This window comes from Sellimonas catena (assembly GCF_027924685.1).
Lineage (GTDB): Bacteria > Bacillota > Clostridia > Lachnospirales > Lachnospiraceae > Sellimonas > Sellimonas catena.
In genome coordinates, this window is the sequence record NZ_BSBO01000018.1 from 1 (window position 1) to 57671 (window position 57671).

General features: G+C 45.9%; 52 protein-coding genes and 1 tRNA gene. 11 read left to right on the forward strand and 42 right to left on the reverse strand.

Going from position 1 to position 57671, the window contains the following annotated elements; genetic code table 11:
- Positions 1–86: 86 nt before the first annotated feature.
- Together erm(B) and Selli1_RS09385 are read left to right on the forward strand one after the other, a co-directional pair.
- Complete coding sequence (gene erm(B) / locus Selli1_RS09380) at positions 87–815, forward strand: 23S rRNA (adenine(2058)-N(6))-methyltransferase Erm(B) (RefSeq protein WP_405595515.1); 729 nt, start codon at positions 87–89, stop codon at positions 813–815.
- Between the two features lie 145 nt (positions 816–960).
- On the forward strand, positions 961–1224 hold the full coding sequence (locus Selli1_RS09385; RefSeq protein ID WP_118219135.1) for a topoisomerase DNA-binding C4 zinc finger domain-containing protein: 264 nt from the start codon (positions 961–963) through the stop codon (positions 1222–1224).
- Between the two features lie 301 nt (positions 1225–1525).
- On the opposite strand, the gene Selli1_RS09390 is transcribed toward Selli1_RS09385, so the two are convergent.
- The 33 genes from Selli1_RS09390 to Selli1_RS09560 form a co-directional block, all read right to left on the reverse strand.
- A complete protein-coding gene (locus tag Selli1_RS09390; RefSeq protein WP_002578945.1) occupies positions 1526–2938 on the reverse strand; it encodes a relaxase/mobilization nuclease domain-containing protein in 1413 nt (470 codons plus the stop codon).
- A gap of 62 nt (positions 2939–3000) precedes the next feature.
- Complete coding sequence (locus Selli1_RS09395) at positions 3001–3285, reverse strand: hypothetical protein (protein WP_002578946.1); 285 nt, start codon at positions 3283–3285, stop codon at positions 3001–3003.
- A gap of 116 nt (positions 3286–3401) precedes the next feature.
- A complete protein-coding gene (locus tag Selli1_RS09400) occupies positions 3402–3734 on the reverse strand; it encodes a plasmid mobilization protein (RefSeq protein WP_002578947.1) in 333 nt (110 codons plus the stop codon).
- Positions 3734–12064: a helicase-like domain-containing protein gene (locus Selli1_RS09405; RefSeq protein WP_002304391.1), complete on the reverse strand. Its 8331-nt coding sequence runs from the start codon at positions 12062–12064 to the stop codon at positions 3734–3736. The genes Selli1_RS09400 and Selli1_RS09405 overlap by 1 nt, the downstream gene beginning before the upstream one ends.
- An 18-nt stretch (positions 12065–12082) precedes the next feature.
- Positions 12083–12289, reverse strand: a complete 207-nt coding sequence (locus Selli1_RS09420; protein ID WP_002578948.1) for a transposon-transfer assisting family protein — start codon at positions 12287–12289, stop codon at positions 12083–12085.
- On the reverse strand, positions 12286–12882 hold the full coding sequence (locus Selli1_RS09425; RefSeq protein ID WP_002304389.1) for a YodL domain-containing protein: 597 nt from the start codon (positions 12880–12882) through the stop codon (positions 12286–12288). Before Selli1_RS09425 ends, Selli1_RS09420 begins: the two co-directional genes overlap by 4 nt.
- Before the next feature lie 13 nt (positions 12883–12895).
- A complete protein-coding gene (locus Selli1_RS09430; protein ID WP_002304387.1) occupies positions 12896–13741 on the reverse strand; it encodes an LPD16 domain-containing protein in 846 nt (281 codons plus the stop codon).
- Positions 13738–15813 (reverse strand): DNA topoisomerase 3, encoded by a 2076-nt coding sequence (locus Selli1_RS09435; RefSeq protein WP_002578949.1) that lies wholly within the window; start codon positions 15811–15813, stop codon positions 13738–13740. Before Selli1_RS09435 ends, Selli1_RS09430 begins: the two co-directional genes overlap by 4 nt.
- A 177-nt stretch (positions 15814–15990) precedes the next feature.
- Positions 15991–17223, reverse strand: coding sequence for an ATP-binding protein (locus tag Selli1_RS09440; protein WP_002304383.1), 1233 nt, complete (start codon positions 17221–17223; stop codon positions 15991–15993).
- 151 nt (positions 17224–17374) lie between these two features.
- Positions 17375–18058, reverse strand: a complete 684-nt coding sequence (locus Selli1_RS09445) for a DUF4366 domain-containing protein (RefSeq protein ID WP_002578950.1) — start codon at positions 18056–18058, stop codon at positions 17375–17377.
- A complete protein-coding gene (locus Selli1_RS09450) occupies positions 18048–18305 on the reverse strand; it encodes a DUF4315 family protein (RefSeq protein WP_002304378.1) in 258 nt (85 codons plus the stop codon). The genes Selli1_RS09445 and Selli1_RS09450 overlap by 11 nt, the downstream gene beginning before the upstream one ends.
- 14 nt (positions 18306–18319) lie before the next feature.
- On the reverse strand, positions 18320–20056 hold the full coding sequence (locus Selli1_RS09455; RefSeq protein ID WP_002304377.1) for a C40 family peptidase: 1737 nt from the start codon (positions 20054–20056) through the stop codon (positions 18320–18322).
- A gap of 3 nt (positions 20057–20059) precedes the next feature.
- Positions 20060–22447, reverse strand: coding sequence for a VirB4-like conjugal transfer ATPase, CD1110 family (locus Selli1_RS09460; protein WP_002588967.1), 2388 nt, complete (start codon positions 22445–22447; stop codon positions 20060–20062).
- Entirely contained in the window at positions 22407–22841 is a 435-nt protein-coding gene (locus Selli1_RS09465) for a PrgI family protein (RefSeq protein ID WP_002304375.1), read from the reverse strand. The genes Selli1_RS09460 and Selli1_RS09465 overlap by 41 nt, the downstream gene beginning before the upstream one ends.
- Positions 22842–22858: 17 nt before the next feature.
- Complete coding sequence (locus Selli1_RS09470) at positions 22859–23725, reverse strand: VirB6/TrbL-like conjugal transfer protein, CD1112 family (RefSeq protein ID WP_002304374.1); 867 nt, start codon at positions 23723–23725, stop codon at positions 22859–22861.
- A 25-nt stretch (positions 23726–23750) separates the two neighbouring features.
- Entirely contained in the window at positions 23751–23966 is a 216-nt protein-coding gene (locus tag Selli1_RS09475) for a Maff2 family mobile element protein (protein ID WP_002576404.1), read from the reverse strand.
- Between the two features lie 83 nt (positions 23967–24049).
- A complete protein-coding gene (locus tag Selli1_RS09480; protein ID WP_002304334.1) occupies positions 24050–24442 on the reverse strand; it encodes a helix-turn-helix domain-containing protein in 393 nt (130 codons plus the stop codon).
- A gap of 5 nt (positions 24443–24447) precedes the next feature.
- On the reverse strand, positions 24448–24768 hold the full coding sequence (locus tag Selli1_RS09485) for a hypothetical protein (RefSeq protein WP_002304332.1): 321 nt from the start codon (positions 24766–24768) through the stop codon (positions 24448–24450).
- 12 nt (positions 24769–24780) lie between these two features.
- Complete coding sequence (locus tag Selli1_RS09490; RefSeq protein WP_002588968.1) at positions 24781–26532, reverse strand: VirD4-like conjugal transfer protein, CD1115 family; 1752 nt, start codon at positions 26530–26532, stop codon at positions 24781–24783.
- Positions 26532–27014 (reverse strand): PcfB family protein, encoded by a 483-nt coding sequence (locus tag Selli1_RS09495; protein ID WP_002304320.1) that lies wholly within the window; start codon positions 27012–27014, stop codon positions 26532–26534. Before Selli1_RS09495 ends, Selli1_RS09490 begins: the two co-directional genes overlap by 1 nt.
- A gap of 36 nt (positions 27015–27050) precedes the next feature.
- Positions 27051–27362: a DUF5720 family protein gene (locus tag Selli1_RS09500; protein ID WP_002304317.1), complete on the reverse strand. Its 312-nt coding sequence runs from the start codon at positions 27360–27362 to the stop codon at positions 27051–27053.
- 10 nt (positions 27363–27372) lie between these two features.
- Entirely contained in the window at positions 27373–28014 is a 642-nt protein-coding gene (locus tag Selli1_RS09505) for a DUF3846 domain-containing protein (RefSeq protein ID WP_002588969.1), read from the reverse strand.
- A gap of 54 nt (positions 28015–28068) precedes the next feature.
- Complete coding sequence (locus Selli1_RS09510; protein WP_002304315.1) at positions 28069–28596, reverse strand: hypothetical protein; 528 nt, start codon at positions 28594–28596, stop codon at positions 28069–28071.
- An 8-nt stretch (positions 28597–28604) separates the two neighbouring features.
- Positions 28605–29531, reverse strand: coding sequence for a ParB/RepB/Spo0J family partition protein (locus tag Selli1_RS09515; protein WP_002304314.1), 927 nt, complete (start codon positions 29529–29531; stop codon positions 28605–28607).
- Complete coding sequence (locus Selli1_RS09520) at positions 29488–30315, reverse strand: ParA family protein (protein ID WP_002304313.1); 828 nt, start codon at positions 30313–30315, stop codon at positions 29488–29490. Before Selli1_RS09520 ends, Selli1_RS09515 begins: the two co-directional genes overlap by 44 nt.
- Before the next feature lie 6 nt (positions 30316–30321).
- On the reverse strand, positions 30322–31251 hold the full coding sequence (locus Selli1_RS09525; RefSeq protein ID WP_002304312.1) for a DUF6017 domain-containing protein: 930 nt from the start codon (positions 31249–31251) through the stop codon (positions 30322–30324).
- On the reverse strand, positions 31248–31451 hold the full coding sequence (locus tag Selli1_RS09530) for a hypothetical protein (protein WP_223385014.1): 204 nt from the start codon (positions 31449–31451) through the stop codon (positions 31248–31250). Before Selli1_RS09530 ends, Selli1_RS09525 begins: the two co-directional genes overlap by 4 nt.
- Positions 31452–32020: 569 nt before the next feature.
- Positions 32021–32097: transfer RNA gene (locus Selli1_RS09535), tRNA-Arg, on the reverse strand.
- Between the two features lie 179 nt (positions 32098–32276).
- Entirely contained in the window at positions 32277–33155 is an 879-nt protein-coding gene (locus Selli1_RS09540) for a DUF3881 family protein (protein ID WP_087166523.1), read from the reverse strand.
- Positions 33155–34435 carry a serine--tRNA ligase gene (gene serS / locus Selli1_RS09545; RefSeq protein ID WP_281845494.1) on the reverse strand — a complete coding sequence of 427 codons (1281 nt, stop codon included), beginning with the start codon at positions 34433–34435 and terminating at the stop codon, positions 33155–33157. The genes Selli1_RS09540 and serS overlap by 1 nt, the downstream gene beginning before the upstream one ends.
- 17 nt (positions 34436–34452) lie before the next feature.
- Positions 34453–34980, reverse strand: coding sequence for a DUF4446 family protein (locus Selli1_RS09550; protein WP_087166521.1), 528 nt, complete (start codon positions 34978–34980; stop codon positions 34453–34455).
- 1 nt (position 34981) lies between these two features.
- Positions 34982–35902 (reverse strand): ParB/RepB/Spo0J family partition protein, encoded by a 921-nt coding sequence (locus tag Selli1_RS09555; RefSeq protein ID WP_087255195.1) that lies wholly within the window; start codon positions 35900–35902, stop codon positions 34982–34984.
- Positions 35899–36669, reverse strand: coding sequence for a ParA family protein (locus Selli1_RS09560; protein WP_087166519.1), 771 nt, complete (start codon positions 36667–36669; stop codon positions 35899–35901). Before Selli1_RS09560 ends, Selli1_RS09555 begins: the two co-directional genes overlap by 4 nt.
- 499 nt (positions 36670–37168) lie before the next feature.
- On the opposite strand from Selli1_RS09560, the gene Selli1_RS09565 reads away from it, so the two are divergent.
- Entirely contained in the window at positions 37169–38119 is a 951-nt protein-coding gene (locus tag Selli1_RS09565; protein WP_281872904.1) for an alpha/beta fold hydrolase, read from the forward strand.
- Between the two features lie 53 nt (positions 38120–38172).
- On the opposite strand, the gene rsmG is transcribed toward Selli1_RS09565, so the two are convergent.
- The 8 genes from rsmG to rpmH all read right to left on the reverse strand — a co-directional run bounded on the left by rsmG (position 38173) and on the right by rpmH (position 45293).
- Positions 38173–38886: a 16S rRNA (guanine(527)-N(7))-methyltransferase RsmG gene (gene rsmG, locus Selli1_RS09570; RefSeq protein ID WP_281872905.1), complete on the reverse strand. Its 714-nt coding sequence runs from the start codon at positions 38884–38886 to the stop codon at positions 38173–38175.
- A gap of 18 nt (positions 38887–38904) precedes the next feature.
- Positions 38905–40806 carry a tRNA uridine-5-carboxymethylaminomethyl(34) synthesis enzyme MnmG gene (gene mnmG, locus Selli1_RS09575; RefSeq protein ID WP_191426977.1) on the reverse strand — a complete coding sequence of 634 codons (1902 nt, stop codon included), beginning with the start codon at positions 40804–40806 and terminating at the stop codon, positions 38905–38907.
- Complete coding sequence (mnmE, locus tag Selli1_RS09580; protein WP_281872908.1) at positions 40772–42142, reverse strand: tRNA uridine-5-carboxymethylaminomethyl(34) synthesis GTPase MnmE; 1371 nt, start codon at positions 42140–42142, stop codon at positions 40772–40774. The genes mnmG and mnmE overlap by 35 nt, the downstream gene beginning before the upstream one ends.
- 114 nt (positions 42143–42256) lie before the next feature.
- Complete coding sequence (gene jag / locus Selli1_RS09585) at positions 42257–43123, reverse strand: RNA-binding cell elongation regulator Jag/EloR (RefSeq protein ID WP_087166907.1); 867 nt, start codon at positions 43121–43123, stop codon at positions 42257–42259.
- Between the two features lie 24 nt (positions 43124–43147).
- On the reverse strand, positions 43148–44437 hold the full coding sequence (locus tag Selli1_RS09590) for a YidC/Oxa1 family membrane protein insertase (protein WP_087166515.1): 1290 nt from the start codon (positions 44435–44437) through the stop codon (positions 43148–43150).
- Positions 44438–44468: 31 nt separating this feature from the next.
- Positions 44469–44684, reverse strand: coding sequence for a membrane protein insertion efficiency factor YidD (gene yidD, locus Selli1_RS09595; protein ID WP_087166514.1), 216 nt, complete (start codon positions 44682–44684; stop codon positions 44469–44471).
- On the reverse strand, positions 44681–45070 hold the full coding sequence (rnpA, locus tag Selli1_RS09600; protein WP_087166513.1) for a ribonuclease P protein component: 390 nt from the start codon (positions 45068–45070) through the stop codon (positions 44681–44683). Before rnpA ends, yidD begins: the two co-directional genes overlap by 4 nt.
- Before the next feature lie 88 nt (positions 45071–45158).
- Positions 45159–45293 carry a 50S ribosomal protein L34 gene (rpmH, locus tag Selli1_RS09605; RefSeq protein ID WP_024733939.1) on the reverse strand — a complete coding sequence of 45 codons (135 nt, stop codon included), beginning with the start codon at positions 45291–45293 and terminating at the stop codon, positions 45159–45161.
- 545 nt (positions 45294–45838) lie between these two features.
- Here rpmH and dnaA point away from each other — a divergent pair.
- The 6 genes from dnaA (at position 45839) to gyrA (ending at position 54304) form a co-directional block, all read left to right on the forward strand.
- Positions 45839–47248 (forward strand): chromosomal replication initiator protein DnaA, encoded by a 1410-nt coding sequence (gene dnaA, locus Selli1_RS09610; protein ID WP_087166511.1) that lies wholly within the window; start codon positions 45839–45841, stop codon positions 47246–47248.
- 179 nt (positions 47249–47427) lie between these two features.
- Entirely contained in the window at positions 47428–48534 is a 1107-nt protein-coding gene (gene dnaN, locus Selli1_RS09615; protein WP_087166510.1) for a DNA polymerase III subunit beta, read from the forward strand.
- Positions 48535–48551: 17 nt separating this feature from the next.
- Positions 48552–48761 carry an RNA-binding S4 domain-containing protein gene (locus tag Selli1_RS09620; protein WP_087166509.1) on the forward strand — a complete coding sequence of 70 codons (210 nt, stop codon included), beginning with the start codon at positions 48552–48554 and terminating at the stop codon, positions 48759–48761.
- A 14-nt stretch (positions 48762–48775) separates the two neighbouring features.
- Positions 48776–49861 (forward strand): DNA replication/repair protein RecF, encoded by a 1086-nt coding sequence (gene recF, locus Selli1_RS09625; protein WP_087166508.1) that lies wholly within the window; start codon positions 48776–48778, stop codon positions 49859–49861.
- Positions 49862–49874: 13 nt separating this feature from the next.
- Positions 49875–51788 (forward strand): DNA topoisomerase (ATP-hydrolyzing) subunit B, encoded by a 1914-nt coding sequence (gene gyrB / locus Selli1_RS09630; RefSeq protein ID WP_087166507.1) that lies wholly within the window; start codon positions 49875–49877, stop codon positions 51786–51788.
- 17 nt (positions 51789–51805) lie between these two features.
- Positions 51806–54304: a DNA gyrase subunit A gene (gene gyrA, locus Selli1_RS09635; RefSeq protein ID WP_138373372.1), complete on the forward strand. Its 2499-nt coding sequence runs from the start codon at positions 51806–51808 to the stop codon at positions 54302–54304.
- Between the two features lie 83 nt (positions 54305–54387).
- On the opposite strand, the gene Selli1_RS09640 is transcribed toward gyrA, so the two are convergent.
- Positions 54388–55707: an MATE family efflux transporter gene (locus Selli1_RS09640; protein WP_281845491.1), complete on the reverse strand. Its 1320-nt coding sequence runs from the start codon at positions 55705–55707 to the stop codon at positions 54388–54390.
- A gap of 258 nt (positions 55708–55965) precedes the next feature.
- Here Selli1_RS09640 and Selli1_RS09645 point away from each other — a divergent pair, with 258 nt between their 5' ends.
- Together Selli1_RS09645 and Selli1_RS09650 are read left to right on the forward strand one after the other, a co-directional pair.
- Complete coding sequence (locus Selli1_RS09645) at positions 55966–56643, forward strand: response regulator transcription factor (protein ID WP_087255225.1); 678 nt, start codon at positions 55966–55968, stop codon at positions 56641–56643.
- 2 nt (positions 56644–56645) lie between these two features.
- Entirely contained in the window at positions 56646–57650 is a 1005-nt protein-coding gene (locus tag Selli1_RS09650) for a sensor histidine kinase (protein ID WP_281845490.1), read from the forward strand.
- Positions 57651–57671 lie beyond the last annotated feature (21 nt).

The window sequence follows — 57671 nt, forward strand, 5'->3', positions numbered from 1 at the left end:
ATCTGCTCTGCCAATGGCGGCCTTCCTCCCATGGTAAAACGCAGGCAGTACTATGAGGCTTTGGAGGTGGCTGCATAGTCAGTGATATCCTTGAGAAAAATGTGTCAACTAATCTTGACAATATCATACTCAACCAAATAATAAAACAATTGAATTTAAAAGAAACCGATACCGTTTACGAAATTGGAACAGGTAAAGGGCATTTAACGACGAAACTGGCTAAAATAAGTAAACAGGTAACGTCTATTGAATTAGACAGTCATCTATTCAACTTATCGTCAGAAAAATTAAAACTGAATACTCGTGTCACTTTAATTCACCAAGATATTCTACAGTTTCAATTCCCTAACAAACAGAGGTATAAAATTGTTGGGAGTATTCCTTACCATTTAAGCACACAAATTATTAAAAAAGTGGTTTTTGAAAGCCATGCGTCTGACATCTATCTGATTGTTGAAGAAGGATTCTACAAGCGTACCTTGGATATTCACCGAACACTAGGGTTGCTCTTGCACACTCAAGTCTCGATTCAGCAATTGCTTAAGCTGCCAGCGGAATGCTTTCATCCTAAACCAAAAGTAAACAGTGTCTTAATAAAACTTACCCGCCATACCACAGATGTTCCAGATAAATATTGGAAGCTATATACGTACTTTGTTTCAAAATGGGTCAATCGAGAATATCGTCAACTGTTTACTAAAAATCAGTTTCATCAAGCAATGAAACACGCCAAAGTAAACAATTTAAGTACCGTTACTTATGAGCAAGTATTGTCTATTTTTAATAGTTATCTATCATTTAACGGGAGGAAATAATTCTATGAGTCGCTTTTGTAAATTTGGAAAGTTACACGTTACTAAAGGGAATGTAGATAAATTATTAGGTATACTACTGACAGCTTCCAAGGAGCTAAAGAGGTCCCTAGCGCCTACGGGGAATTTGTATCGATAAGGGGTACAAATTCCCACTAAGCGCTCGGGACCCCTTGTAGGAAAATGTCCTAAGTGTGGCAACAATATTGTATTAAAAAAATCGTTTTATGGTTGTTCAAATTATCCTGAATGTACCTTCACTTTAGCTGAACATTTTAGAAAGAAAAAACTCACCAAAACAAATGTAAAAGAATTACTAGAGGGAAAAGAAACCCTGGTAAAAGGAATCAAAACGAAAGATACTCAACTCATCCATGCAACGATGATAGGGTTGCAGCATTGCAAAATTTAGGTGTACCCTATTCTCGATACTAAATTCATAATCTCACAAATTGGCAAGCAGTGTAAACCTGTACAGGTTCACTCATTTTCTCGATTTTCCCTTCGGTGCAATCTTCGCAAATTTGCTTGTTGGGGAAGCATCCCCAATCCCCTTTGAACATCATCTGCCGATGATGGCTACACGATTTTCAATCGTTTCTCAAAGAACAGTAGAATAAAAATTTGCCCATGGTTGAAAGCACCGAAATCGAAAAGCAAAAAAGCAGCCACGATCCGCACCCTTTGGGGAGTGCAGACCGTGGCTTTTTGCTTTAACGGAAGTTCTTCTTTTCCTCTTTCTCTTTCTCTTTTTCCTGCTCTTTCTGCCTGTCGATATTCAAAATCGTTTCAACCGTCCGTTTGGCAATCAGCAGTTCTTCTTTCTCTTTTCTGATCTGACGGTACTCAGCGTAGTCCTGCTTTTTCTGGACTGCCAGCTGATGAAACTCCTCATACAATGATTGCATGGACGGGAGCTTTGTAATCTGCAATTCATCAAAGGCTTGCTTCGCCGCTTTATGAATTGTGATTTCCTGACGGTGTTCTTCAAAGAATTTTTTGCTATATCCAGACTTGCGGTACTCGATATAAATTTGCCTTGTGTTGCGATAATTTTTGATGTGCTGCTGCAACGCCTGAACCTCAACCATACGTTTCTCTGCGACCTTGATAGAATCAGAAAGCGCATCGAACCGGGCAGACAGATTTTCAATATGAGCAGTCAGATCGTCGTAGTTGCCCAAGCCTTTTTCTTTCAGTAGGATTACCGTTCGGGCAGCTTCTTTTCGGTTGAACTTCTTCGCCCACTTTTCATAACCGACCGTCTTGCCCTCGGCCATCTTTGCCTGAATATCAATCAGCATCTGGAACTGCTTCGGGGCAGGAGCCTTGGCAGAGCCGCCTTTTGATTTGTGCAGGTTCTTGCCGGAGATAACCGCTTGAATTTCCTCTTTGCTATATCCTTCGCCCAGGGAACGCAGCCGAATGAAACGCTTCTGATTCTCGCCCTTGAACGCAGGCTGCTTTCCATCCTTGAACTCAAATCCCATGTCAGCCAGAGCCTGAACAAAGCCATCAAAGCTCTTTGGTTTCTGCTTCAGCACCGCATCAATCGCATCACATAATTCGTCACGCTGGGTACGCTTCTTGGGATAAACAGTTCTTTTCTGGCGCTCCCGATACGGCTTCGGTGTAATAATGGACAGCCCGTGTTCCAGGCAAACCATATCACTGAGTCTTTGCACCGCCAGACCGGAAAGAAAGAAGTTTTTGAATTTCCGTGTGGCATCCAGCGAGGTCGAATTATAAATGATATGATTGTGAATGTGGGATTTGTCGATGTGGGTCGCAACGATGAAAGCGTGTTTTCCCTTTGTCCATCGCATCGCTGTTTCATAGCCGACTTGGTTCGCTTCTTCCGGGGTGATTTCTCCCGGCTTAAAGGACTGGCGTATCTGGTATGCGATGATATTGTTCTTCTGCTGTCTGCCGGTAATATGCTGATACTGCCGTTTGGAAAGCAGAAATTCCTCATCTGCTGTCTTTGGATCACACTCATAGGAACTGATAAATTCGCCATCATTGGTTTTTGCGGCATTTTGTGAGTAGTCGGTTCTGTCTGCCAAACATTGAGCGACCGTCTTTCCCTTATTCACATGGAGTGCAATCAATCTTGTCGCTGCCATTCCCATCACTTCCTTCCCAAAAAGAAAAAGCCACCGGTCGGTGACTTTTCTCTGATATTATCTTATGACCTGATAAATGCTCCCAGACTTTCTCCAATATTCTCGACTTTCATAACAGCCCAGACGAGCAAGAACACCGCTGCTATTGTCGCAATTCCAAGAACCACAAGAATAAGCAGGGACTGCCACAAAGCCTTTACAATGCAGTAAATCGCAGATCCGCCAATGACCAAGAGCAATAAACCAATTACATAGGACACAACATTTGTAAGCAGATTTCCAAGAATGCAAATCACTTTTACAACGAACAGCACCGGCAGTGCCAATATCTTCAATACCAGCTTCATAGGCTCAACCCCTTTCTTTTAATTATATTGTACAAGGGTATCTGCCATAACGCAATGATGTCAACCCTTATGTAAAAGCCGCAGCCGAAACTGCGACTTCCCAACAAGTTGTCGGATTACTGGATTGAGGACAGGCGAACAAGAACTTCTCTCATGTCCGTCCAGATCTCCTCCAGCCGTTTTTGCAAATCCTCAATGTCAGCACGATAGATGCTGCCTGTTTCGTTCGCTCGCTTTGCGTACTGGTTCAGGTTGTTGGAGCAGATTCGCAGGAGCGAAACCAGGGCTTTCACATCCTGCAAATCCAGTCTGATACAGTAACCATCCAGAGCCATTTTCCGCAGATAGGCTCCCATGCTGCGGATGCCAAGCTCGTCCATCTTCTCATGGATTCGCTCGACCTCCTCCTTGGATGCAAGGAAATGAACATCCTGATCTCGCTTTGCCATTACAACACCTCCTCACGGGTTTCAGAGTATTTTGCAGGCGGGATATGCTCCGCTTTGGATTTCAGATCAGCCAACACAGAAGGACGCTCTGACTCGCTTCTTTCGTCACGATTTTCCACAGAGTCCTCCATATTCAGGGCTGCATCCAGTTCTGCCAGTCGCTGACTTTTGGCTGTCAGCTCTGCTTCCTGCGGGAACGGTTTTCCAACCTCCGCCTTGGCTGCTTCCTGCTGATTGTAGAGATTATTCAACTGCTCATTGGCTCGTTCTAAGCGCTCAAGGATGCCTGCAAGGGCATTGTCCAGTCGGGTGATATTTCCTCGTGCGTCCGTTCCAAGGGCTACTCTGTGGCTCACAGCGCCCTTCAGGGTCACATCGAACTCGTTCCGGAAACTGTCAAACGAAAGCTCCATCTGAAAGCCACGGTAACTGCCAAGAGGAACCGGATCGGCACTTTTCGTGTCCTTACAAGCCGCAAGGAGGATTTCACCGGCATCTGCCTTTTCGGTGTAGGCTTTGCCCATGATTTCCATGCCGCAAAAGCCATCGGCAATCTGCGGGTGTGCTTCCACGGTTTTAATATCAGCTTCAAAGCCATGAATATAGCCTGTCTGCTTTTCAATCTCAGCCGGGAAGTATTTCAGAAGCTTATCTTCCATACGGTACTGCTGGCTCTGGTGGTCAGCTTTCAGCACCTTCAGCCTTGCCACATCAATGTCCAAGTCCATCTTTTCCTTGATAAGCGGATTGCCGGCACACAGCGCCTTGATCTCCGCATAGGACAGCGCCTGCTCATCCACATCGTCACAGGAGCGAACCGGTGATTTGGAGGTCATAATCTGAGAAATAAACTTCTGCTTGTTTTCCAAGGTCTGATACAGGTAGGCATCGAAGGTTCCCTCGGTCACATACTGATACACCTGAACCTCTTTGTTCCGGTTGCCCTGACGGATGATACGACCGTTTCTCTGGGTCATATCAGACGGACGCCAACCCACATCCAAGTGGTGAACTGCCACCAATTTGTCCTGGACGTTGGTTCCTGCACCCATCTTTTGCGTACTGCCAAGAAGCACTCGCACCTGCCCGGTACGAACCTTGGCAAAGAGGTCTTTTTTCTTTGCCTCGGTATCTGCATCATGGATAAAGGCAACTTCTTCCGCAGGCACACCGTTTGCAATCAGCTTGGTTTTGACATCATCATAGACATTGAAGGTTCCATCATTTTTCGGTGTGCTAAGGTCGCAGAACACCAACTGGGTCAATTTGTCAGCCTGACCGTCCTGCCAGATACGCAGGATATTTCCCACGCAGGCATTGAGCTTGCTGTCAGGGTCATCGGGTAACAGGGTGTTCATTAGCCGCTGATCCAGTCCCAATTTTCGTCCGTCGCTGGTAATCTTGAGCATATTATCGACGGACGGGTCTACAATACCGGCATGAACATCTGCTGCTCTCTCTGAAAGGGAAGCCACCATATCCTTCTGGTACTCAGAGGGCTGAACCACAACCGTTTCAAACTTTGCTTCGGGAACAGGGAGATGCAACTGGTCAGAGGTCTTGATGTCGGCAACCTCCTTGAACATATTCATCAGTTCAGGCAGGTTGAAGAACTTCGCAAATCGGGTTCTGGCACGATAGCCGGTTCCCTCCGGTGCAAGCTCAATCGCAGTTGTTGTTTCTCCGAAGGTCGATGCCCAGGAATCAAAATGGGTCAGGTTCTTTTGCTGGAGCGTACTGTACTGGAGATAGCGCATGACCGTATAAAGCTCGGTCATCGAGTTACTTACTGGAGTACCGGTTGCAAAGATCACACCACGCCCGCCGGTCAGCTCATCCATATAGCGGCACTTCATAAACATATCCGAAGATTTCTGGGCTTCGGAGGTGGACAGACCTGCCACATTTCGCATTTTTGTGTAGAGGAACAAATTCTTGAACGCATGGCTTTCGTCCACAAACAGCCGGTCTACACCCAACTGCTCAAAGGTAATGACATCATCTTTCTTGTCAGCGGCAAGGAGCTTGTCCAGTCTGGCTTCCAATGATTTTCGTGTTTTCTCCATCTGCTTGATCGTGAAGTTTTCGCCACGCTGCCATTTCAGCTCCGCAATCGCACCCTCGATCTCATCAATCTGCTCCCGCAGCTGCCGTTCCTGTCGTTCGGCAGAAAGCGGGATTTTTTCAAACTGGCTGTGACCGATGATGACTGCATCATAGTCACCCGTTGCGATACGAGCGCAGAACTTCTTACGGTTTGCTGTTTCAAAATCCTTCTTGGTGGCAACAAGGAGCTTGGCACTCGGATAGAGGTGCAGGAACTCGTTTGCCCACTGTAAGGTCAAGTGATTCGGCACAACGAACAGGGATTTCTGGCTCAATCCAAGCCGTTTACTCTCCATAGCCGATGCAGCCATCTCGAAGGTCTTGCCCGCACCAACTTCGTGTGCAAGCAGCGTATTTCCACCATATAGCACATGAGCGATAGCATTTCTCTGGTGTTCACGGAGGGTAATATCCGGGTTCATGCCGCCGAAACGGATATGAGAGCCATCATACTCACGAGGTCTGGTGGAGTTAAAAAGTTCGTTGTACTTGGTGGAAAGGGTTTCTCGTCTGTGCGGATCTCTCCAAATCCAATCTCGGAACGCATCCTTGATTGCCTGCTGTTTCTGCTGTGCCAGGGTAGTTTCTTTTTTATTGAGGACACGCTTCTGCTTACCATCTGCATCTTCAATCGTATCATAGATACGAATATCCTTCAGATTCAGCGTTTCCTCCAGAATCCGATATGCGTTGGCTCGCTCTGTACCGTAGGTGACATACGCCGCCACATCGTTGTAGTTGGGAGAACTCTTACCGTTGATGCGCCACTCTGCGGTCAGCTCGGAGAACTTGACCTCAATGGAACGGCGCAAGTAATACGGCGTTTCAAAGGTTTCCTCCATGAACTGCTGAATATAATCGGCATCAATCCATGTTGCACCCAAACGCACATCAATCTCGGACGCATCCAAGTCCTTCGGCTGTGCTTTCTGCAAGGCTTCCACATTGATGTGGAAGGAAGAATCCCTGTCTGCCGCCATCTGTGCGACACGCAGCTTGCTTCTTACATCACCGGAAAGGTAATCATCGGCAGTCTGCCATCCAACTTCCACAGCATCGGGAGCCATCGGGTCTTTGAAGATCACCCCTCGAAGCTCTGCCTGAATCGCATCGTATTCTCCAGGTGTTCCAAGCAGCTGTGCCATAAACGGCAAATCCACCTTGCCACGCTCACCGATAGAGATTGCCAGAGCTTCGGACGGCGTATCCACGCTCGTCACTCTGCGTTCCGGCTTGATGGTTCGCTTGGTGAACATATCCGCCTTGCTTTTCAGATTGCCGTCCTCATCCACATTTTCCAGAGAACACAGGAGATAGTAGGAGGAATCGTCAGCAAATGCCTGACCATTGGCTCGATTATTGATAAGCCCGTTCTTTGCGGCAAACGCATCGTAGGCATCATTCAGTTCTGCCTGTTTCTGAGTAATCATTTCATCCGGGTAATCCTCAAGCTGATATTCGATCAGCTCGTTGACGATACCACGAAGTTCCACCATGCCCATCACACGGTCTTTTGCTTTCTCATTCAGGTCTACACGGCGCATCAGGGAGTTTTCACGGAAGTACACATTGCCATCCACCACGGTATAAGAGAAATTCTTTACATCCGGGGTTGCAGGAATGGTTTCGATTTCCTTACCCTTGTCAGCTTCGGGAAGCTCCACAGCCTGATAGGTTCCTTGGATGTGGGAAACTGCTTCTTTCAGAAGTTCGGACAGTTCCATGCCCTCAATGGGACGCACTGTAATGTCCATGCCGTAGGCGGTACTTTCTTCCACCGTATCGCCCAGAACCATTTCAGGATGAGCGACAAAGTAGCTGTTCATGGTGTGTCCTTCTTCGGTGCGGTCAAGGTTTACCCATTCCGGTACAATGTCAATCGGATGGTCACGCTTTTGCAGGAACAGGATGTCGGACACGACTTCCGTGCCTGCGTTTTTCTTAAAGGCATCGTTTGGCAGACGGATTGCACCAAGCAGTTCCGCCCTCTGCGCCATATATCGCCTTGCGTCAGAGTTCTTGGAATCCATGGTGTAACGGCTTGTCACAAAAGCGACCACACCACCGGGACGAACCTGATCCAAAGCCTTGGCAAAGAAATAGTTGTGAATGGAGAATCCCAGCTTGTCATACGGCTTGTCGGACACTTTGTAGTTGCCGAAAGGGACATTACCCACAGCCAGATCGTAAAAGTCTCGGCGGTCTGTCGTTTCAAAACCGGCTACTTTGATTTCTGCGTTGGGATAGAGCTTCTGAGCAATTCTGCCGGTGATGGAATCCAGTTCCACACCATACAAACGGCTGCTCTGCATTTCAGGAGGGAGCATACCAAAGAAGTTGCCGATACCCATAGCAGGCTCCAGAATATTTCCTGTTTCAAAGCCCATCTGTCCGACCGCATCGTAGATGGAGCGAATGACCGTAGGGCTGGTGTAATGTGCGTTCAGGGTGGAAGCTCTTGCCGCAGCATATTCATCTTCGGAAAGCAGGTTTTTCAGTGTCTGATACTCCTTCGCCCAATTTCCCTTGTCCGGGTCAAAGGCATCTGCCAGACCGCCCCAACCGACATAATTCGACAAAATCTCCTGTTCTTCGGTAGTGGCGTTCCTGTTCTCGCTTTCCAGTTTGAACAGAGTTTCAATGGCTGCGATGTTTCTTGCGAATTTCTGCTTCGGTCCACCTTCACCGATGTTGTCATCCGTGATGTGGAAGTTCACCGCAGGAACAGGTGGGATTTCTCTGGTGGTGATGGACTGCTCAAGCTGAGCGATAATGTCCATGACTTCGGCATTCTGCCATCCGTCCACCTGGGCATAATCCTGAATGATGGTGTCCTTTCCATCTACGCACTGTACGAAGTCCAGACTACCCGGCAGATCTCTGGTATTCATTGCACCCAGGGCTTTTCTCTGCGTGTCAGGAAGTGCATAGTAGGCTCGCAGGGCATCATCAAAGGAACTGTATTCCTTGATGTCCAGCGCACCCCGCTTCTGAATGTCCTCGGCAACATAAAAATGATCGATGAAGTGTTCCGGTTCCTGCTGTTCGGGTTCCGCACTGGCTCTGACCTGTGCGTGTGCCTTTTCGTCAGGGTAGTCCCCATAGATACGGATGCACTTATGCTCCTGCTGATCGTAAACGGCAGCACCATCGTACTTGAATCCGTCATCCTCCATGGTTCCGTCCACATAGCCCTGGGCAGCTTTTTCCGCTTCTTCCAGAGTGTAGTAGTCCAGTTTATCATCGAAGCCGTTTTCAAAGTGATGGTAGGCGGCAACCAGATAGCGGGGAGCCATGCGCTCCTCGTAGCTGTTAATCATCTCAGGTGTCAGCCATTCTGGTTTGTCGGGAATCATTTCATACAGCTCACGCATCTTGGCAATCTGTGCATGGCGGTTGCCTGCCCACAGATGCTTTTCGCTGTGCTGTCCTGCACCAAGGAAGTATTCGCAGTCCATACGCAGACGGTCTAACAGCTGATACTCAGGGGTGTAGTCCCTCGGTTCGGTTTTGCCCAGAAAATCCTCTGTAACGGGCTTTTCTTCGGTTTGGGCATCAACCCTTACCGCATGGTTTCTTTCGTCCTGAGAGAGCATACGCTCGAAATTCTCACGATTCTCGGCACGGAAGATGGGATAAGCAAGCGTAGGGTCACGCAGCTGAACTTCTCTGTCCGTGATCTGCTCCACACGGAAAGCTGTATCGTCCAGATATACCGTGTCACCGACCTGATAATTCCATTTCGGTTCCTCGGAAGCAGATGCTTCCACAACTTCGGCAGGCTCTGCCACAGGCGCTTCTGGCTGAACCGACTCCATCGCAGCTACGGACTGACGAACTTCCTCCAAATAGTCATTGGCAAGCCATTCGTCCGTGAAGTATTCCGTAACGCCTTCCGGGTCTACATAGTAGTCATCGGTCTGATTATCCCAGATCGCATACTCGCCATCCTCGGTATCAATCACTGCGAAACGGTCATAAACATCTTCCAACGGATCAGTTTTAGCTTCTTCGATAGCCTGTCGTTCCGCTTCTTCCTCCGGGCTGAGGTAGCGTCCCTTTCGTATCAGACCGTCGATTCTCTGCACCACCTGCGCCCAGGACATCTGCAATTTATCGCAACCGCTCTTGGTGTAAGCAACACCCTTGGCATCGTGATCCTGACCGCTGTGCGTTGCACCAGAGCAGGCATGGGAATGACCACCGGTTCCGTATTCATGCTTCAGGAAGTCCATCTTTTCCTTGGCAGAATGATTCTCCTGCCAGTAGTTATAAATACGGGCTTTACCACCGGAAAAGCCGCTTCCACGGGTCAAGTCTGCATTGACTTCATCATCCGTAATGAACTGGCGGACAAGGGGCATCTGCATCATATCGGTCTGATACTCACGCAAAGGCATATTCAACTCATACAGCTGTTTCTGAATGAGATTCAGCTTGTGATAGTGAAAACGAAGCAGATCGGGATTTTCCGCAAGGGTTTTTCTAAATTCCGAATACTGCTGTACCAAGGTTGCGTGGAAACGAGGGTCATCCAACTTTTCAGCCAAGTCTGCGGTTTCGTCAGGGAAACCACGAAACGGTTCCTGATGAAGAATTGCCAGATAGTTGCTGGAACGGGCTTCTTCACTCAAATCGTGATAAAGATGCCACAGGGATTCTGCCAACTTCTGACGCTCATATCCGGATGCTTCTACCAGTTCCACATTAGTTGCGAACCGACCATTTTCAAGCAGTTCTCCAATGCGCTCGGCAACCGTTTCCCAAGAAACGATCTGCGCTCTGGGGCTGTCAATGGCAGAGGAACCTTTGGCAAGGTGGATACCGTCCTCGGCATACCACGCACAGATATTCCCGCTATCTTCTTTCAGACCATAGCCGCCGTGATAGACCTGCTTTAAGGTCTGAACGATTTCTTCCAACGGCTTCTGCTTCATATATTCCAGCGCTACGACTTTTCGGGCTTCATCGGTATTGCTACCAAGCAGAAGGAAGTGGTCGATTTCTTCCTGGGCAAAAGAAAAAGCAGAGGGCGTAAAGCTCTCTGCTCGGTCGATAAAACTGATTTGTTCATTTTCGGAGAGGAAAAGGTTCAGACTCAGCTGTTGATAAGCTCCGTCATCACGACTTCCTCCGCCTGTGCTTTCAGGCTGTTCATGTGCTGCACCCACGCCATCTGCTGCGTTTCCTTGTCCGGTGCGGGGCTGTCCTTCAGGTACTGCTCCATCAGAAACTCCACTCTGGCTTTCGCTGTTTCCTCGATCTCCCACAGGTGCGGGAACAGGCTCTCCGTCAGAATCATGTCGTTCAGGAGCATCGGATTGTTCTGTTCCAAAAATGCTCGACGCATCCTGCCGTACTTGCCCAGAGGTTTCTCTCCCTCGTTCTCCAACTGAAGGTTCGGAATCTGATAATCTCCGGCCTGTCTGTAAGTCATCTCGCTCATAATCTGTACTCCTTTCGGTAGCTTTAATCTGCTCATGTTCTCCAATCGCTTTTTCGATTTCCTGAAACATCCTTGTGCTGATGGCATTCACCGCAGTACCAAGGGCATTTACCGTCTGTCTGGTGTTAAAATCAAACACCTTCTGGAAATCCTCATGCTCGAAGTAGTTGTCGGGACTTTCCACGAACCGGCAATACATCGTATAGGATACGCTGTTTGCCACCGCATTTTTGAAAGCTACTTCGATGTTGAGTTCATCATACTCCTCAAGGAAGCTGTTGGCAACGATGTCGAGGAACTGCTTTTTGTAATCGTCCCAATACTCAGCCGCCAGTGCGGATGCAATATCTTCAAGCTGTGCTTCCAGTACCCCGTCAGCGGCAACACCGAAGGTACGCTCCATCGCTTCCATGACATAGGAGCGGTTTTCAGGCGTCACCTCCCACGGTTTCAGTTCCGGGGAAGAACGGCGAACGCCGGTATCCGCCACATCAAACACATAGCGCAGATACGGTTTATCCCTGTTCATCACAAACAGAGCAATGCCGGTAGAGCCACGCTTTACATATCTGCGGTAATTTTCAGCGTTCCAGTCCTCATAGGGCTTGCAAAAGGTCGCATTGGGGCGCTGAGCATAAATCATCACCTGTTCCGGATAGGTGAACTCATAGTTGCGGGACATCGTTCTCAAAAACGAAGTCCAGTTATCTGTGTTCGAGGTGATTTTCCCAATCGTTTCTTTTGCTAATCCGGAATAAAATCGCTCTTTTGCGTTCATTGTATCCCTCCAATCCTATCAATCCGGATAAAGGTTCAGCTTCTCAAAGGCGGCATCGTCCATGGCTGAAACTTTACGGAGAACCGAGTCTGCCAAAGCAAAAAGCTCTGACTCGTCCTCCGAAAGCTGTTCCTTCATCAGTGTCAGTGCTTCACACAGCCCTGACCTTGTGCCAGGGCTGTAAAGCATCATCATGTTCCGCTCATCCTGTGTGAAATCCATCATTCAATCTCCCTTTCCGGGTGGCTCTTGGGCGGCTTATGGGAAACATCCGGCACGGGCTTTTCCTTTAACTGCTCCAACACCGAAGGACGTTCCTCTAATCCGGACGCTTTTCCGTTATTGATGATACCGTCAATCATCCCATAATCATCTTCCATTGCCATCTCTGCGTTTTTCAGGTAGTTTTCGGACTTCATAAAGTTTTCCAGCTTCTGAAACCCAACAGAATCTACATAGTGAAAGGATACCTCACCGACTACCTTTAAGGCTACGATGTCGCTGACCGACATACTGTGACCACGGAAATCATCCGGGTGGTCAATATTGAACTTTACATACAAATCTTCCAGCTGCCGATTCACATCCTCGGACATAGAAATGGAGCCATGATAGACCACCTCGTAACGGTCAATCTCAGGCTCCATTTCTTTCTTCTGAAGGTAGCTGTAATTTGCAAACATGAGCGGGATATTATCGTCTACATCTTCCCGCAGCTGAAGAATCGCATAGGAATCCGTGGGGCTTTCCAGAAAAGCAACCATTCTGTCATCCGGGGTGGTATTTCCGTGAACATCATCCCATTTTTCGTTTTTCATATCCGTGTCCTCCTTATCGTTCAGGCTCTTTGCGTTTGGGAGAGGGACTGGCAGGCGCAGCTTTTTCTGCGGCCTGTGCCAGTTTTTCCATGACCGACTCACGCTTCGGAGAGTCGAGCTTATCCAGCTGACTTTTCAGCACTTTGGCAACCTCAACCGCAGTTTCCTCACGGGCTTCTTCAATGGCTGTATTCAGGAACTCACGATACGGAGCCGTATTACCAGCGGCAAGATCTGCCTTGATTTCTTGGATATGCGCCTGCACATCATCGACCTGATCCATATATTCATAGGGGTCGAAGTTCTCTGCAAAACGGTCGAGCTTAAAAGCAAGCTCAGCGATAGGGTCATTGACCACCACCGCCTGTCTGCCGACTTCAAAAGCCTGCTCCATGACATCCTCATAGAACATTGCCCGCAGTTCCCGGCGCTCCAGCCCGAAGGATTCCAGAATATCCCGGCGGACTTCGAGCATGGACAGTTCAGGGTTATCAACCTGACCGCCATCAATCTCGTTGTAGTTTTCATCCAACAGGGTGTAGTCGTAACCATCTTCGCAGGTCTGCACCGCAAGGATTCTATCCTTTCCGACCTTCCATGCGGCTTCATCGCCCATAATCTCAGGCTCCGGCATATAGCTTGCGCCGTTGCGCTCCATAATTTCTGCAAACTGGCAGATATGAAACACATTGTATCCGATCTGCGTATGATACTCGTCAATGAAGGTGCAGGGCTTCACAACCATTTCATCCGGGTAGTGAATCTGCACACAGCTGCCATCGGGGATATGAAACAAATCCTTATAATGGCTGTCGATAAATCGGATTTCCTTACCATCCGGGTTGTACTCATTTGTCATTTGCGCTTTCCTCCATTTTCAAATTCCATACTGAACTTCGTTTTGCCATCATCTGATACCTCCATAAAGACGGTGGCATCAAAGGTGTTGCCCGTTCTTTCGGACTTGCAATTCTTGAGCTTTACCTTGCCGGAACCAAGCAATTTCTGCGCCGTGGCAGAAGTCATGCTCTTGCCGATGCTCGCAAAGTAGCGATTGTTTTTCCAGAGGGCAAATTTGCAAGCTCTGTTGGAACAGAAAAATGCCTTGGCTTTGTCCTCTACAGCACTGCCGCAGAGCGGGCATTTGCCGATAGAATTGGCTTCTTTCGACATCATAACCTCGGAATCACGGATTACTTCATAGTTCTGAATCAGACCGGCAATCACATCTTTGATCTCGTCCATAAAGTCCTCGCTGGCATATTCGCCTTTCTCAATGAGCAACAATTTTTCTTCCCAATCCGCCGTCATGGATGGGGACTGAATCTGTTCCGGCATGACTGTTACCAGAGCCGTACCCTTGTGGGTCGGAATCAGGTGTTTGGTTTTCTTATCACCCTTACGCTCCAGAAAACCGATGCGAACCAGCTTCTCAATGATACCGGCACGGGTCGCAGGCGTTCCCAAACCTTTGCGCTCCACCTCATCAGGCATTTCGTCCGCACCGGCAGTTTCCATAGCAGAAAGCAGAGTATCCTCGGTAAAGTGTTTAGGGGGAGATGTTTTCCCTTCCTTGATTTCCGTGCCGCTGACGGTCATTTCGTCACCAACGGAAACAGAAGGGAGTGTCTGCACGTTTTCGTCGGATTTTGTCGAATCATTTTTCTGAACCAGAGCTTTCCATCCATCCTGCACAACAGTTTTGCCTTTGGTGGAAAACACGGTACCGCCACAGTCCAGCTCAATAACTGTCTCTGCGTATCGGTGCGGATCGCCAACAGCTACGCACAACCGATTCGAGATCAGTTGCAAAATTGCAAGTTCACCCTTGGGAAGTTCGCTCAGATTGCATTTCTGCAATTCTCTGGTCGGAATGATGGCATGGTGATCTGTGACCTTTTTGTTATTCACAACCTGCTCTGCATGAACTGGTATGTTATCCACATCCTCCACGGGGAATGTGTGGAAAGCCAGCTTTACGAGGTCGGTCAGGCTATGTGCCATATCTTCCGTCAGAAACCTGCTGTCGGTACGGGGATAAGTGACCAGTTTCTTTTCATAGAGGTTCTGCGTGTAGTCCAAGGTCTGCTGTGCCGTGTAGCCAAGCACACGGTTGGCTTCTCTCTGTAAACTGGTCAGGTCATAGAGCGCAGGCGGCTTTTCTGTTTTCTCCTTACATTCAGCTTTCTGAACGATTGCCACCGAACAGCTTTGTTTGACAGCTTCGGCTGCTGCCTTGGTTTTGAAGCGTTCGCTTGCAGCCGTAAAACCATCCAATCCAATCTGAACTGTGTAGAACAGTTCAGGCTTGAATGCGGAAATGGCAGCTTCTCGCATAACAGCCATAGCAAGGGTAGGGGTCATAACACGACCAACATTCAGGGTCTGCCCGTAAAGGGTCGAAAAAAGTCGAGTAGCGTTAATACCAACAATCCAGTCGGCTCGTTCTCGACACAGTGCTGCTTCATACAAAGCATCATATTCCGTTCCAGACCTGAGATTTTCAAAGCCCTCCTTGATTGCTACATCTTCCATCGAGGAAATCCAAAGCCGCTCAAACGGCTTTCTGCACCCGGCTTTGTGGTACACCAACCGAAAGATCAGCTCGCCCTCACGACCGGCATCTGTTGCACACACAAGACTCGCAACATCTTCTCTGGCCATGAGCTTTTTCAGAATCCCAAACTGTTTTTTCGTACCGGCAGAAACCTCATACTGCCAGTCCATCGGGAAGATAGGAAGGTCTGCATAAGCCCATTTGCTGTACTTCGCATCATAGACTTCCGGCTGTGCCAGCTCCACCAAATGCCCTACACACCAGCTGACCACATATCCGTTTCCCTCTAAGTAGCCATCCTCACGCTTGGCAGCACCTAACACTTTGGCAATACTCTGTGCAACCGAAGGCTTTTCAGCCAAAACTAATTTCATTTGCATCTGCTCCTTTCACAAAAAAATAAGCAGCCACACACCGTAGTGCATGACTGCTATGTAAAAAGTTCGGAAAGGATTTTTGCAACCTGATACAATTTTCTGTTCTACAATCTCCGTCATAATAAAAATATCTCCATCATTTCAAAAGAGAATGACGGAGATATTTCACCTTGCTTATTCTTGTAGCAACCAATCGGCTATATCGTGAATTTCGATTCCTTCATAGCTATATTGGGGATGTTTGGTTCTGGCAATAATCATTTTCGGATAAGCGTCTCGAATCTGAAGCAGAGGAGAGCATTCTCTCTCAAATGTTTCCTGCCCGGAAATGTTGTCGCTGACCTGAATATAAATCTTTTCGCTACCTCTCTGAGCAACAAAGTCGATTTCCTTTTGATAGAGCTTGCCGACATAGACATCATATCCACGGCGAAGAAGCTCGATACAAACAACGTTTTCATATACTCTGCCATAGTCTATATTTCTGCTTCCCAGTATTGCATATCGAATACCGCTGTCACACAAATAGAACTTTTCAGAGCTTTCAAGGTATTTCTTACCTCGGATGTCATATCTCTTAATATCATAAAATACAAAAGCATTGCACAAATACTTAATGTACTTGCCGACGGTTACATGATTGGTTGGAGTCTCATTTGCTGTCAGTAGCTGACTGACCTTATTCGGAGAAGTCAGGTTGCTGATATTATCCATAAGGAACTCGCTCAGACGTTGTAAAACCAAAGTGTCCGGGAGAGTATATTTCTGTACCAAATCCCTTGTAACAATCGTTTCGTAGACCTCTTTGATATAGTTTGTTCTGTCTTTTTCGGTTCTATAAGCATAGGAACCTGCTAAACCGCCCTTGATAGCGTACTCATCAAAGAGCTTATCTTTGTCACTAATATCATCATAATACTGGCAATATTCCTGGAAGCTGAAAGGAAACACATGAATTTCAATATAGCGTCCGGTAAACAGAGTTGCCAGATCTGCACTCAACAGGAAAGCATTAGAGCCTGTTACATAGATGTCGTATTTTCCCTTAGAGTACAGGCTATTGATTGCCAACTCAAACTTGGGACACATCTGAACCTCGTCTACAAACAGGTAGTTCGTTTTTCCTTCCTGATAATGTTCTTCCACATAGGCGTGTAAGGCATGGTATTCCTTGATTTCTTCATACGCCAAATCCATGAAGTCGATGAAGATAATATTGATGTTTTCAAAATTGCTTTTCAGATACGCAATATACGCCTGCATCAATTTGGACTTACCAGATCGACGAATGCCCGTGATGATCTTGATGTCAGGAGTACCATTCAGTTCAATGATTCTATCGAGATATTTTGCTCTCGTGATTGTTTTCATATAGTCACCCGCTTTCAAAAATTGAAGTTTTTTCATTTCTCGAAACCGCTTCGCTGTACTTATTATACTGTCTGCTAATAGTATATGCAAGATGTCACTTTCAAAAACGCAAATTTTTTTATTTTTTGAAAGCGGAAACTATGTAAAGGCAACCCGAAGGCTGCCCCAGGCATCAAGCCTATCCTGTTTACACAGGTTCATTATCATCTTCATCGACGGAGCTATCTTCATCGTCGTCCTCAAACTCCGGATCGTACCCATAGTCCTCGTCATCGTCCACATAATCAGCATCTGGGTCAGGCTTTGCCGCTTCCTGTGCCTTCTTCTTTTCCTGGACTTTCTTAAATACGAAGAATCCACCACCACAGGCAAGCACAATCAGAGTAAGAATCGCCGGGAGCATATTTGTGGATTTCGGCTTTTCCTCCGGTGTCGGTTCTGTAATTTCAGGAACTGTTTCAACTACTTCCGGCTTTGTTTCCTCAACCGGCTTGGTGAACTCTGCAACTTCTTCCTCGTCCATCAGCTTGAGCAGGTCGGCTTCATCCACCTGATTCAGAAAATGCACGGTTTCCTCGCCCTTATCATCACGGTCAATGATGATATAGAAGTAGTTTCCGTTTTTGGTTACAGCGGTAATGAACTGCTTTCCGCTTTTCGTAGGCGAGCCAGCGTCATCAACCAAAGTCAGATTGCCGTCGGGAGTAAGCGGTAGCATCGGCTCCTCCGGCTCTGTTTCGGGAACTTTTTCTTCGACCGCAGGTTCTTCAGTCGCTACGCTTTCATCTACATAGGCAAATGCCGTTGTAGAAAACACGCCAAAACACATTGCACACGCCAGCAATGCGGCTCCAATTTTCTTAAATCTCATTCTGCGTTTCCTCCTCATTCATAGTATTGATCGTATCAGGCTTCGGAGCCATATCCGCAGCAAACATACGGAGCAGCTCGGAAAGCTGTTCGGGATTCAGGTTCGCAGCATGAACCATCTCATGGATTTCGGAATTTTCCTCCTCACGGTATCTGCGTTCCAGGTCTTTCACCTTAGCATCCCATTCTGCCCGTTTCTTACGGGCTTTTTCAAGGTCTGCACCTATTCTGTCTAACTTGGCACTCAATCGCCATCCCTCCTTTAGTTTCTGATTCTGCCGAAGCAGTAAAAATGCTGTTGCCAGTAATTCGATTCGATAGAAGCGTAGGAAATGGGGTTTCCGCAGTGGATCATCATACCATTGCCAACATAGATACCAACGTGTGATGCACCGGAGGTATCATAAGTGCCTTGGAAGAAAATCAAATCTCCCGGTTTGGCAGAGCTTTTCGGGATAATGTCGCATACGCCCATCAAACCGTTTGCGGTCAAACGACCAACACTCCAACCGTTTCCGCAGTGATTGATTACATAGGAAACAAATCCGGAGCAGTCAAAGGAGGTAGACGGGCTGCTGCCGCCCCACACATACGGGTATCCCAGATATTTTTCAGCTTCCCGAATCATATTGGCAAATCTTGTGTCTGTCAGCGCTTCGCCCGGAATATCATAATCGGTGTACTCGCCGCCAGGGGTGGCGTAAATGTCATTTCCGAAAATATCCGGTCTGTTGCCCCTTGTCTGAAGCAAAATTCTATATCGCTCCATATCATCTTCCGACAAGCCGGAATTTGAAATCACACTGTTCAAGCCCTTATTTCTGAGCTTCACATTCAGAATATAATATTCGTAATCTTCTTCCTCTGTTGTTGTCTCTCCCGTTTCGGGATCAGTAGAAGATGTTGTTCGTGTACGAATCTCTACTACTTCCGTCAGGGTCAGCTCATATTGTTGCTCAAATAGCCATTGCAGGGTAGCCTGCACCTCATCTCTGGTGTAATCCTCAAACTTCACCGTCAAATACGCCGCCAGCTCATAAGGATTGTGGTTGATTTCATCAAGGTCATACCGGTACTCGTCATATCCGCTATGAGTACGCTCGATATTATTGATTTTATTGCGGAGCGCAGCTTCCAAAGCCTTGTAATCATTGTCCGCACCAATAATATCTTCCTCTTTTGCAGTAAAAGAAGTTCCCAGAATGATCTGTGTGCCGCCTTGGAACATAGCCGAACAAGACGAGAACATCCCTGAGAGTATCATAAAAAGCAGTCCGGCAATCAAAACAAACAGAATCGTTTTAGAGTGTGTGGTGCAGAACTCCGTTACTCTTTCTGTGATGTTCTTGGCTCCCTGAGCTGCTTTGCCCGTTGCCTTGCCTGCACCCTTAGATGCAGAAGCCGTTGTCGAAGCGGTATTCTTACCGGCTTTGGCGGCAGCATATTCTTTCTTGATTGCCCTTTTCTGTTGCCAACGGGAAAAGGGATTGGAACCGGCATCGGGGTTGTCCTTTTTGAACTTCTCATACAGGGCATTTACATTTGCTTTATCTGACTTCTCAACCAGCTTTTCCGCCTTGTCGTAGGCTTTCAGCTTGTGACTGTAAACGGCATGATCGACGGTATAGACAGTGGATTCAACAGCCTTGGTCGTTTCCTGCACAGCCTGAACGCCGATATTATCATCCTCATATTCTGACACCGCCCGATGTGCTTTGGATGTGAGCGTGACTGCGGCACCACGGCTTGCCATGTGCTTTGCCACAGATGGGCGCTCGATTTCCGTAAACTCCGCTTTTTCAAAACGGAGCTTTGCTTTACGGGAACCGGCTGCATCTGTTTCCAGCTTTAGCTTCGGCTTTGCCTTTTTAGAAGCCAATTTGTCTGCCGCTTTTTCAGCCCTATCAACCGCCTTATCTGCACGGTCGGCAGCTTTCTTCACATGAGAATCTGCAAGGTCATCTTCGGTAAAACGGAGTCGTGTAGGTCTTTTCGCCATACATTACGCCTCCTTTTCCTGTGCCACCTCGTTTAACTTCGTGGTCATAATGCGATACAGTTCCAGATCTGTCGGGAATCGGTCAATGAACGGCAGAATCACATTGCCATAGAACAGAAGTCCTTCGCCCTCACCGGAGTTGGTTACATAGGACAGCTGATGCGGCGAAATGTTCAACCGCTGTGCCAGAATACTTCGGTCATCGCTTGCCTGATTCAGCATATAGATGAAATCAGAGTTTTCGAGGATGTTGGCAATCTCCGGGGAACGAAGCAGGTCTTTGACATTCTGAGTAATACCGGTCGGCAAGCCGCCCCATTTACGGAATCGCTTCCAGATTTCTACGGAATAGGTTGCCGTCTGTTCTTCCTTCAGAAGCAGATGGAACTCGTCAATATAATATCTGGTCGATTTACCGGCAGAACGGTTGGCAGTTACACGCCCCCAGACCTGATCCTGAACGATCAGCATACCGATTTTTTTCAGCTGATTGCCCAGCTCCTTAATGTCGAAGCACACCAGACGATTCTGAATATCCACATTGGTTCTGTTGTTAAACAGTTTCAGAGAACCCTTAACATAGATTTCCAAGGCGGTCGCTACATGGTGGGCTTCCTTTTCGTCCTGTTTCAGAAGGGCATCATACAAATCCTCAAGGATCGGCATATTCTCAGGGGCAGGATTGTCGAAATATCTCTGGTAAATCTGATGCACACAACGGTCGATAACCGTCTTTTCGATAGGCTGCAAGCCATCCTTACTGCCCATAATCAACTCACAGAGGGACAGGATAAAATCAGCTTTCAGTGCTACCGGGTTGTCATCCTCAGAGTAGTTCAGGTTGATGTCCATAGGGTTGATATAGTTGGTACTGGAGGAGCTGATTTTTACCACCTGACCATTGAACTTGTGAACCAGAGCCGCATATTCCGCTTCGGGGTCGCAGATGATAATATCGTCATCCGTAACCAGGAACGCATTGGTGATTTCACGCTTTGCGGAAAAGGATTTACCGGAACCGGGAGTACCCAGAATCAGTCCGTTGGGGTTCTTGAGCTTCTTTCTGTCCACCATGATAAGGTTGTTCGACAGAGCATTCAGCCCGTAATAGAGCGTTTCTCCACCATTCTGGAACAGCTCCTGCGTGGTGAAAGGCACAAAAATAGCCGTGGAACTGGTAGTCAGGCCACGACGAATCTCAATCAGGTTTTGTGCCAAAGGCAGGCTGCTCATCAGTCCGGATTCCTGCTGAAAATCCAAACGACGCAGATTGCAGTTATGCTTCTGGGCGATGCTCTGTGCCTGGAACACATTGTTCTCCAGTTCCTGCTCGGTGCGCCCGGTGTTCAGCACCAGAAATGTCACCATGAACATTCGCTCATTCTGGCTCTGCAATTCTTTCAGAAGTGACTTCGCATCTTTACCATAGGTAGCAAGGTCAGATGGGATAATGTCCATGTCATAGCCAGAACGCACAGCCTTTTTCTGTTCCTCGATTTTGGAACGGTCAAGCTCGGTGATGATTCTCTTGATGGTCTTAATCGCCGCAGTCTGGTCAACCGACTGGATGTGCATGGTCACGATCTGCGTGGATTCCATATCCAGAAAATCCGCCAGCATACGATCAGACAGGTCTGATGCCGTAATTGCCAGATAAGACATCGAACCGAAGATACTGCCCATCTGGAAGGTGCGGTTGGTCTTAAAGGCAAACGCCGTCGGAGCAATGAAGTCCTTTACGGACAGCCCGGATTCCACAAGATACTTCCAATCGAAGAAGAACTTATCATTATCACCCATGTGGAACATAGAGTGCATCAGATGCAGCCGCTCTTTGCCGTTCATGGTAGTGGCAATGACACCCAAACGCCGAAAGTTATTGAGCAGATCGTTTTCGATATGGTTGAGTCTCGGCTTTGCCTGCCGCATGGATTCGGCTTCAATGCCGAATGTCAGGTACTTGGTTTTGGTCAAGCCGTTGTTGCCCTGCGCCAACTGCTTTTTCAGCATCTGGCTATACTCGGCACGGACGGGATTGAAGCTGTCCTTCTTGAACGGGATACGGATACTCTTTTCAAAGCTTTCAGCATCGGTACTCAGGTTCATAAAGGAAAGCTCAAAGTGAATGGAGCTGTCAAAGAAATTCAGGAAACTGCACCACTCATCGAAGATGGCAGTCTTATCTTCCTGCTGTGCCAGCTGATAGTTGATGTCCTGAAACTGAATGGTCTTGGTGTAATAACTGTCAGTGACACGGCAGATGCCATCCGGGAACATTCTCTGAAAGGGAATGGACTGCTGTGCAGTCTGCGGAATACCGTTGTCCTTCTTTGCCCGTTCCACAACAGCTTTAATTTCTCGCTGCTGCTTCCGATTCAGATTTGCAGGCATTTTGATGTTTCTTGCCTGTGGCTTCTTTTTGAAAAACAATTCGTTCAACCTCCTTTTCCAGTTTGTACTGACGCATCAAAGCGTCATAATAGTTGTCCGTCTGATAAGGGCGAACCTTGGGACGAACGAATTTGGTCTGAATGAAGTGTTCTACAACCACTTCCAACGGCTGACTATCCTTTTCATACATTGCCAGAAAGAACAACGGTAACATGACGATCATCATGGACAGTGCTGCAAGGCTCACATTTCCGGTTGCTTTGACCAGAAAGAAAATCGGCACTCCGATGAGCGCCGCCGCACCAAAGCAAAGTAACTGCCGTTTCGTCAGATTGAAGAACACTTTTGTTTTTACCCTCGTCAGGTCACGAGGTACGGGAATATACGCTGCCAAACAATTTCCTCCTTCCCTTAGTGAGCGCTGAATACACCCTTCGCAAGCGAACCAGTCTTAAACAGGGTGAAGCACAAAAGGACGGTGTAGCCCATAACACCCCAGATAGAACCGATGATGTCATCACTGAATGCGATAGACTGAATCAGCACCGCATAAATGCCCACGCAGATCATAATCAGGAATCCCTGGAATCCGATTGCAAACAGCGAACGCAGATAATTCTGTCCGATATTGCTCTGTTCTCTGTTTCCAAAAGTGGAAAGCGGAATCGGGGCAAGGCTGACCATCAGATAAATTTCAATCATTCGACCGTAGACGATCACAAAGATGATGATTGCCAAAGCGGACATCGTGACCTGCACGATAAAGGATTGCAGGAACAAGCCGAGCAAAGGACCCAAATCCATTGCCATCAGCGTTTCTTCCATTGTTTCCAATGCCGAAGCATCTATGGCAGTATTTCCGGATATGATACCGGCGCTTGCGTTTATAACGTGCTGTGTCACATCAAACACAGCCATCGTGATATTGAATGTGTTTGTGATTAACATGACCGCAACAAAAGTCTTGAACACCCATTTGAAGAAGATCCAGGTTTCAAAATTTGCCAGATTGTTGTGGTCAATAATCATCTGAATTAGCTCATAACAGGCAATGAAGGTCAGAATCAAGCCTGCGATTGGGATAATCACTGACTCGGAGATGTTTCGTACCATGGCAAAGACACCCGGCGAAAAATTCGCCGGGGTCATGCCAACGGAGGTTGCTATCTCGCCAACCTGGTTGTTGACGGACTCAAACATCCCCGACAGATTTCCCATAATAGCTGAAACGAGCATTTCTTTCAGCCAGTCTGTGATCTGTTGGAGTATGCTGTCCAAAGGCGATTACCTCCTTGTTTTGTGATTAACCGAACAGTCCGGAGAGCAGAGGTACAAGGGTGGTGCCGATGAGGGCAACACCGCCGCCAGCCATGAGCTGCTTCATGCCCTGGGACTTTGCGCCGGGGTTATCGTTGCCGTAGCCCTCAAGCAGATTGATTGCACCCCAGATGCCAAGACCTGCGCCCAGAGCGATAACGAGAGTCTGAAGAACGGTTACTGCGCTATTGAAAAATGCCATAATATTTTCCTCCTAAAATTTGAAATTGTTTTGAGAATAGAAAAAGCCCTCCGTACTACCGGCATCAAAACCGGACGGAAGGCTTAGTTTACGAGAATCTTTTCAAGGAACTCCTCGACGGTTATCACGCCAAGTTTCTGTTCCATTCTGCTTCTTGCATATTCAGTTTCACAATCATATATATCACCACCACCTTTCATAAGAAACAGCCAATACATTGACTGCAACAAATCTTCACGAGAAGCACAGATTGTCGGTGAAAAAACGACAGGTGAAACCTTCAGAACCTCTGCGAGTTTCGCTGTGGTTTCTGCATTAGGGGTTCGAGCGTTTTTCTCATACTGAGCAATACGGACATCCGCTGTTTTCTCGGAATACCCCATCAGGAGTCCAAGCTCTTTCTGGGTAAGGCGGCGAAATCGTCTAACGAACTTCAATCGCTGCCCAATAGAGGTATCCGTGATCCACCAAGTCATTTTTTTTACACCTCGCTTTCTGCAAATTCTCGATATACAACCTCATTTTTTGCTCTGCGCTTGCCTACGGCTTCACTGGGAGCAAGGTCAGGGTAGGTTGCCTGCACTTTCTGTCTGCTTCTGCGGACAGTTTCAAACCCCGGAAAGCTGCGTCTATCCAGTTCCTTCAAAAACACAGGAACCGTCATGGCATGAATGTCGATGCCACGCAGACCGGAATAGTGTTCCAGTACCATCAGGTACAAATGATTGTCGGTATTTCTTGCCTTGTGGTCGTGTTCCAAGATGTTCTTAACCAGGGCAGATACCGTTTTCAGATTTTCCAAACAGAAACCTCCTTAATCCGCATCGACTACCACAAACTCATCACCTGCCTTGAGCTTCAACCTTCGACTCAGAAACTGCTCAATGTTGAACTCATTTCTCTTATCAAAGTCTGATGTGTACTTATAATTGGGGTGCTGCGTCAGATCGTACTTGTCAGAAAGAAACGGTCTGACACCACGCAACTGCAAAATACACTTGCTGCCATCCAGAACCGCAAGCTCATCTACGCTCGCAAGGTCTTTGCCTAACTTCTGATAATTCAAGCCGTAAGACGGGCTGTTACCTCTGGTGTTGGAGGTGTTGTAGGTGTCGATAGTTTCTTTTCCCAATGCCTGATTCAGTTCTTTGAGCGTGGTTGGCTCAGAACCACCCAGGAAAATTCGGGAATCCATGTTGCCGATGATGGTATCGGCATTGTCTTTATAAATGGCTTTCAGCTGTGATTGTGCCTGGAGAACAAGGCAAGCCGATATTTCACGGCTTCGGATTGTCGCTACCAGTTTTTCCAGATTGGGAATCTGACCGATGTTTGCCATCTCATCAATCAAGCAGCGCACATGAACCGGCAGTCTGCCGCCGTACACATCATCTGCTTTCTCGCACAACAAGTTGAACAGCTGTGTGTAAATCATGGAGATCAAAAAATTAAACGTCGCATCCGTATCTGACATAATCAGAAAGAGCGCCGTTTTCTTATCTCCGAGAGTATCCAACTGCAACTCGTCATAGGCAGTCACATCTCTGACCTCCTGAATATCAAAAGGAGCCAGACGAGCGCCGCAGGAAATCAAAATCGACTTAGCGGTCTTGCCGGCAGCCAGCTTGTATTTTTTATACTGACGGACTGCAAAGTGATTCGGCTTTTTCTTTTCCAGGGCTTCAAACATCAGATCCACCGGGTTCTGGAACTCCTCATCATCTTCCCGCACCTCCATTGCGTTCAGGAACTCAATCAGGGTGGAGAAATTCTGTTCCTCAACCGGAGCTTCATAGTGGATATATCCGATCAAGGCACAGTAGAGCAGCGTTTCCGCCTTCGTCCAGAACTCATCACCGGCTTTTCCATCACCCTTTGTGTTGGCAATCAGCGTTGTCACCAGTTTCAGAATGTCTTTTTCTGAATGGATATAGGCAAATGGGTTATAGTGCATCGACTTCTGAAAGTTGATGGTGTTGAAAATCTTGATGGTGTAGCCATGCTTCAAAAGGGCGTTGCCGCACTCAATCACGATGCTGCCTTTCGGGTCAGTGACCACATAGGAACTGTGCATCTGGAGAAGGTTTGGCTTCAACCAAAAGCGAGTTTTACCGGAACCCGAACCGCCGATAATCAGAACATTCTTATTTCGGGCATTGGCAGGATTCTTCGGGCGATTGCTCATCATCAGCCGCTCCGTTTTCGTCAGGATCACATTGTCCTCGAACTTTGGTGCAATAAACGGCTCAATATCTTTTGCCGTTCCCCAACGAGCAGAACCGTACTCAACATTGTGTCGGTACTTCTTTGCGTTTTTGCCTTTTAGATAGACAGCCAGCCGAAGTCCTGCGCCGCAGAGAATACCAATCAGCAAATCCAACGGGTGAAAGCTGGGAAACGGATTGTTCAGGGCTATCGGAAGGGCATGAAAAAAGCTGAGGATTTTCGCAGATGAATCTGCCCCCTCAGCCAATCTCCATGCTTCTCCTAAATTCGTAGCGAACAACCCTACCAGAAAATACGGTAAATTCAGAATCAGGAGCTTTTTCATTTTTCTCTTATCCATCACAGATCACGCTCCTGTTTCTTCTCTCGAACCTTCTTCGGAATCGCTGCGACAATTTCCTTGAACTTCTTCAGCTGCGCCAGAACGCTCGGCTTTTCATTCTTGGTTAATGCCCTTGCCTGATGTTCCTTGCAGATTGCATCCAAAGCATCTGCATCTTTAGAACGGACAAAAACAAGAAACCGGGGAGGATCAACGGACTTATCTTTTCTTACGGCAAAGTCCACGCCATACTTCTTGGCGAGCTTTTCAAAATCACGGATACTCTCTTTGTCGATCTCAACATTCGTAGCACCCTGATTCTGTCCCAAAAGCTGTTTCACGGATTGCTTTCCATGAACGGCAGGGTCTCGTGCCTTTTTCATCTTCACTTTTTCCCGGTGCTGCAAATACTTGCGGATACCGGCAATGATAGTGCGCCCCGTCAGCTTGGTTGTGCTGATCGCCAGGTTTACTGTTCTGTTTTCAACTTCTTCCTGCATGATTCATCACCTCCTGCAAGCAGTAGAGTGAACAGATTATCGTGCCATATCTCTGTGGTCGTAATACAGATTGCCCTTGGCAACTGCGGCATGGCTGATAATCTTGATATTGCCAGCTTTCTGGTTATCCAGAGCCTTCTGATAACCCACATCGCTCAAATACAGGCGATTTCTTTCGCCTTTCCAACCGACAGGCGATTCATCGGTCAGCACATCGAAAATAATCATGTGCTTGGTGGCGTCATCAAATCGTGCCAAGTCCATATAGGTATGTCCCTGGTACTCCTTGGCACCATCCTGAATCCGCTTTCGCTCCATCAGCTCTCCAATCGTCGAATTTCTTTGCATAAGAACCTCCTTACAGAACATCTCGGTCAGGGTTACTTTTGTGGGGAACCGAATCAGCTTTGACAGGTGCATCTTCTTTCTTCACCATGTCATCCGGCAGGGGAAGCGCCATAATGCTGCGCCCCATGCGTACAAAAGTCTCAGGCTGATGAAAGTGTTCCTCAAACTGCTTCATCAGTTCCGGGGACAGAGAACAAAAATCATCCTCGCCCAATCCCACAACCAGAAAATCACCGGCGATAATGTCATAAATATCGCCGTCATCATCACGCAGCGCACGGTTCAGTTCTTTGCCTACGAGTTTACCTTCGTCGTGCATCACCAGTGCAACCGGCTCATTGAACGGATAAGTTGCCTCAATATCGCCACCTACGGCTTTCTGCAAATCCTCCAGCTCACAGCCGATCTGCACAGCCTGCGGATACATGAACGGCTTTACCAGCAACACATTCATGGTATCTGCCTGTTCTTTCTGAACCTCCCGTTCCTCGGTCGTGCCGAACGCAACACCGGTAAAGTTTTCGGAGTCCAGAATGTACTCCGAATTGTAATAAGCGGCTCTAACCTGTTCCTCTGCCGCATCGTGAGATTCTGCTTGCACCGTAACCGTTTTCTCCAAGGTTTCGGTGATCTTCACATCGTATTCTTTCAAGTTTCGATACCTCCGTTTCTTTGGAAATAAGAAAAGCGACCATCCATGAACCTGTTACAGTTCATAAATAGTCGCATCCACATCGGCTAAAAGCTCGAACAAGCAAATATCGTCCAGTTCGCAAATCAGGGAACCCATGTCGAAGAAAATATCGTCCTCGCATTCCACCGTAGTAACCACGCTGCGGTGTTCGTTAAGACAAATGGCTTCTTCCTTGTCCATCGTGATCGTAGACATACAGGACACCACATAGAATGTCATATCTTCTGCTAACCACAGCTCCTTGCTCTGAATCGTGCGAACTTTTTCATCGCCGCTCATATCTTCTACATAGGACAGAAGCCGCACGGCTCTGCTGTTCAGAAGTACCTTTCCCTGATAGTCGATACCCTCACCAGCAGAGGACAATACTCGATACTCGCTAATCATCTCGGCATTTTTCTGAAACGACTTTGCCAGAAGCGCAGGAGAAATATCATCGAACTCCTCACTGTAGTTTACGAGCATATCTACCATATAATCAGGATCGCAAAGGTCGTAGAGTTCTTCCAAAGCGCCCTGAATGTTTTTGGGTGTAAACATTTTTTACCTTACCTTTCCATTGATTTTTCTCTTTTTTTCTGCCATTGCTCCAAAAGCTGAATGATTTTATCCTCCATCTGCTTGTTGGTATAGGACTTCGGGAAGTATTTTCGCAACGAATCCGTTTTGAAGGTTACTCTGTCCAGCTCTCCCTTCTTGATTTCATTCATAATCTCGCACATCGCATCCAGCGTACACTCGCCCTCCTGTGCGAGCTTTTTAATTCGCTGTGCTTGCGAAAGGGAAGGAGCTGCTTGAGCATAATCCATTGCAGAAAGAAAATCCTTCTGTTCTTCACTTGCCAGATAGGAAAGCTCCACCGCAGGATTGAATTTGATCTGACCCGTATCTACCATATCCAGCAGTTCCGGAATCAGTTCGGTCAGACGGATATAACGGTGTACCTGATTTCTGCTTTCTCCTGCCTCCTGACCGACTATATCCATTGCCTGCAACTTCATCCCAACTTGGGATGAAGTTAAATCGGTGCGTTGACCTTGATGTTTAATCGCATCCAGCTTCATCTTATAAGCAAATGCTCTTTCACTCGGCAGGATACTCTCCCTCTGCAAATTCGCATCAACCATCAAAATAATGGCTGCATCATCGTCCAGGTCACGAACAATCGCAGGCATGGTTTCCTTACCCGCAAGCTCCGATGCCCGGTGCCGCCTGTGACCAGAAACGATTTCATAACCACCGTCGGGGTCAGGACGGACAATCGCAGGAGTGAGAACTCCGAAATCTCGGACGCTCTCTGCCGTTTTCATCATTTCTTCATCATCAACCACACGGAAGGGGTGTCCCTCAAAGGGGTGTAGCTCAGAAAGCGGAATTTCCTGCACACGCTCCTGCTGGGCTTCAGCTCTGGATTGATCGGTGGAGAAAATATCATCGTACCCCTTCAAGCTGATGTTTGCGCCTTTTTTCTGCATTGTTTAACACCTCCTTCGTCAGAATTTTATAGGCTTCGGCAACTTTGCCTTTGGGATCATGCTTGAAGATACTGGTTCCCTCTGCGCTGATTTCCTCTGCACGGACAGAGCGGGGAATGTCGGTCTTGTAAACCTTCAGCTTTCCGCCGTAGCTCTCCCGAATCAGATTGCTGATGTCTTTGGAGTAGTTGGTGCGGCTGTCCACCATCGTCAGAAGAATCCCTTCAATCCTCAGTTTCGGGTTGATTTGCCTCTTGACCTTGTTGATGGTTCCAAGCAGCTGTTCCAGACCCTTTGCAGGAAGGTATGCTGCCTGAACCGGTATCAGCACATTGTCGGCAGCTGCCAACGCATTGACGGTCAGCATACCCAAAGACGGCATACAGTCAAGAAGAATGTAATCATAATTCTGTTTGACTGTATCCAGGTATTGCCGGAGAATGGTTTCCCGGCTCATGGCATTGACCAGTGCTACCTCCATACCTGAGAGTTCGATGTTGGACGGCACCAAATCAACGCCCTCCGGATGATGAAGAATCCCTTCATCGGGAGTAATAGGGTTTTCCATCATAATCTTTCCCATCAGATCGGAAAGTGTCGGAGACAGATCATCCGGGCAGGGATTGCCCAAACTGACCGTCAGGGAAGCCTGGGGATCGGTGTCTACCAGAAGCACCTTTTTTCCTTCAAGAGCCAAGCCAACGCCCAGATTCTCGGTGGTGGTGGTCTTTCCAGTGCCTCCTTTCTGATTGACCACCGCAATGATGGTTGCTTTTTTCGACATTTATCGTCACTCTCCTTCCTCTCGCTTCATTTTCAATTTCTTAAATCCTCCTTCCAAATATCCGTGTGACATATCGTGCCGAACAAGAGCATCGTAGTAGGTGTCTATTGTCGTCGGCGCATTGTATATCGTAGTCAGCATATACTGACGGATATTTCTAATCTTTGTGGTGTTCTCCTTGAAGCAGTCCATAACATATCGAATGTGTTCGGCATTCAGTTTCATAAACCGACTGCGGACAATTTCTGCCGGACGCTCCTCTGCACCAATGCGAATCAACGGTCGCTTCGTGCAAACTGTTTCAACGATCAACTCCAGAATGTTATCCAGCATTTCGGAATCGTAAGGGTAATCCTTCTTCAACAAATCCATACTGAGCTGATCCGAGAAATAATCAAAGTATTCTTGATACCGGTCATTCTCGTCCATCATTCCACCATTTCCGGAAGGAAAGATAGAATCAGTATCACTAAATTCAGTATTTTTAATATCAGTATTATTACATTGTGATTTCGGAAGTTCTTGAGTTGTGATTTCCATTGTTCCAGAATTGTGATTTTCACAATTCAAGAGTTGTGAATCCACAGCAGAGATAAAGTTCTTCACATAGATCAGGTTGGGCTTTCCCAAACCCTGGCGCTTACGTTCAATCAATCCTGCTTTCTTCTCAAGTTCACTGAGCAGCTTGATAGCCTTTTGTTCAGCACAGTTCAGAGCCATCTTCGCTTCGTCGATTGTAAAAATGATATACACTCTACCGTTTTTATCTATCCAACCATTCTTGGCAGACAGGCTCATGCGGTCAAGCAAAATGCCATACAGCATCTTGGCATCGGCAGAAATATTCCAGAACCTCTCGTTCGTGAACAACACCTTCGGAACTCGATAGAATGTGAATAGATCGGATTGCTGACCGTAAAAATAATCAAAACTCACACGGCTTCACCACCTTCTTTCTGCGGAAAACTTTCTGTTGTCAGCGGAATGCTGCGGAAAGTCGTATCCGTCTTTTCGTAAGGACATCGGGCAAAATAGTAGAAGCGGTATTCCTGTTCATACACATCCATATCAACGAAGCCCCACTTCACGCATAACCTTCTTCGTACACCAACCAATGCACGGGTGATCTCGCCCATAGGGACAGCCATCACATTCCGACTTGGGTTTCGGCGGCAAAGAGATTAAGTAGTAGCAATTATTTCTACCCAGACGGCAGCCCTTTCTGCCATTCGTCCAGAAGTAGCAGTAATGACAGTCGCTCGGCTTGTCTGCGGTATAAACAGGCTTGCTCAAATAAAACACCTCCAATCTCTTGTATTTGCCCATGGGTTTGGGCATAAAAAAAGAGCGCCTATCCATCCCCAATGCGGGGCAAATAGACGCTCTATGTACATAACGATATTTAATTTTATCTGCTATAACTGCATGGTATTCAAAACATCCGCCTTTTTTGATTAGCTGGATTTTTGGCACGATTTTGGGGCTGATTAGCAGGAAGGGCATTTTCATTAGCAAGAACAGCCCGTTTTCTGCTAAAAATTAGCTGGCGATTTTGTCTTATAACAACCGTTCGATTCTGGAGGGGTTGTCAAAAATCAAATTTTGGAGTAGAATTTTATCTCATACAGTGAAAGAGCTTTTTCGTAGCTTTTTATATAAGAAAAGCCGAAAACCCTTGAAAACAAAGGCTTTCGGCGTTGTTCACTGGCGTCCATAAGAGGATTTGAACCTCCGACCCCACGCTTAGGAGGCGTGTGCTCTATCCAGCTGAGCTATATGGACGTGTCTGATATATGATTATAGCCCGATCAAAGTCGAACTGCAATCCCTTATTTAGTTTTTTTTGAGGTGGCCGTTGTAACGCAACCTTAGGAGGCGGTCGCTCTATCCTGCTGAGCTACGGAAACATAATTGTCACAACACCCCTGATTATACCATATCCCGGGGGTGTTGTGAAGCTTTTATGAAAAATTAATTTTACCCTGGAGCCAGATATTCGTGCGGAACCTTCTTCCCACTGCCGGTTCTCCCAGTATATTGGCTTTCGGAATGCAGACATCAAAAATCATTTCATTGACATCCAGTGTGAGAATCATGATTTTTTCCCTTGTCACCTCATTGATAACCAGATCCATATCCAGGATTTCACCCATGATTGAATACAGGTCACATTCTACGCCGTACGGCATAAAATACGTGTCTATAATACTGAAAATATCCTCTGTAACCACTCTTTTGGACACTTTCTGGTACGTATCCATATCTTTGAGTGTCAGTGTCTCTATTGCCTCGGAATCGCCTTTTCTGGCGGCGCTTACAAGCATCATCCGGTCCCGGAACTGTTCTCTTTGTTCCTTTTTGTCCTTTTCATTTTTTGTGACAGGGAACAGAACAGTACCATCATATGCAAGTCCCGCGAGCGTCACGGATGTTTTCTTTTTGCTGAGATTTCCAGACTGAAGTTCTCTTACATACTCCATCGGATTCTGAAGATAAAACATCAGGGAAATGTCCACTCTGGCATCCTCGCAGATGCCGATATAAGCCTCTTTGTCAATCTTTTTCTCTACAATAACATCCGCGTATGTGGTGATTCCTTTTCCTTGAAATACAGGCACGCTGTATTCTTTTTCAAAGTTTTCGTCCAGATCCATTACACCGTACATGGCCAGTTCCAGACGCTCTCCAAGAATCTTTCGGAATTCACAGTAATCGGTATCTTCATCCAGTATCATTCTTTCATGGGAGGTGAATTCTCTGCGGACTTCCTCTTCCACTTTTCTCATCATGGATCCGGAGATATCACCTCCGAACCCGATTGCTTTTGAATATTTATGCATTATCTGATTTCCTTCATTCCACCCATGTAAGGCTGAAGCGCTTCCGGAATCTTCACAGAGCCATCTGCCTGAAGATTGTTTTCCAGAAATGCGATCAGCATTCTTGGCGGCGCTACTACTGTGTTATTGAGTGTATGTGCAAAATATTTCTTTCCGTCCTGTCCTTTTACACGGATTCCAAGACGTCTTGCCTGAGCGTCTCCAAGGTTGGAGCAGCTTCCTACTTCAAAATATTTTTTCTGTCTTGGAGACCATGCTTCCACATCGCAGGACTTCACTTTCAGATCCGCAAGATCTCCGGAGCAGCATTCCAGTGTACGTACCGGGATATCCAGAGTGCGGAAGAAATCTACTGTGTTTTTCCACATTTTTTCATACCATTCCATACTGTCTTCCGGTTTACATACAACAATCATTTCCTGCTTTTCAAACTGATGTATTCTGTATACACCACGCTCTTCAATTCCGTGTGCCCCTTTTTCTTTTCTGAAGCATGGAGAATAACTGGTCAGTGTTCTCGGAAGTGTCTCCTCCGGAAGCATGGAATCAATGAATTTTCCAATCATGGAGTGTTCACTTGTTCCGATCAGGTACAGATCTTCTCCTTCAATCTTATACATCATTGCATCCATTTCTGCGAAGCTCATTACTCCGGTCACGACATTGCTGCGGATCATAAACGGCGGTACACAGTAAGTAAATCCGCGGTTAATCATAAAATCTCTTGCATAAGAGATTACCGCTGAGTGAAGCCTTGCAATGTCCCCCATCAGGTAATAGAAACCGTTTCCTGCCACTTTTCCGGCGCTTTCCAGATCGATTCCATTGAATTTTTCCATGATTTCTGTATGATATGGGATCTCATAGTCCGGAACAACCGGCTCTCCGAAGCGTTCCAGCTCTACATTTTCGCTGTCATCTTTCCCGATTGGTACAGACGGATCAATGATATTCGGAATCACCATCATGATCTTTTTGATTTTCTCTTCTACTTCCTTTTCTTCTGCAGAAAGTTCAGCTGTTCTTCCGGCATTTGCCTCCACCTGTTTTTTCAGTTCTTCCGCTTCTTCTTTCTTTCCCTGAGCCATGCAGGCACCGATTTGTTTTGAAATTTTGTTCTTATCTGCTCGCAGCGCTTCTACTTCCTGTTTGATTTCACGGTTTCTCTTGTCAAGTTCCAGTACTTCATCTACCAGCGGCAGTTTATCATCCTGAAATTTCTTTTTGATATTTTCTTTTACTACATCCGGGTTACTTCTGACAAACTTAATATCTAACATTTTAAACTCTTCCTTCCTTATTCTATTCCTGCCAGTTCCTCTGAATCACCATACATAGCCTGTTCCAGTGATTCCGCCTCTTCCTCGGCAAGTTCTGTGTGACATTCTCCGTTCACAATTTCTTTTATATAAATGTAACATCCTTCTCTGCTGTGCATGGCATTTAAGATCCAGCCATTGTCTTCTCCATCCAGTATCGTAAACGCAAAGCTCAATTTCCCGCCCATTTCATTAAAAGCATCGTACTGCACCAGTCCCGTTTTCTGAATACTTCCACTGATTTTTTCTTTTAATGACCGCAGTTCCATCTGATTCTGTCCGGAAAGTTCTTCAATCCTCTCCATTTCTTCCAGGTGACGCCGGATATTATCTTCCAGCGTCTTCCCGTCGCTTCCTCGCATAAACCGGGAATAGCTTCTTTTCAGTCGATTATACTTCATGTTGAGACTCACAAGAAAAGCTCCCAGTATAATCAGAATCAGAAACATGACAATCAGAATATATGCCGGATCAATACCTATCGATTCCAGAATTTTACTCTGCATCTTATCTGACTTCCTCTCTAATACTCATGATCATCTCAAACAGTCTTTCCAGTTCTTCGTCAGAATAATACTCTATTTCTATTTTTCCTTTACCATTTGCCTTTCTGTTGACGCTGACTTTCGTTCCCATGATTCCTTTCATTTTTTCCTCCAGATCATGGTAAATAAAATCATTTTCCTTTTTTACTTTCTTTTTCTCCGGTTTTGGTTTATTCCATTCACGGATCAGCTTTTCTGTCTCTCTTACACTCAGTTTTTCATCAAAAACCTGAGTTGCAGCCGCATATTGTTCTTCCTTATCTTCCAAAGCAAGAAGTGCCCTTGCATGTCCACTTGAAATCATATCGTCAATCAGCATCTGTTGTACTCTTTCATCCAGCTTCAGGAGACGGATCGAATTCGTTACTGCTGTTCTGCTCTTTCCAACACGCTCCGCGATTTCATCCTGCTTCATGGAAAACTCTTCCATCAGTCTTTTATATGCCTGTGCTTCTTCTACTGGATTCAGGTTTTCTCTCTGAATGTTTTCGATCAGAGCAATCTCAACGACTTCCTGTTTTGAATATTCTCTTATAATCACTGGCACTTCCTTGACTCCGGCCAGCTTAGCTGCCCTCCATCTCCGTTCTCCGGCGATAATTTCATAATATCCGTCCTTTTTCTGTACAAGAAGCGGCTGCAGCACTCCAAACTGCTTGATCGACTCTGCAAGTTCCAGAAGGGAATCTTCCTCAAAATTTCTTCTCGGCTGTTCTCTGTTTGGTTCAATCATATTGATTTTCACCAGTTTTTCTCCAGTTGATACCGCTTCTTCTGTTTTTTCCTTTGCAGGCGTACTCTTTTTGGCCGAACGGTTATCCGGGATCAGACTGTCCAGTCCCTTTCCAAGTCCTTTTCCTAATCCACTTCTTTTCGCTGTCATTCTTCTTCTCCTTTATGAATAACTTCATCTGCCAATAGCATATAACTCTCTGCTCCGGTTGACTTTGGATCATACAGATTAATCGGCATACCATAGCTTGGCGCCTCAGCAAGTCTGATATTTCTCGGAATGATGGTCTTGTAGATCGTCTGTTCCAGGTTATCTTTTACATTTTCCACTACCTGAAGTGAAAGATTTGTTCTCGCATCATACATTGTGAACACGACGCCTTCCATCTTCAGATTCTCATTCAATCTTTCCTGTACAAGTTCAATTGTGTGGATCAGCTGGCTTAATCCCTCCAGAGCATAGTATTCACACTGAATCGGGACCAGTACACTGTCAGCTGTCGTCATCGCATTGATTGTCAACATATTCAAAGACGGAGGGCAGTCGATAATCACATAATCATAATTTTCTCTTATCTTTGCCACCTCATCTCTGAGGATATATTCTTTGTTTTCTACTCCAATCATTTCGATTTCGGCGGCCGACAAATCAATATTTGTAGGAAGCACGTCCAGATTTTCAATCACTTCTTTGCACAGAACCTCTTCAATTCCTGCTTTTCCAATGATCAGATCATAGACTGTATTTTCTACCTGATCTTTCTCTACCCCCAGCCCGCTGGTCATATTTCCCTGCGGGTCCATGTCAATCGCCAATACTTTCTGTCCTTTTGCCGCCAGACACGAGGATAAATTAATAGCTGTTGTCGTCTTGCCGACGCCGCCTTTCTGATTGGCAACCGCAATTATTCTACCCATTTATACTTCACCTTTCTTTCATAAGCCTTATTATAACATTTTTTATTTCTATAATCTATATAATGTTTCATGTGAAACATGAAAAATTCGTAACGATTCAGCTATGTGGTTCAGATTTCGGTGAAATGTTCCACGTGAAACAAAAAAATTTCGTATTCATTCAGCTCCATAACTCAAATTTCAGCAGAATGTTTCACGTGGAACATCAAGAAACTCGTGTCAATTCAGCTGTGCAGCTCCGATTTCGGCAAAAATGTTTCACGTGGAACATTTTGGAACAAAACCAGGTCTTTGTCTTCAAGCTAAAATCGTCCCTCAAACACATGATGTTTCACGTGAAACATTTTCTTTTTGCACCAAACCACTGCGCCTTGAATTCTCGATGAGCAATAACCAAAACAAGAATCGTGTCGAAAATTTCATACATTCACTTCTTTTCTTGCTCTATCCAATGTAGTATAATATATCATAAGAATAACTATGAAAGTTGGCCGAATTTATGAAGAAAAAAATAAGATCTTTTGTTATCCTGACTGCCTTATGTGCAGCTACAATACATATTATAAACAGAACGATTCATCATCTCTCTACACTGCATAATCTGCTTCACAAAGAGAATGAATCTGATTATGAATGGCGTTTTGGGAAGATTCATTATAGAAAATGCGGCACTGGGAAGCCTTTGCTGCTGCTCCACGATCTTGCTCCGGCAAGCTCATCTGTAGAGTGGTCTCACATTGTTCCTTTACTTTCCAGGGAGCATACTGTTTATACGGTAGATCTTCTCGGATGTGGTCAGTCAGATAAGCCAAACCTGACCTATACCAATTTTCTGTATGTACAGATGATTTCCGATTTTATCAAACATGTAGTCCATGAACCTGTAGATGTCATCGCCACTGGTGCTTCTGCTCCTCTTGTAGCAATGACAGCAACCTCCAGCCAGGAACTAATTGATAAAATGATCTTCGTTAATCCGCAGAGCCTGCATGAGTTGGCTAAAATACCTTCCAAGCGCAGCAAATTATTATATCACTTTATCAATATGCCACTGCTTGGCACTTTCCTTTATAATATCTTGTTCTGCCGGAGACGGATTGCCGCAAAATCGGAAGAAGCATTCTTTGATCCTGCTCAGATCGATGAGCTTATGGTCAATACCTATTATGAGTCTGCTCATCTGGATCATATGCATTCCAGATACCTGTTTGCAAGCATCCGCGGAAACTATACGAATGTGAACCTTGCACCATTCCTTTCAAGGATCACACACAGTATCTTTATTATTACCGGTGCTGAGAATCCTCTCTTTATTGAGAACGCATCCCAGTATCAAAAATACCTTCCGTCAATCGAAATTGTCTCCATGGGAGAGACAAAAGCCTATCCTCACATTGAAAAACCGGAAGAATTTTGCGAACAGGTTGAGATCCTTCTTGATCCAAAATAACAAAAAAAATGAGTGTTTCACGTGAAACACTCATTTTTTTATTACTGTTTTTATTACTGTAATGGCTCTTTTGCAGGCAGGCCTGCTTTTCTCGGATATTTCTTTGCCGTAGATTTGATTTTCTTAATTTTAATGAATGAACGGCCAATCTCGGTTCCCTGCAGCTTGAACTTATACACTTCTTCGATTGTTCCTCCAAGAATTTTTGCCGCATTGCGTGCCTGTTCTACTTCTTCATCCACTTCTTCCGACTTATACGGTACAAAATAGCCGCCAACTTTTACATAAGGAAGGCAATATTCCGATAAAGTGGCCAGATTTGCCACTGCGCGCGATACACAAAGGTCAAACTTTTCTCTATAATCCGCCTTTTTAGCGAAATCTTCTGCTCTTCCATGGATCGTTTCAATTCCGTTAAGTCCCAGCTTTGCAATTACCTCATTCAGAAAACGGATTCTTTTATTTAATGAATCCAGCAACACAACTTTGATCTCTGGAAAGACGATTTTAAGCGGAATTCCCGGAAATCCGGCTCCGCTCCCCACATCGATCAATGATGATACCTTTGTCATATCACAGCTTTTGACAATCGAAAGGCTGTCCAGGAAATGCTTTTCATTCACTTCCTCATATTCTGTAATTCCGGTGAGATTCATTACCTTGTTCCATTCCACCAGAATATCATAATACTGATCAAACTGTTCGTACTGTCTGTCCGTCAGGGAAAGACCGATCTCTTTTAATCTTGCTTCAAACACCTTATCCACTCTTCTTCTCCTTTCCCGTTAAGCCCGTCTCATGGACTCCAGATAGACCAGCAGCACGGAAATATCTGCCGGTGAAACCCCGGATATTCTGGATGCCTGTCCGATGGATACCGGACGCTGCGCGCTCAGCTTCTGCACTGCCTCAATCCGAAGGCTTTTCACATCGTTATAATCAATATCCTCCGGTATTTTCTTTTTCTCCATCTTCTTGAACTGTTCCACCTGCCGCATCTGCCGCTTGATATATCCGTCATATTTAATATTAATATCAACCTGCTCTGCCACTTCTTCCGGAATCTGCGGCCTGTTTTCATCAATTGGAGCCAGAATATTGTAATGAAGCTCCGGTCTCCGGATCAGATCCGCAATGGTTGCTCCGGAATTCAGTGGAGTACTTCCATACTGTATTAACAGATTCTGTACTTTTTCACTAGTTCCAACATTCACATGTTCTACTCGTTCTATCTCAGACGCTATCATTTTTTCTTTTTCCAGTAGTTTTTCATACCGTTCTTCTGAAACCAGCCCGATTTCATATCCAATCTTCGTCAGTCTCTGGTCCGCATTGTCCTGGCGAAGCAGGAGGCGGTATTCTGCCCTGGATGTCATCATTCTGTATGGTTCATGGCTCTCTTTTGTAACCAGATCATCGATGAGAACGCCGATATAAGCCTGGGAACGGTCCAGAATGAGCTGTTCCCTGCCAAGGATCTTCTGCGCCGCATTGATGCCCGCTACAAGTCCCTGTGCCGCAGCCTCCTCATATCCGGAGCTTCCGTTAAACTGTCCGGCACTGTAGAGCCCTTCCACCTTCCGAAATTCCAGCGTCGGATAAAGCTGTCTTGCATCGATACAGTCATACTCAATCGCATAGGCATTTCTCACAATCTTCGCATGCTCCAGCCCCGGTACAGAACGGTACATCTCATACTGTACATCCTCCGGGAGGGAACTGGACATTCCGCCGATATACATCTCATTCGTATATTCTCCCTCCGGTTCGATGAATACCTGATGCCTGTTTTTATCTGCGAATTTTACGACCTTGTCTTCGATAGACGGACAATACCTCGGTCCGGTTCCCTCGATCGCGCCGGAAAACAGAGGGGATCTGTCCAGATTATTCCGGATGATTTCATGGGTTTTTTCATTCGTATACGTCAGCCAGCAGGAAATCTGCTCTCTCTGCACCGATTCCGGATCTGTTGTAAAGGAAAACGGTGTAATTCTTTCGTCTCCCTTCTGCTCTTCCATCTTGGAAAAATCAATCGATCTGCGGTCGATTCTCGCCGGAGTTCCTGTCTTAAAACGGTACATTGATACACCAAGCTTCTTCATGCAGTCAGACAGGTATGTGGACGCCTGAAGGCCGTTTGGGCCGGTTTCTATGCTGACATCACCATAAATACACCTCGCCTTCAAATACGTCCCTGTACAGAGGATTACGGCCTTACAGCGGTATATGGCACCGGAGATGATCTGTACTCCGGTAACTTTCCCGTCTTCCACGAGAATATCCACCACTTCCGCCTGCTTTAAATCCAGCCCCGGCTGGTTTTCCAGCACCATACGCATGGCCTTGCTGTACTCCTGTTTATCCGCCTGCGCTCTCAATGAATGAACCGCAGGCCCTTTGGAACGGTTGAGCATTTTTGACTGAATAAATGTGCGGTCGATGACCTTTCCCATCTCTCCGCCGAGAGCATCCACCTCTTTTACCAGATGTCCCTTTGATGTTCCGCCGATATTCGGATTGCACGGCATCATCGCCACGCTTTCCATGCTGACCGTAAAGACAATCGTCCTCATCCCAAGTCTTGCCGCCGCCAGGGCCGCCTCACAGCCCGCATGTCCGGCGCCGATTACAGCAACATCGTACACGTCTTTATTTTCCCATACAGAATTTACTGAATATTTCATTAACCAGATCCTCTCCTATCGTTTCTCCCGTAATACTTCCAAGTGCTTCGTATGCATCCATCAGATCAATCGTATAAAAATCCTCCGGCATGCCGTCTTCGATACTTCGTTTTACCTGTTTCAGGCTTGTAAAGGCCTGTTCCAGAGCCTCTTTCTGCCTCACATTCGTAATATAGACTTCATCATTAAAAGCAATCTCGCCCCGGAAAAACATCTCCTTTACGGTCTGTTCCAGTTCGTAGATTCCCTCTTCTTCCTTTGCTGAAATCTCAATCATCGGCTTATCCAGATGTTCCTGGATCATTTCTTTTGTCACCTTTGTCTCAAGATCCGACTTATTCAACAGAACAATCACGTTCTTATCCTGGATCATCTCCATGATCTCAAAATCATTTTCATCCAGATTTCGCGATGAGTCAACTACAAAAATAATCAAATCCGCATCTTCTGCCTGATTTTTCGCCCGGTCGACGCCGATTTTTTCCACCACATCTTCTGTCTTTCGGATTCCGGCCGTATCCATAATATTCAGGCTGACTCCGTTTAACTGGATGTGCTCTTCCAGAATATCCCTTGTCGTCCCCTCAATCTCCGTCACAATGGCCCGCTCTTCTCCTACCAGCGCATTCAGAAGAGAGGACTTCCCTGCATTTGGCTTTCCTACGATCACCGTCCGGATTCCTTCCTGCATCATCCTGCCGTTATCCGCAGTATCGATCAGTTTTTTCAGTTCTTTCAACAATTCCTCTACTTTTTCCACAAGGGTATCTCCGTATCCGTCCAGAGAAATATGCTCCGGATCATCCAGGGCAGACTCAATGTAGGCTGTATGATACAGAATTTCTTCCCTCATGGCGCTGATTTTGCGTTGTACGCTTCCTTTCAACTGACTGACTGAATTCTTCAAGGCATACTCATTTTTGGAATGAATGACGTCTATGACCGCCTCTGCCTGCGACAGATCCATCCTTCCATTCAGGAAAGCCCTCTTTGTAAATTCACCCGGTTCAGCAGCTCTGGCGCCGTTTTTCAGTACGGTTTCCAGTATTTTTCTGACGACAAAGATTCCCCCGTGGCAGTCGATTTCCACGGTATCTTCTCCTGTATAGCTGTGCGGTCCTCTCATAAGCATCACCAGCACTTCATCTATCGTATTTTCCCCGTCCTTGATCCACCCATAATGTACGGTATGAGATGGCTGCGAGGAAAGTGTTTTCTTCCCTTTATAAATCCTGTCTGCAATTTCAAATGCATCCGGTCCGCTGATCCTTACAATTCCGATTCCGGAATCCGACATGGCTGTCGAGATCGCTGCGATTGTCTCCGTTACTTTCATCATGTCTGCACCCTCTCTTGTTCCTGCATATTCTGCACTGGAAATATTTTCCTGTTCGAAAAACAAAAAGGGCAGATTCTCCTGTTGTCATGGAAATCAGCCCTTTTTCTATCTTTACTTATTTCTGATTAAGGTTACTACGACTCTTCTGTAAGGCTCTTCTCCTTCACTGTGTGTCGTCACATAACGGTCTGCCTGAAGAGCAGAATGAATAATTCTTCTTTCGTATGGATTCATCGGTTCCAGAGCAACCGGTTTCTTCGTTCTCTTTACCTTGTAGGCAATGTTTTTCGCAAGATTTTCGAGAGTTTCTTTTCTTCTTCTTCTGTAGTCTTCTGTATCCAGCTTCACTCTCACATATCCATCCTGTGTCTTGTTTGCTACTCTGTTTGTAAGATACTGAAGAGAATCCAGTGTCTGACCTCTCTTACCGATCAGGATTCCCATATTCTTTCCATCCATCACGATTTCGAGGGCGCCCTCTTCATCAATACGGGATGAAATTTTAACTTCCATATCCATTGCGTGAAGCACGTCTGTGAGGAATTTCTCACATGCTGCAATTGTCTCATCCTGCACTTTTGCGAGCTTTTTACTCTCCTGAACCGGCTTTGTTTCTTTTACTTCTTTCACTTCAGCCGCTTCTTTTTCTCTTTTTTCTTTCCGCTCTTTCTTTTCTCTGCGCGGTTTTTTCTCTTTTACCTCGGATTTCATCTCCGGTTTTACTGCTTTTTCTTCGCCTTTTACCTCAGAGATGACCTCCTGGATTTCTTCTTTAAGCTCTTCTAATTCATCTTCTTTTTCTACTGTTTTCTTTTTCCATGCACGGATGACAGCCTGTTTGCTTCCGATTCCAAGAAAACCGCTGCTTCCTTTTTCAATTACATCGTATTCCAGCATATCACTTGTAACACCAAGCTGGATCAGGGCTTCTGTAATTGCATCATCCACTGTTTTTGCTGATACTGTAATTTCACCCATCCTGATAACCTCTTTCTTCATCTCTTACTTCTTTTGACTGTCTTTATGATTACTTTCATTATACTGTCTTACCAGATTTGCTTTCGCTGCGAGGCTTCCTGATTTTGCGTTTTTGCTCTTCTCAGCCGCTCTTTGTAAGGCTTCTTCTCTTTCTTTTTCTGTCATCTTTTTCTGTTTTGGCTCTTCAATGCTTCTTGCGTGAACCTGAGCCATCTCAGAAAGTTTCTGTGCGTTTGTGCCCTTCTTTTCTCTCTTTTTCGCCGCTTTTTTCTGATTCTTCTCAATCAGTTCTTCAATCGATATCCTGGAAAGATATTTATTAATAGCAAGCTGCTGAATCATACGTACTACTGCACTGGCGATCCAGTAAAGTCCGATACCGGAAGGGAATGTAAAACACATTACCACTGAAAATAACGGCATGATCTTCATCGTTGCATTCATGGAATTTACCATGGAATTGTCACTGCTGTCATTTTCTGTCGGCGCTGCCGTCGGTGAAAGTTTCATACTGATATACTGTGTCAATCCCGAAATAATCGGAATAGACAGAGCCAGGATTGCCGCTATAACAGCTCCTGTTTGAATCGAATTCATGAAAATATTCAGTGGAGTTTCCGCAATATTGATTCCGAGGAAAGAATTCAAATGTGTCAGACTATCCTGAGTAGAACGGATCAGCGACTCCAGATCCGGCAGTTTGTCGGCCAGAGTATCCCAGCTGCTTTCCTGAAATTTGTAAAGCGCATCCACCATAACGTTGGGCTGGCTGAATTTATATCTGGACGGATCCATTGCAATCGCATTCGTCTTACCAAGCGCCTCCATTGCCGCCTGTCCGCCTTCGGTGGACAAAAGCTGATTTACGAGCGGCATGTAAACTTCTTTGATTCCGTCTACATAAGCCGGGATATTACGGATTACATAAAACAGCCCCCACAGAATCGGCAGCTGGATCAAAAGCTGCGAACAGCCTCCCATCATGGAAGTTCCGTATTTCTCATAGACCATCTTGGTTTCTTCCTGCATCTTCATCATCGATGCCTGGTCTTTTTTGTTCTTATATTTGTTCTGAATCCTTCTAAGCTCCGGATTCATTACAACGGTCAGTTTTGACGCCTTTTGCTGTTTGTACGTCAATGGAAGAAGCAGTGTATAGATAATGATTGTAAAAATAATGATACAAAGACCAATATTTTCAATATGGAATACATTACTAAGCACACTGAAAATTCCGTTCATCAGATGCCCCAGAAGCCAGGAAATCTGGCCGACGATCGGAGCCGATGACTGTGTCAATAATAAACCTTCCATCAGTTCTCCTCCATATTCAGGTATTATTTAATTACGGTACCGGATCGTATCCTCCCCGGTGGAACGGATTACATCTGAGTATTCTCCAGACCGTAAGAAGTCCTCCCTTTAAGGCTCCGTACTTCTCGATTGCCTCCAGTCCGTACTCCGAACAGGTCGGCGTATAAATACAGTGCTGTGTCGGCAGCTTGTACTTTGATAAATGCTTTCTGTAAAAACGAATTACTGCAAGCAACAGTTTTTTCATCGTTTCATCTCCATTTCATTTCCCTTATCCGAAGAATCCTGCTGTGTGTCCTGTAAATATATATGATGAAGTTTTCCGAGATGGACCACTGCACTTTCTATTTCCTGATAGCTTTTGTCCTTTGCCGAAGCCCGTGCAATGATAATTATGTCATATCCACGCCGGAAATGCTCTTCCTGCAGTCGATAACTTTCTCTCAATAGCCGTGTAACCCTGTGACGGACTACACTGTTCCCTACCTTTTTGCTGACTGAAAGTCCCAGTCTGTTGCCCGAGGTACCATTCTCTCTGACATACATGACAAGATATCTGTTTGCATAGGATTTTCCTTTTTTATAGGTCAGCTGAAAATCCCTGTTCTTTTTCAATGATTCTGAAAACTGCATTGCCGTATGCTCCTGATATGTTCTACGGTACGCAGATTATCCGCCTTTTCTTCATTCTGTATAGAAGAAAAGGCCACATATATGCGGCCTACGCTGATAATCTTTTTCTTCCTTTTGCTCTTCTGGCTGCGAGAACTTTTCTTCCGCCTGCCGTGCTCATTCTTGCTCTGAATCCATGAACTTTCGCTCTGGAACGTTTCTTTGGCTGAAATGTCATTTTCATTACTTTCCACCTCCTTAACCTGAAACTTATATATATAAATATAAGTACATTAATATCGTTCTTTGCTAAAAGACACCACGTCTGATTATAGTCAAAAACCCCCTGCAAGTCAAGTAATTCCGTGATTTTTTTACGTTTTTTCACAAGGATCCACAGTTATACAGCTCCTTTCCACAGGACCGGAACAATTTTATCTGCTCCGGAATGCTTTACACGCTGATTTCCACATGTTTTCAACATTTTGTGGATAATTTTGTGATTTTGTGTGGAAAACATGTTGGATTCTACTAAATTCGTCATTTTTTTTCCGGTTTCATGCGGTTTTCCACTGTTCAAAATCTTATCCACATCGATTTTACATTGCACTTGAAATCTTTTTGTTGTAATATATAAGGGAGTGAATCTATTTATTTCACGAGATCGCAGCGAAAATCCGGCCCGTTTTTTTGTGTCGGGTGTTTTTTGCTGTGCTTTTCAGTCATGTCCTGATCAGACGTCTCTGACAGGCGGACAGTACTAAAACAATAAGATTAGGAGTCATCAAAATGGACATCGTAACAGAAAAATGGAATGAAATAATTGAAAATTTAAGACTTGAGCATAGTCTTTCCGACGTTTCATTTAAAACATGGATTCTTCCATTAAAAGTCTATGATGTAATTGAAAATACCGTCTATATTCTCGTGACGTTAGATGGGACCGGTGATTATATCGATTACATAGAGAAAAAATACCTCCTTCCATTTAAAGTTTCGATCGCTGAAATTACCGGAATCGAGTATGATGTCAAATTTATTCCGGATAACCCGAGCGAACTGGAAAAGGTAGAAGAAATAGCAAATGCTCACAAGAAAAAAGCAGCGGCACACACAAAGAAAAACGACAATCTTCTTATGATAGAGCGTGCAAACTTAAACCCGCGCTATACATTTGATACCTTTGTCGTCGGCAAAAACAACAATTTCGCCCATGCCGCATCCCTTGCAGTTGCAGAATCACCGGGTGAAGTATACAATCCTTTATTCCTCTACGGAGGTGTAGGACTTGGGAAAACCCATCTGATGCATTCGATTGCTCATTTTATTCTGGAAAAAGATCCGAAGAAAAAGGTTCTCTACGTGACAAGTGAGGCCTTTACCAATGAACTGATCGAATCCCTCAGAAGCGGTAAAACAGGAAACGAACTTCCGATGACTGCTTTTCGTGATAAATACAGAAATGTCGATGTGCTCCTGATTGACGATATCCAGTTTATTATAGGAAAGGAGAGTACCCAGGAAGAGTTTTTCCACACATTCAATCACCTGCATGTGGCCGGAAAACAGATCATCATTTCCTCGGACAAACCTCCTAAGGATATCGAAACACTGGAGGCACGGCTTCGTACCCGGTTTGAGTGGGGACTCATCGCTGATATTTCGGCTCCGGATTACGAGACCCGAATGGCAATTCTGAAGAAAAAAATCGAATCCGATCAGCTGGAACGCTACCATATTCCGGAAGATGTTCTGCAGTTTATTGCGACTAACATCAAATCCAACATCCGGGAGCTGGAAGGTTCTCTTAACAAACTGATCGCACTGTATAAATTAAAGAACGAAGAGATCAATATTTCACTTGCAGCCGAGGCTTTAAAAGATCTGATCTCGCCGGATGAAAACCGGAAGATCACGCCGGAACTGATCATCGAAACAGTTTCCGAACATTTCGGGATCTCTGTAGCGGACTTAAAGAGCGCAAGCCGCGATGCAAAGACAACAAGCGCACGCCATATTGCCATGTATCTTTGCCGTTCCATGACAGACACCCCTCTGAAAATGATCGGATCCTTACTTGGCGGAAGAGACCACTCGACTGTGAAACATGGTGTGGATAAAGTGTCGAAAGATATGGAAAACAATGATTCTCTGAAAAATACAATCAGTATCATTCAAAAGAAAATCAGTCCGCTTTGATGATTTTCCTGCATTCATCCTCATGAAATCCAAGCCCGTTCAACGAAGATTTCCATCCCGGAATCCACGAACTGGCGCGGGTTTGCACAGGTTATGCACATATCCACACATCCTAAGGCGGCGAATGCGGATATCTTATATATAAAAATTTATCTGGCTCAGCGAAAGGAGTTATACACATGAAAATTATCTGCACAAAATCCAATCTGGCAAAAGGTGTGGGAATCGTCTCCAAAGCAGTTCCTTCTAAAACAACAATGCCGATTCTGGAATGTATTTTGATTGATGCGACAAACGATATAATCAAACTGACAGCAAATGATATGGAACTTGGAATCGAAACAATTATCGAAGGTGAAATTGTACAGCCTGGTATGATTGCTCTGGATGCAAAAATCTTTTCTGAAATTGTCAGAAAGCTCCCGGATAGTGAAATCGTTATCACAACGGATGAAAATGAACAAACATTAATTACCTGTGAGAAAGCGAAATTTCAGATTGCCGGAAAATCCGGAAGTGATTTCGCCTACCTTCCATATATTGAAAAGAACGAATCCATTCTGGTATCACAATATACATTAAAAGAAGTGATCCGCCAGACAATCTTTTCTATTGCTGATACAGAGAGCAACAAGCTGATGACCGGTGAGCTGTTTGAAGTAGAAGATAACATTCTGAAAGTAGTTTCACTGGACGGTCACAGAATCTCCATCCGGAAGATTGAGCTGAAAGACAACTATGACCATAAAAAAGTTGTCGTTCCAGGAAAGACACTCACAGAAATCAGCAAGATTTTATCCGGCGATGCCGAGAGCGAAGTACAGATTTACTTTGCAGAAAATCATATTGTATTTGAATTTGATCAGACTGTTGTCGTATCCCGTCTGATCGAGGGAGAGTATTTCCGCATTGAGCAGATGCTCTCAAGCGATTATGAGACGAAGGTACACATTAATAAAAAAGAACTGTTAAACTGTATTGACCGTGCAACGCTTCTTGTAAAAGAAGGAGACAAGCGTCCGATCATCATTCAGATCGGCGACGAAACAATGGAGCTGAAGATTCAGTCACAGCTTGGATCCATGGATGAGGAGATTTTTATCACAAAAGAAGGAAAGGATCTTCTGATCGGATTCAATCCGAAATTCCTGATCGATGCCCTGAGAGTGATCGATGACGAGGATGTCGCGCTCTACTTTATGAATGCGAAGGCTCCATGCTTTATCAAGGATGAGAAGGAAAGTTATGTATATCTGATCCTTCCGGTCAACTTTAACGCAATCTAAAGGAAAGAGGTTACCAGATGGAGACAATTACACTTCGGGATGAATTTATCAAACTTGGACAGGCGCTGAAAGCCGCCGGACTTTGTGAATCCGGGGTAGAGGCGAAAGAAGTCATCCAGGACGGCCTTGTGAAGGTCAATGGAAGTGTCGACACAAGACGCGGAAGAAAGCTGTATGACGGGGACGTCGTATCCTTCGACGGACAGGAAATCAAAATACAGAAATAGCGGACAGGTGCGGCATGATCATCCAGTCATTGAAATTAAAAAATTTTAGAAATTATGAACTTTTAAATCTTGAATTTCATCCTGTCACAAATATTTTTCACGGGGATAATGCCCAGGGAAAGACGAATATTCTTGAGGCGGTCTACCTTGCGGGCACGACGAAGTCGCACCGCGGAACAAAGGACAGGGATATGATTTCGTTTGGAAAAGAGGAATCCCATATTGAGGTCGAGGTTCTGAAAAATGGGGTTCCTTTTCGAATCGATATCCATCTGAAAAAAAACAGCCCGAAGGGGGCGGCCATCAACCGGATGCCGGTGAAACGTGCAAGCGAACTGTTCGGGATCATTAATCTGGTGTTTTTTTCACCGGAGGATCTGAATATTATCAAGGATGGTCCGGCTCAGAGGAGACGGTTCATGGATCTGGAGCTCTCCCAGCTCGATAAGATCTATCTGAACAACCTGGCGGACTATAACCGGGTGGTCAACCAGAGGAACCGACTGTTAAAAGAGATGGCATTTCAGGATAATTTAAGAGATACGCTGGACATCTGGGATCTGCAGCTCATCCGGTACGGGGAGCTGGTCATGGAAGGAAGGCGGAAGTTTATCCGGGAGATCAATGAGATCGTCGGAGAGATACATGAAAAGCTGACCGGGGGAAAGGAACGGCTTGTCATGGAGTACGAACCGTCCACAGGGGAGATGTCCCTTGAGGAGGCGGTGAAAAAGAACCGGGAGCGGGATATCCGGATGAAGAGTACCTCTGCGGGTCCACACCGGGATGATATCTGCTTTCGGATCCATGATATGGACATCCGGAAGTTCGGTTCTCAGGGACAGCAGCGTACAGCGGCACTTTCCCTGAAGCTTGCGGAGATTGAGATCGTAAAGCGGGTGATTCATGACACGCCGGTTTTACTTTTGGATGATGTGTTGTCTGAACTTGATAAACACAGGCAAAACTATTTATTAGACAGCATACACGATATTCAGACTCTGATCACCTGTACCGGTGTGGAAGAGTTCGTGAATCATCGTTTTTCAATCAATAAAGTGTTCCTTGTCCAGAATGGACATGTAACAAATGAAAATTAATAGGAGGATCAGTATGAGCGCAGAATATGGTGGAGATCAAATCCAGATCTTGGAAGGGTTGGAGGCGGTCCGCAAAAGACCAGGAATGTATATCGGCAGCACTTCTGCAAGAGGACTTCACCACCTTGTGTACGAAATCGTGGACAATGCGGTGGATGAGGCGCTTGCGGGATTTTGTGATACGATCGAAGTGACGGTCAACGCGGATAATTCCGTGACAGTCATTGACAACGGAAGAGGCATTCCAACCGGCATCAACCATAAATCCGGGCTTCCTGCCGTGGAAGTCGTATTTACGGTACTTCATGCCGGCGGAAAATTCGGAGGCGGAGGATACAAGGTATCCGGCGGTCTTCACGGAGTAGGGGCATCCGTTGTCAATGCGCTTTCAGACTGGCTTGTAGTAGAAGTATGGAGAGACGGCAAAATTCATGAACAGCGTTATGAGAGAGGCAAGGTCGTCACTCCGCTGACTGTAATCGGGGAATGTGACCCTGATAAAACCGGAACGAAAGTCACTTTCCTTCCGGACGAGACGATTTTTGAGGAGACAGTGTTTGATTACGGAGTGTTAAGACAGCGTCTCCGTGAAATGGCATTCCTTACAAAAAATCTGAAGATCACATTAAAAGACGACAGAGAGGAAAAACGGGAGGAGTCCTTCCACTATGAAGGAGGAATCCGCGAATTTGTAAGCTATTTAAACCGAAGCGTGCAGCCTCTTTATGAGCAGATTATCTACTGTGAGGGCACAAGAGATGATGTGTATGTGGAGGTTGCAATGCAGCATAACGATTCCTACACAGAGAGTACATACGGGTTTGTCAATAATATTACAACACCGGAAGGTGGTACTCATATTGTGGGATTCCGTAATGCTCTGACAAAGACGTTCAACGCTTATGCAAAGAAGAATAAACTGATCAAGGAAAATGAGCAGAGCTTGAGCGGTGAAGATATCAGGGAAGGACTGACTGCCATTGTCAGTGTTAAACTTCCGGAGCCTCAGTTTGAGGGACAGACAAAGCAGAAGCTTGGAAACAGCGAGGCAAGAGGAGCGGTCGACAGTATCGTAAGCTCCCAGCTTGAGATTTTCCTGGAGCAGAATCCGGCTGTGGCAAAGACAATTATTGAGAAGTCTGTGATGGCACAAAGAGCGAGAGAGGCAGCGAGAAAAGCGCGTGATCTGACAAGAAGAAAGTCGGCGCTGGAAGGCATGTCTCTGCCTGGAAAGCTTGCGGACTGTTCCGACAAGGATCCGAAAAACTGTGAAATCTACATTGTAGAGGGAGACTCCGCCGGCGGTTCCGCAAAGACGGCGAGAGACCGTACGACCCAGGCGATTCTGCCGCTTCGTGGTAAGATTCTGAATGTGGAGAAGGCACGACTGGACAAGATTTACGCAAACGCGGAGATCAAGGCTATGATTACAGCTTTCGGAACCGGAATCCATGAAGATTTTGATATCAGCAAGCTACGGTATGACAAGATTATCATCATGACCGATGCGGATGTGGACGGGGCACATATCAGTACCCTGCTTCTGACATTCCTTTACCGGTTTATGCCGGATCTGATCAAAGAAGGACATGTATACCTTGCAAAACCGCCGCTTTACAAACTTGAGAAAAATAAAAAAGTCTGGTATGCGTACAGCGATGAGGAGCTTGCATCCATTCTCGCGGAAGTGGGACGTGACCAGAATAACAAGATCCAGAGATACAAAGGACTTGGTGAGATGGATTCAGATCAGCTCTGGGAGACGACGATGGATCCGGAACAGAGAATTCTGATCCGTGTGACGATGGATGAAGAGACATCCTCGGAACTGGATCTGACATTTACGACTCTGATGGGAGACAAGGTCGAACCGAGACGTGAGTTCATCGAGGAAAATGCGAAATACGTGAAGAATCTGGATGTATAAGGGAAGGGAGATAAGCAATGGAAGATACTATCTTTGATAAGATCGAGGAAATCGATCTTGAGAAAAAAATGAAAGAGTCGTATATCAACTATGCCATGAGCGTTATCGCTTCCCGTGCGCTTCCGGATGTAAGGGACGGTCTGAAGCCGGTACAGAGAAGAATCCTGTATTCGATGATCGAGCTGAACAACGGTCCGGACAAGCCGCACCGTAAATGTGCGCGTATCGTCGGTGATACGATGGGTAAATATCATCCGCACGGTGACAGTTCCATCTATGGAGCCCTGGTTAATATGGCACAGGACTGGTCCACACGTTATCCGCTTGTAGACGGCCATGGAAACTTCGGATCCGTGGACGGGGACGGCGCGGCAGCCATGCGTTATACAGAGGCAAGACTCAGTAAAATTTCCATGGAACTGACTGCGGATATCAATAAAAATACCGTAGACTTTGAGCCGAACTTTGACGAGACGGAAAAGGAACCGGTTGTACTTCCGGCGAGATTTCCGAATCTTCTCGTAAACGGAACCTCCGGTATCGCGGTCGGAATGGCGACAAATATTCCGCCGCACAACTTAAAAGAAGTCATTGGTGCGGTAGTCAGGATCATCGATGACCAGATGGAGAATAAAGAAACGACCATCGAAGACATTATGAAGATTGTAAAAGGACCGGACTTCCCGACCGGAGCGACGATCCTCGGAACAAGAGGAATCAACGAGGCGTACCGCACCGGAAGAGGAAAGATTGTTGTCCGGGCCGTAACTAATATTGAGGCCATGGCAAACGGCAAGAGCCGGATCATTGTGACAGAGCTCCCGTACATGGTCAATAAAGCAAGACTCATTGCAAAGATTGCGGATCTGGTGAAAGAAAAGAGAATCGACGGTATCGTTGACTTAAGCGACCAGTCCAGCCGGGAAGGTATGAGAATCTGTATTGAGCTGAGACGTGACGCCAACGCAAACGTCATCTTAAACCAGCTCTACAAGCACACCCAGCTCCAGGATACGTTTGGAGTCATCATGCTGGCACTCGTGAACGGGGAGCCGAAGATCATGAATCTTCTGGATATGCTCGGACATTACCTGAAACATCAGGAAGAAGTCATTACGAGAAGAACCCAGTACGAGTTAAACAAGGCAGAAGAGCGTGCCCATATTTTACAGGGACTGCTCATTGCCCTTGACAATATTGACGAAGTCATCAAGATCATCCGTGGTTCCCAGACCGTACAGCTTGCAAAGACGGAATTGATGGAACGCTTCCAGCTCTCCGACGCACAGGCACAGGCAATCGTAGACATGCGTCTGCGTGCTCTGACCGGACTGGAAAGAGAGAAGCTGGAAAAAGAATTTGAAGAACTGATGAAACGGATCGGGGAGTTGAAAGCAATTTTGGCAGACAGAAACCTGCTTCTTGGAGTCATCAAAGAAGAGATCCTTGCGATCAGCGAAAAATACGGAGACGAGAGACGGACACAGATCGGATTCGATGTGTACGACATCTCTACAGAAGATCTCATTCCGAGGGAGGACGTTGTGATCACCATGACAAAGCTGGGCTATATCAAGCGGATGACAACGGACAACTTCAAGAGCCAGAACCGAGGAGGACGCGGCATCAAAGGAATGCAGACACTGGATGAGGACTACGTGGAAGAACTCTTTATGTGCTCAACCCATCACTATATTATGTTCTTCACCAATACGGGAAGAGTCTACCGTCTGAAAGGATATGAAATTCCGGAGGCGGGAAGGACCGCAAGAGGAACGGCGATCATCAATCTGCTTCAGCTTCAGCCGGAGGAGAAGATCACCGCAGTCATCCCGATCAAGGAGTATGAAGAAGGACAGTATCTGTTCATGGCAACCAAGAAGGGTCTTGTCAAGAAGACTCCGATCATGGACTACGCAAATGTCAGAAAGACAGGACTGGCAGCCATCACACTCAGAGAGGACGACGAACTGATCGAGGTTAAGACGACAGACGATACGAAGGACATTCTGCTTGTAACAAAATACGGACAGTGTATCCGCTTCCACGAAACAGATGTCCGGCCGACAGGAAGAACATCCATGGGAGTACGTGGAATGAATCTTGGTGATCAGGATGAAGTTATCGGAATGCAGCTTGATATCCAGGGAGAATATCTCCTGATTGTATCGGAAAAAGGTATGGGAAAACTGACCGCTATGGAAGAATTCACACCACAGAATCGAGGCGGAAAAGGAATCAAATGCTACAAGATCATTGAAAAGACAGGAAATGTCGTAGGTGTGAAAGCCGTCGATGAGGAGGATGAGATCATGATTATCAATACCGAAGGCATTATCATCCGGACCGAGTGCTCCGGCATCTCAAAACTGGGACGGATTACATCCGGCGTCAAACTCATCAACCTGGACGATAACGTCAGCGTGGCAAGCATCGCAAAAGTCAGAAAGACGGAAGACGATGGGGACGAAGAGGAAGAAAGCCAGGAAGAGAACGAAGAAGTGACAGAAGAATAAAGAAGTGACCGCGCACCTGTTTTGTGCACGGTTACATAGAAAACAGGAAGATGTTCTCAGATCGAGAATGTCTTCCTGTTTTTTTATTTGCTATAAAGCCGGTTTTTGTAAATGAAATACAGTACAGCTCCAACAACCGCCGTCACAAGCTCGGTAGCCGGGAAGGACATCCAGACACCTGTCATGTCCCAGAGGTTTGCAAAGAGAAAGGCAATCGGGATAATCAGGATCAGCCCCCGCAGGAGAGAGATGATCTGTGCCGGAAGTGCCTTCTCGACGGAAGTAAAGTACATCGAAAGGATGATATTGAATCCCGCAAACACAAGGGAGGTAAAATATAACTTCAGTCCGGTTATTGCAATCTCCTGCAGCTTTGCGTTGTGTTCGCTGTTAAATGCAGATGCGATCGGATCCGCAAATACAAAGAGGATCAGGTACATCACTGCGGACAGGATCACCATGGAAATCATGGCGTAGCGCAGAAACTGCCGGATGCCGTCCGTCTTTTTCCGGCCGTAGGAATGGCTGACAAGCGGCTGGATTCCCTGGGCGATTCCGGTATAGAAAGAAAGAACCACGAGGGAAATATTGGCGATGACTCCGTAGGCAGCTACTCCTGTATTGCCTTCCAGGCCCAGAATCAGCATATTAAATATAATCATGACAATCGCGGCGCTGATCTGGGACAGCAGGGAAGGAAATCCAAGGGAAATATTGGTACGGATGGAATCTGCATCCGGAACCAGTTTCCGGAAATGGAATCCTCTTTTCTTTCCAAGCCAGTGCGGGGACATGATAGTGAGTCCGACAACCGGAGAAAATCCGGTGGCAAGAACCGCACCAAGCATTCCCATATTGCAAGGGAAGATAAAAATATAGTCAAATACGACATTGAACAGACTTCCGCATACGGTTGCAATCATGGAAAGTCTTGGATTGCCGTCGTTTCTTACGAAACAGAGAATGATATCATTAAAAATAAAGGCCGGTGAAAACAGCATCATCACACGTAGATACGTATTTGTCATTTCGAAGGTATTCTGATTGGCACCAAGGAGTCTTGCCAGGGAACCGGAGAAAAACAGCCCTCCGAGCATAAAAATTATTGAGAAAAAGATCCCCAGATATACGGTATTCGTAAAAATCGTATCGGCACCCTTCTGATTATTCTGGCTTTTCAGAATGGAAAAACGGGTAGCGCCTCCCATTCCGAGCATCAGTCCGGTTCCATGAATAAAATCATAGGTCGGAATGGCAAGATTCAGGGCTGCAAGACCATTTGTCCCCAGTCCCTGGGCCACAAAAAAGGTATCAGCAAGAATATAGCAGGAAATGGCAATCATACCCATAATGCTGAAAAAGGAATACCTGATAAAATCCTGAAATGGTGTATTTTTCGTCATAAAACCCTCCTGTTATTTTATTTCGGACTTCCACGCCGGAAAAGACAAAAAGAAAAGCGCTGACATTTTGTATCTTCAAAGGCCTACGATACAAAATCCAACGCTTGATTACCCGGCGGTAAGTCTTTATTTTATTTCTCGAATCAGAATATCAGAATGCCAGGAAAGAGTCAAGGAAAAATTCAGATGAGTTGACTTTTTTCTGCCTATCCTGTTTAATGAAAAACAGGAAGAAGATGATGAAAGGAGAGACCGGGTATGCAGACGACAAAAATTCTGCTGGTGGAGGACGACCGGCTGATTATAGAAAATCTGACAGAATTTTTAAAGGGGGAAGGCTTTGAAGTACAGTACGCCGAAGGGCAGGAAAAAGCGATGAGACTTCTGGAAGAGCAGGAATTTGACCTGATCCTTCTGGATGTTACGCTGGCACAGGGAAACGGTTACAGTGCCTGTACACAGATCAAGTCCAGATATGAGATTCCGATTATTTTTCTGACGGCGCTGGACGATGAATTTTCCGTGGTGACCGGACTGGAGATGGGAGCGGATGATTATATCAGCAAGCCGTTCCGGCCAAGGGAGCTTGTATCCAGAATGCGGACGGTACTCAGAAGAACGGGCCGGAACCAGAAGATGCTTTCCTGTCAGGATATCTGTGTGGATCCGGTCAAGGGAATTACGACAAAAAAGGGAGAGGAAGTATTTCTCTCGGCGCTGGAATACAGGCTGCTGCTAGTCTTTTTCCAGCATCGGGGCATGGTGATGTCAAGATCCATGCTTCTGGAGGAAATCTGGGATATTGCAGGAGAGTATGTCAATGACAATACGCTGACAGTCTATATTAAAAGACTGAGAGAAAAGATCGAGGACAATCCACAGGAGCCGAAGATCATCAAAACGGTTCGGGGACTTGGATATAAGATGGAGGGATAAGGATGAAACTGTTTCGGAACCGGGAGATTGGAAGCTATATGTCCGCTTTCCTGCTTACTACAGCTGCAGTCTGCATCTGTTTTCTTTTAACAGGAGGAAATGCGGTCTTTTATCTGATGGCGGAAGGTCTGATCCTTCTTGGGATTTTTCTCATCTGCCTGAGAAGGCGGTATGAGGATATGGAAAAACTGACCCAGAAGGTCGACCGGATTCTTCATGGAGAGGATCAGCTGGAGCTTGGTGAATATAAGGAAGGGGATCTCGAAATTCTAAAAGACGAGATCTATAAGATGACTGTTCGTTTAAGAGAGCAGAACGAGCAGCTGGAACGGGAAAAGAGTTATCTTGCCAATGCGCTTGCTGATATTTCCCATCAGATCCGCACGCCCCTTACTTCTTTAAATCTTATGGTAGAACGGCTCAGAAGACCGGATATGGAAGAAGGACAGAAACGAAAAATATACCGGGAAATGACAGGGATGCTTCAGAGGATGGAGTGGCTGATCCTGGCTCTTCTGAAAATTTCCAAACTGGATGCAGGGGCGGTTACATTGGAAAAACAGAAAATTATGGTAAGACCGTTTTTGAGAGAAGTCTTAAGTGTTCTTGAAATTCCGATGGAGCTTAGGGAGCAGCAGGTCATTTTGAATGGAAATGAGGATGCCTCATTTTATGGAGATGAATCCTGGACTATGGAGGCAGTCGAAAATGTACTGAAAAACTGTATGGAACACACCCCTTACGGCGGAACAATCCGGATTTCCTGGGAGGAGAATCCTCTCTACACGGAGATTTCGGTGACAGATTCCGGAAAGGGGATCGATGAAAAAGATCTTCCTCACATTTTTGAGCGGTTTTATAAAGGAAGAATGTCGGAACAGCAGAATTTTGGCATTGGACTTGCGCTTTCACGCAGCATCCTTTCAAACGAGAAGGCAGTGATTACGGCAAAAAACGCAAAAGAAGGAGGAGCAAAATTTCAGATGCGTTTTTATGAAAACCGTTAAAAAATGCAAAGTGACAGAATT

Excerpts from the sequence above, each read along its gene's own strand:
- Selli1_RS09390 (WP_002578945.1), bottom strand. The coding sequence starts at position 2,938 with ATGGCAGCGACAAGATTGATTGCACTCCATGTGAATAAGGGAAAGACG.
- Selli1_RS09395 (WP_002578946.1), bottom strand. The coding sequence starts at position 3,285 with ATGAAGCTGGTATTGAAGATATTGGCACTGCCGGTGCTGTTCGTTGTA.
- Selli1_RS09400 (WP_002578947.1), bottom strand. The coding sequence starts at position 3,734 with ATGGCAAAGCGAGATCAGGATGTTCATTTCCTTGCATCCAAGGAGGAG.
- Selli1_RS09405 (WP_002304391.1), bottom strand. The coding sequence starts at position 12,064 with ATGAACGCAAAAGAGCGATTTTATTCCGGATTAGCAAAAGAAACGATT.
- Selli1_RS09420 (WP_002578948.1), bottom strand. The coding sequence starts at position 12,289 with ATGATGGATTTCACACAGGATGAGCGGAACATGATGATGCTTTACAGC.
- Selli1_RS09425 (WP_002304389.1), bottom strand. The coding sequence starts at position 12,882 with ATGAAAAACGAAAAATGGGATGATGTTCACGGAAATACCACCCCGGAT.
- Selli1_RS09430 (WP_002304387.1), bottom strand. The coding sequence starts at position 13,741 with ATGACAAATGAGTACAACCCGGATGGTAAGGAAATCCGATTTATCGAC.
- Selli1_RS09435 (WP_002578949.1), bottom strand. The coding sequence starts at position 15,813 with ATGAAATTAGTTTTGGCTGAAAAGCCTTCGGTTGCACAGAGTATTGCC.
- Selli1_RS09440 (WP_002304383.1), bottom strand. The coding sequence starts at position 17,223 with ATGAAAAAACTTCAATTTTTGAAAGCGGGTGACTATATGAAAACAATC.
- Selli1_RS09445 (WP_002578950.1), bottom strand. The coding sequence starts at position 18,058 with ATGAGATTTAAGAAAATTGGAGCCGCATTGCTGGCGTGTGCAATGTGT.
- Selli1_RS09455 (WP_002304377.1), bottom strand. The coding sequence starts at position 20,056 with ATGGCGAAAAGACCTACACGACTCCGTTTTACCGAAGATGACCTTGCA.
- Selli1_RS09460 (WP_002588967.1), bottom strand. The coding sequence starts at position 22,447 with ATGCCTGCAAATCTGAATCGGAAGCAGCAGCGAGAAATTAAAGCTGTT.
- Selli1_RS09475 (WP_002576404.1), bottom strand. The coding sequence starts at position 23,966 with ATGGCATTTTTCAATAGCGCAGTAACCGTTCTTCAGACTCTCGTTATC.
- Selli1_RS09480 (WP_002304334.1), bottom strand. The coding sequence starts at position 24,442 with ATGACTTGGTGGATCACGGATACCTCTATTGGGCAGCGATTGAAGTTC.
- Selli1_RS09490 (WP_002588968.1), bottom strand. The coding sequence starts at position 26,532 with ATGGATAAGAGAAAAATGAAAAAGCTCCTGATTCTGAATTTACCGTAT.
- Selli1_RS09495 (WP_002304320.1), bottom strand. The coding sequence starts at position 27,014 with ATGCAGGAAGAAGTTGAAAACAGAACAGTAAACCTGGCGATCAGCACA.
- Selli1_RS09500 (WP_002304317.1), bottom strand. The coding sequence starts at position 27,362 with ATGCAAAGAAATTCGACGATTGGAGAGCTGATGGAGCGAAAGCGGATT.
- Selli1_RS09510 (WP_002304315.1), bottom strand. The coding sequence starts at position 28,596 with ATGTTTACACCCAAAAACATTCAGGGCGCTTTGGAAGAACTCTACGAC.
- Selli1_RS09515 (WP_002304314.1), bottom strand. The coding sequence starts at position 29,531 with ATGCAGAAAAAAGGCGCAAACATCAGCTTGAAGGGGTACGATGATATT.
- Selli1_RS09520 (WP_002304313.1), bottom strand. The coding sequence starts at position 30,315 with ATGTCGAAAAAAGCAACCATCATTGCGGTGGTCAATCAGAAAGGAGGC.
- Selli1_RS09530 (WP_223385014.1), bottom strand. The coding sequence starts at position 31,451 with ATGGGCGAGATCACCCGTGCATTGGTTGGTGTACGAAGAAGGTTATGC.
- Selli1_RS09540 (WP_087166523.1), bottom strand. The coding sequence starts at position 33,155 with ATGCATAAATATTCAAAAGCAATCGGGTTCGGAGGTGATATCTCCGGA.
- serS (WP_281845494.1), bottom strand. The coding sequence starts at position 34,435 with ATGTTAGATATTAAGTTTGTCAGAAGTAACCCGGATGTAGTAAAAGAA.
- Selli1_RS09550 (WP_087166521.1), bottom strand. The coding sequence starts at position 34,980 with ATGCAGAGTAAAATTCTGGAATCGATAGGTATTGATCCGGCATATATT.
- Selli1_RS09555 (WP_087255195.1), bottom strand. The coding sequence starts at position 35,902 with ATGACAGCGAAAAGAAGTGGATTAGGAAAAGGACTTGGAAAGGGACTG.
- Selli1_RS09560 (WP_087166519.1), bottom strand. The coding sequence starts at position 36,669 with ATGGGTAGAATAATTGCGGTTGCCAATCAGAAAGGCGGCGTCGGCAAG.
- Selli1_RS09565 (WP_281872904.1), top strand. The coding sequence starts at position 37,169 with ATGAAGAAAAAAATAAGATCTTTTGTTATCCTGACTGCCTTATGTGCA.
- mnmG (WP_191426977.1), bottom strand. The coding sequence starts at position 40,806 with ATGAAATATTCAGTAAATTCTGTATGGGAAAATAAAGACGTGTACGAT.
- mnmE (WP_281872908.1), bottom strand. The coding sequence starts at position 42,142 with ATGAAAGTAACGGAGACAATCGCAGCGATCTCGACAGCCATGTCGGAT.
- jag (WP_087166907.1), bottom strand. The coding sequence starts at position 43,123 with ATGGGTGAAATTACAGTATCAGCAAAAACAGTGGATGATGCAATTACA.
- Selli1_RS09590 (WP_087166515.1), bottom strand. The coding sequence starts at position 44,437 with ATGGAAGGTTTATTATTGACACAGTCATCGGCTCCGATCGTCGGCCAG.
- yidD (WP_087166514.1), bottom strand. The coding sequence starts at position 44,684 with ATGAAAAAACTGTTGCTTGCAGTAATTCGTTTTTACAGAAAGCATTTA.
- rnpA (WP_087166513.1), bottom strand. The coding sequence starts at position 45,070 with ATGCAGTTTTCAGAATCATTGAAAAAGAACAGGGATTTTCAGCTGACC.
- rpmH (WP_024733939.1), bottom strand. The coding sequence starts at position 45,293 with ATGAAAATGACATTTCAGCCAAAGAAACGTTCCAGAGCGAAAGTTCAT.
- dnaA (WP_087166511.1), top strand. The coding sequence starts at position 45,839 with ATGGACATCGTAACAGAAAAATGGAATGAAATAATTGAAAATTTAAGA.
- dnaN (WP_087166510.1), top strand. The coding sequence starts at position 47,428 with ATGAAAATTATCTGCACAAAATCCAATCTGGCAAAAGGTGTGGGAATC.
- Selli1_RS09620 (WP_087166509.1), top strand. The coding sequence starts at position 48,552 with ATGGAGACAATTACACTTCGGGATGAATTTATCAAACTTGGACAGGCG.
- recF (WP_087166508.1), top strand. The coding sequence starts at position 48,776 with ATGATCATCCAGTCATTGAAATTAAAAAATTTTAGAAATTATGAACTT.
- gyrB (WP_087166507.1), top strand. The coding sequence starts at position 49,875 with ATGAGCGCAGAATATGGTGGAGATCAAATCCAGATCTTGGAAGGGTTG.
- gyrA (WP_138373372.1), top strand. The coding sequence starts at position 51,806 with ATGGAAGATACTATCTTTGATAAGATCGAGGAAATCGATCTTGAGAAA.
- Selli1_RS09640 (WP_281845491.1), bottom strand. The coding sequence starts at position 55,707 with ATGACGAAAAATACACCATTTCAGGATTTTATCAGGTATTCCTTTTTC.
- Selli1_RS09645 (WP_087255225.1), top strand. The coding sequence starts at position 55,966 with ATGCAGACGACAAAAATTCTGCTGGTGGAGGACGACCGGCTGATTATA.
- Selli1_RS09650 (WP_281845490.1), top strand. The coding sequence starts at position 56,646 with ATGAAACTGTTTCGGAACCGGGAGATTGGAAGCTATATGTCCGCTTTC.